Origin of the sequence: Bacillus sp. MUM 13 (genome assembly GCF_001866725.1) — a bacterium.
GTDB lineage: Bacteria > Bacillota > Bacilli > Bacillales > DSM-1321 > Peribacillus.
The window spans coordinates 1-51,305 of sequence record NZ_MLYQ01000036.1; the positions used below are offsets into that span (position 1 = coordinate 1).

The window sequence follows — 51,305 nt, forward strand, 5'->3', positions numbered from 1 at the left end:
TGCGGGGTCTCACCTTCCCGCTAATCTCTCGCTTTACACTACAATCACCCCGGTTTGACAACGGGCCCTTCACATCTTTAAGAAATGAACCTTTCTTTAAGATTGTTGTTTATTAATGGATTTTTTCAAGGCTATTTCATTGTTATATCGGTTTTGAATGGTGCGGAAGGTACCCACTGAAGCCCTAGTTTCATAGTAAAAAATTTAAGAAATCAGCCAAAAGGAAAGAGAAATGTTTTCTATCACTATAGCTTTTAAAAGTGATCCAGTGAGTTCGGGTGAGGTTCTCACTAGATTATACATTTATTTAAAAAGTAAAATACCAAGATATATGGCAGTGCCCCACATGACAATTGCAGAAGCTTTGTTAAGCAGGTTCAAGAAATTCCCCGATGGATCCATTTTGCCTGTTAATCTGCCGGCTATGCCCAGTCCATTGAACCAAAGCCAGGAAACCAGGACGCTTGTAAAGCCAAAAGCCAGTTTTGATGCCCCTTCATAATGCAGAGAGCTGGTACCGATCACTCCGGCTGTATCCAGTAAGGCATGAGGATTCAGCAGCGAAACAGATAAAGCAAAAGTTATCTGTTTTTTAGCACTTAATTTTTCATCAGTGACGCTATCAGCTTGCTTAGATTTGCTTTTCCAGGTTACAAACCCCATAAAAATCAAGAAGAAAATGCCCCCAGAATAAAGTGCAAGCTTAATTGGTGTGTATTCAAAAACCATGACGGAGACACCCAGTATGGACATTGAGATGAGCAAGGTATCACATATTGCGGCTGTGAAAATGGCAGGCAAAGCTTTTGAATATCTGGGCTGAATGGCTCCTTGATTGAATACAAATATATTTTGGACTCCCAATGGAAGGATTAACCCCAATGACAGGATAAAACTATGTATCGCTGCTTCTAGCATAAATGAACCTCCGAATTTTAAGATGCTTATAGTGTAAAGGATGGATGGCGATATGTCTTTAAGATAATAAATAAATGTAAATGAAGTATAAAAACACTTTTATTTCCTAAAATGAACACAAGGGGAAAAATCTAAAGCAGGTGAAAAAATGGAAGTTAGCCTAGAAGTTTACATGAACAGCAAGGGAGGCAGGTTTATGAGGAAAAGCTCTTTTTCAGTAAAGCTCTCTGATTATAAAAAAAATCCTGATGAAGCGGCTGCAATTGCTGCATATGAGTGGATACAGAGGATTAAAGAAGAGCATATAGAATTTACTGTAGAGAAAGTGATGTACAATGGTGAGCATGACATCACCAGGATTGTCAAACAGCTAAAACCCGTTTTTCCGGATAATCTGCCTTTTTAATAAGCATGCAGTATGAGTAGGGTGCAGCAGCTAATTACCAATACGCTCAATGGCACTAAAGAATTGAAAGGTTCTTATCGTCTGTCTGCACTCTGCTTTTCGCAGTGGTTCGGCGCCCATATAATAATTTGAAAAGACAGCTACGAAAAGAAGCTGCCTTTTTTAATACGTTTTGTTAATGTTACATCCGGTTTTGGCCAATAATTGAGCGGCGCGAAAGCAAGCATTAATTAACATAAAAGAATAATAGAACTTTCAATAAAATAACAGAAATTGCTGTTATCTTATTGTGATGAAATCTTTCTATAAATGAGTTTAATGGTTTCAATATGCATAGCTTCATGAAAAAAACTAAATAAGAATGCTTCTCCGGAAGTATATAGCTTTATGCCAGCTTTATTTGTGAATGGTTCTGGAAATTTTACATCCATGCTGCTTTCAAGGAAAGAGCGGATCCTGCTTTTTTGCTTTGAAAGTTCATCAGCAATCTCTGACATTGAAGGCGGAGCATCTGTCCAGTCAGCAGGCTTTGAACCGGCTTTGAAAAATTCTTCATATTCTTCCGGCAAGCTGCTTTCTTTACCTAAAAGCCCAAAAACGAGCTTTTCCTGAATAAAGGCAATATGCCCGAGGTTCCACCGGATACTATTGTTAAAGCCCTCTGGGACGATGTCTGCCGTTTCTTCCGGAAATTTTTTTATCAAGTTTTCAGTAATGCCGCGAACGGTTTCCATATGGCGGAAAATCAAATCTTCCAAAAAGATCCCTCCCTATAATCAGACTGTTTTCAATCCTGTCTGCAGATTGAATATAACATAATGACGAAATCATTCAAAAGAAAAAGAAAGGCTCTTTTCTTAAAGATTGTTTTTATTATAATATGTTTCTTTGTTAAGAGGTTAATTGGTTCGAAAGGTGCGGGACTTCTGTTTAGATTAGGGGAACAGGTTGCCTCCTTAGGTGCAGCCGAGAAGACACACTGCCCGGCTAGTGTAATACCAACATCCTGGAGCGGAAATCATCCAAAAAAGAAAACCGGGTTAGTGAGTTTTTATGTAATTGCGCGGAATATTCTGTATACTTAAGAAGCAGGTCAATCATGCGAGTTTATTAACTGCAGGGAAAATCTATGCAGTGCTTACATTGTGTACCTTTAGCAGGCAGCATGAAAGAGTTCTGGAATACATATTTTAAACGGCGGGGTGTCTTTATGTCTGATTTAAGCTTTGATGCTTCAATTTTCTGGATAACACTTTTTACTTTTATTCTGATTATCAGCTGTTTTTATTTTACCCTTACTTTTTTCCAGCATTTGCGCAATGGAGAGGAGCGGGAAATTAAACAATCAAAACAAGCAGCAGTAATATGTTTTGCATTGATGTTATTACTTCCTGTCTTTTATACTTTAATGGTTTCACGATAGTCATCACAGATACACTAATGAATGTAAAAATTAATGAAGTATCGCAAGAAGGCCGAAATACCCATATATAACTTTTGTGCAAATGAAAAAAAGCCGGTGATACCAGCTGTTATTTAAAATTATTTAATAGCGGGAGCAAGGATAGCCCATTGCCACCGCTAATAACTGCTAGTCTATTATTTTTGCAATGGCAGCTGCTGTTTCTTCAGGGTTCAATGTATCAGCGGAAATTTTCAGATGGTGATGGATGTATATTTCCTGGCGGGCTATAAACAGCTCGCGTATTTGCTCCATCGTTTTGTCTTGCAGGACAGGCCTGGTGCCGATAATTAATGGAATTCTTTCTTTCCAGAAGTCCCAGGACATCTCAATAAAAATAACAGTGCAATGAGCCAGGCACATCTCCCGGATTTCTTTCTGTAAAAAAGCTCCGCCTCCGACAGAGATAATGTACATCTCTTTTTGGCTGAACCGCCTTATCATCTCTTTTTCTTTTTCACGAAACGTCTTCTCACCGAATTTACAGAAAATCTCTGAAGCTGGCATTTGAAATTCTTTTTCTATTTCTTCATCAATATCAATAAAATGCCTGTGAAGCATTTCAGCCAGTTTTTTGCCGGCTGTGGTTTTGCCGGCACCCATAAATCCTATTAAAACAATATTTTTTACCCCCGCAGGGATTATATTTTGTTTCATTAAAAACCCTCTTTTCCATATTTCATCAGCACTTTAAAGTAATAAAAGTATAGTATATCAGCTGGATTTTGTAAAAGCCTAAATGATGAAAAATTAAGCCTGTTAATTGATTGGTTCATGAGTCTCATAGGTTTTACGATTCAGCCGAACAGGAAATGGAAAAAGTATATGGCTGCATAGATTAGCCTTTCAAAGTGCTGAAGAGGTACACATTCCGCCCAGTTGAAAGCGGGCATCCTGGAACAGAAAACAGCAGCCTTGTTTCAAGCAGCAAAGTTTACGAAAAAGCTTTAAATATTTAGTATTTTATGGTAATTTATATATGAGATGTAAAGAAAGGGGAATCTATTCAAATGTGGAATACCTTGAAATGATTAGTTAATTGGATAGAGACAGCTGCGATCCTTGATTAATAGGGATACGTTTATTTGTCTATCTTAAATCATTCAAGGGATACATGGTGCGGATAATTTTATTCCCATTGCCAAGCAGATACCTTTGTATATCTGCTTTTATTTATGGGCAAAAAAACATCTCTATTCATATAAGCATAGTGTCCCATTAAAGGGGAATATTTAATGAACTACGAAAACGAAGAAATATTAACTGGCGGGAATATCTCAAACGTATATCGTTCGGGGGATACTGTGCGGCGGGATCTAAAGCTGAATAGTCCCAAAATTCATAGATTGTTAAAGCATCTGGAGAACAAAGGTTACAGTAGTGCACCAAAATTTTTAGGTGTTGATGAAAAAGGAAGAGAAACATTATCATTTATTGAAGTTGAAGCTGGTAATTATCCTTTAAAAGAATATATGTGGTCAAATGATGCCTTAATAGAAATAGCGAAAATGCTTCGTCAATATCATGATGCTGTGAGTGACTTTCCTATATCAGATGACTGGGAACGGATGGATCATACTCCAAACAAAATAGAGGTTGTATGCCACAATGATTTTGCCATATACAATATTATTTTTAATCACAAAAGACCAGTGGGCATAATTGACTTCGATGCTGCTGGTCCTGGTCCAAGAATTTGGGACATAGCTTATACTCTTTACACTTGCGTTCCTTTAAGCAGGCATTATCATACTGAAACAGGTGAGGCTGTTTTTTATAATTCTTCACGGGATGCAGAAGGTAAAAAACAAAGAGTTAAGCTATTTTTCGAATCCTATGGAATCGAAAAATTAAAAGAGGATTATTTAGAGATGGTGTTGCTGCGTTTAGAAGGATTATGTAAACACATGATAAGAAAAGCCGGTGAAGGTGACATTGCTTTTCAAAAAATGATAGAACAAGGACATCTTGAGCATTATCAAAAAGATATTCAATTTATTAAAGAACATGGAAAAGAGTGGACGTAAGGGAGTTTAATTTAGCTGGCTAGAGGCTTTAGATAAATATAATAAAAGTAACCTTAAAAATTGAAAATGCAGGTGGCAGCGGCAAGCTTTTGTCATATTAATAAACCCGGCTATACGATAGCCGGGTTTTGCATTCAATCTTTGACAATCTTTGAAGGGTTATTAATTTTATATTTAGCTGGAACATCGAGGATAAATTCTTCTTCAGCATCTTTTCCCTTAGGAAGTGTTTTAGCGACAATTTTTCCGTCAAAGGAAAGTGATTCGCCAGGTGACAGCTCGAATTTTTTTAAGGTTTTGCTGTAGGAGCACCAGGCAATTCCCGCTTCAATAGGTTCATCCTGCTGAATAATAACATGTTCAAGTATGACAACTTCCTCATTTTCTTCTTTAAAATGATTATATGAAAGGGCAAATTGTTTTACACGAGCTGTAAAGTGGACCTTCTCTTCAGGAAGCTCAAGTTTCGGTGTTTTCTCTTTTTTAGATGAAGGGGAGGCAGGGTTAACCGTTTTTTCCTTTGACGGCGTTTTAGCAGGTGCAGCCTTTGCACGGACTGGCTTAACTGTTTCTTCATCAGGAGATCCTTTGGTTTCCTTGCCGAAATTAGGAGACTGCATGTCCTTTAGAAAGTCTGGGAAAATGCATGTCAGGTTTCCATCCTGAAATTCAACAACGAGGCTATTAAATTGGCCAGTTACACCGAATTCCTCATAGCCTTTAATGGTTACAAGGCGCTGGTAAGTTTTATCCTTGTACCAAAATTCCCTTTTTACTTCTTTGGTAGAGCTTAGCCCCCATTCTCTTACCTTTTCCTCGTAGTGGGACTCGTCTGTGAATATTATGTATTCTTCTTTTGGAGGTACATAGCCCGTTAGGCTGGAATCTTCAATATGCGGCAGGGTTATCGCCATAATTTCCATCCCTTTCCTTCTATTTATAGTGGAATTGTTCACAACTCTCTTTTATATTACGTATTGCTTGTTTAATTGCCTCTTTATCTCGTACAATAGAACAGAAGAATTTCCTCTTACTTTACTCCGTGCCTTCATTTTAACATGCCTCAATAAAGAATGGTAAATTTACATAACTGATGTTTATGGTGCAAAATTTTTCAATAATATATTCAGGATTGAAGGTAGGTAAAAATGACTCTGCAAGCATACTCTGGTTTTGATGCGAATGTAAAAAAACATTTCCGCAATTTTGATGAAGCTTCATCAGCAATCCTTGGTTTAATGAGCCAAATTATAGGAATCAATACCCTTTTCATAGCAAAAAATGATAAAAGTACAAATAATATTCTGAAGGTCATTAACAAAAAAAAACCGTTTGCTGGAGGAAGGATCATCTTTGCCATTTGAAGAAACATTCTGTAAATTGAGTGTGGATAATGGGAGAGAGCCGCTGATCATTCCTGATTTAACCCTCAGCGCGTTAACAAGGGATCTTGGTGTTACCATAAATTTAGGCGGAGGCTCTTTTATTGGAAGTCCCATTTATTATGAAAATGGCGAAAACTACGGTACCATTTGCGGACTTGATTCCAGAAGCTATACGTTTACGGAGGAACACCGGGATCTTTTCAACACGATGGCTTCCCTGCTGTCGTATGTGCTTGAGCTGGATAAAGCACATAAGCAAATTGAAAACCTTTCTGCACCCATCGTTCCGCTAACTAACGGAATCGCTATATTGCCAATTATCGGTGATATTGGGGAAGGACGGGCAAATTCGATTATTGCAGCTGCACTTCAATTTACACAGCAGGAAGAATTAGAGTTTTTATTTATTGATTTGTCCGGAATATCTAAAATTGATGAAATGATACAGAGTTACTTATTAAGCCTGGTAAAATTGCTGAGGCTGGTTGGGGTGGAACCGATATTGACAGGATTCCGGCCAGAGATGGCGATTAAAACCGTTCAATTGGATGCTGAAATGGGAGATCTTAAAATATTTTCTACCCTTAAGCAGGCGCTGGACAGGATTGGCTTTACATTTAAAGCAAAATGAGTGCAGTAGAAGCAGGTTTGCTTCTTTTAAAGAATAGACAATAAATAAATTAAATATTGATGAGCAAAAGCCTGAGTCCTCGAACTCGGGCTTTTTTAATTGCCGAAAGGCTGTTAAGAATTTCTTAAGGTTAAGGCCGTACAATGTGTTTATTAAGTTTACTGGACTGGTTCTTTAATCATTAAAAAACATGGCTGTTTTCGTAAACTTTGCTGCTGCGGAACAAGGTGGCTATTTTAACAATGAAACATATTAAAACCAGCAATGTTTAAGAAATGAGCCAAAAACACTGAATTGTATGGGATGGAGGAAGCTTCGATGAGAAGATTAGTCAAAGGGAAAATGGATTTCCTGCTGATGTTGATTATTTTGCTTTCAGTTTTTCTGAATTTTTATAATCTGAAGAATGCAGGTTCCAACAGTTATTATAGCGTTGCAGTGAAAAGCATGATGACAAATTTTCATGCATTCTTTTATGCCTCATATGATCCTGCAGGCTTTATTACGGTGGATAAGCCGCCGGTTGCTTTATGGATCCAAACACTTTGCGCATTGATTTTTGGATTCAGCGATTTTAGTGTGCTGCTTCCAGAAGCTGCAGCTGGCGTTTTTTCTGTATTTTTGCTGTATGGCATTGTCAAACCTTATTTTGGCAGGACAGCAGCTTTGCTTTCAAGTCTGGTGCTTGCGTGTTCACCTATTTTTGTGGCCGTTGTCCGGACGAATAATGTAGACAGTATTTTGATTAGCGTATTGCTTCTGGCAGCATGGGTGCTTATGAAATCAGTACAGAAGGAAAAACCTTCATGGCTGATGCTTAGTTTGGTTTTATTGGGCATTGGCTTTAATGTGAAAATGCTTCAAGCATTTATGGTTCTGCCGGCATTTTATTTGTTTTATTGGATATATGTAAAAATAGAATGGAAGAAACGGTTTCTGCATCTTTTTATAGCCACACTCGTTCTTTTTGCGGTGTCGCTTTCCTGGACAATTGCAGTAGATTCAGTACCTCAAAATAAACGGCCGTACATTGGAAGCAGCCAAACAAATTCAGTATTAGAGCTTGCTCTCGGATATAATGGAATCTCCCGTTTGACCGGCCAAAACAATGGAATGAATAATCAAAGCAAACAGCAAAATACCAATCTGGAGGATTCATTTAGCGGGTTTCAGTCTCACAATGGAGGGAACCCCGGGTACGATGGACAGGATAATATTCAGAAGGGTCCGGCTAATATGATGCGTCCTGTGCAGTCAGGCGGAATGTTTGGAACTGGAAATCCGGGAGTTCAGAGATTATTTTCAAAAGAGCTTTCAGGCCAAATCAGCTTTTTGCTTCCATTTGTATTATTCACAATGATTGGATTGATTGTCACATACAGAAAAGGCAAGGTGGTTACAAGGCAGCATAAGTTTGCCCTCTTTTGGCTCGCCTGGCTGATCCCGATGATGGTTTTCTTCAGCATCGCTGGATTTTTCCATCAATATTATTTAAGCATGATGGCTCCTTCCATTGCAGCCTTAACAGGAATTGGCTGGACTGTTTTATGGAAGTTATTCAGGGAAAACGAAGGGATGGGGAGGTGGCTGCTTCCTGGAGGTATATTGGCTTCGTTATTGTTTGAAGGTTTAATTGTCTATCAAAACAAAGAGAGTGTTTCACTTGGCTGGGTATTTGCCGCAATTGTTGCAGGATTGCTGTTATTTGTAACCCTTGCTGTATTCAGGGGACATAAACGGTATTCCCGCTGCCTTGCTTTAGCAAGCATTTTTTCCCTTTTGGCGATCCCTGCTTACTGGACTTGGATCACTATTAATAAAGCGGGTAATGCAATGATTCCAAGTGCCGGCCCGAGTGCATCATTTGCTGGAAGGAATGGCTTTAAACCGGATGGCGGGCAGGGCAGGGGAAGAGTTCTGCACCTCGAAAAAGGGCAATTTGCCAATGGGAATGCTGGATTTTCACATCAAAGAACGCAGCAGGGGAGCGTGCCTGAAGATTCAGCACCTTCCAAGTACCCAAAGAGCAATCTAAATGGAACGCCTCCTTTCTGGAAGATGGAAGATAAGACAGATAGTAAGCTGCTGAGCTTTTTGAAGAAAAATAGAAACAGTGAAACTTATATCCTGGCAGTTCAAAGCTCACAAGAAGCAGACTCCATTATGCTGCAGACAGATTATGCCGTCATGGCAATGGGTGGTTTCTCTGGAAACGATCCTGCATTAACTCCAGGAAGGCTGGCGAAATTAGCCCAATCAGGGAAAGTCAAATACTTTTTGATTTCAGAAAACGGAAGAGGAGGCGACAATCAAGGCAAAGTAAATGAATGGATCAGGAAGCACAGCAGGGCGGTTCCGGAAAGCGAATGGAAGAGCAGCAAAAAATCAGGCATGGTGCCGTTTAGCCGGAAGGGCAGCCAAAGCTTATATGAATATACAGGTAAATAAAACGGAATTAACTTTGAATCTGAATGGTAGGCATTACAGCAGATTTATCGTATAATAGGCGTTATCCTGAATCAGGAATAAAGTGAAAGCAAAGAGGAGGAAAAGTAATGCAAGTAGCGACGTTTGCCGGTGGCTGTTTTTGGTGCATGGTAAGCCCATTTGAAGAATTGCCCGGCATTGAGAGCATTATATCCGGCTATACGGGTGGACATGTGGAAAATCCTGCCTATGAAGAAGTGAAGAAAGGGACCACCGGGCATTATGAGGCTGTAGAAATCACCTTTGATCCTGAACTTTTTCCATATCAAAAGCTCCTGGATTTATTTTGGCCGCAAATCGATCCCACTGACGATGGGGGGCAATTTCAGGACCGCGGCACCCAGTACAGGACAGCGATATTTTTTCATAACGAAGAACAAAAACAGCAGGCAGTGGCTTCAAAAGAGAAAGTGGCCGGCAGCGGAATATTCAAAAAACCAATTGTAACAGAAATTCTTCCAGCAGCTGCCTTTTACCCTGCAGAAGAATATCATCAGGATTTCCATAAAAAAAATCCTAAGCATTATAAAGAAGACCGGAAACAGTCCGGCCGTGATGAATTTATCGCAGAAAACTGGGAAACTGCATCTAAATAACAAATGGAACAGCCGGACTGAAATCCGGCTGTTGTCTTTATATTGCATTTGCCTATAAGCGTTATATTACACTGTTTTTAACAGAGTTGGAATCTGCTGCATCTGTGTCAACTAACCAGGATATTGGAGTGACAATCGGTGAAAAATCACCATTTTGCTCGCCAATCCCCTGATTTCTCTTGTAGGATACAAAGATGTCAAATTGCTGGTTGGGTCCCATTGAGATGAATGACGAATTATCTATTGTATTGATTTTTAATGCAAAAAGGTTTACCACCATAGGTGAAAAAATCATCTTTATTCCTCCTGTTCCATTCATTCCGCATCAGCTGGCAGAACCCCTTGAGCGGGAAGTTTTACTTTAAGGAGTAAACTTTTCTGCTGCAGCGTCAAGCATATCACTGTCAGATAAAATACCTTTAAAATGGGTAAGCATGCACCCGAATCCTCCCTGCTGGCCAAAGCTTTGATTTTTCTTGGCGCTTACATATCTGCCGATTTTTACTGTGGAACCGACAGATACTGAACTGGACTGATCCATGCTTATGATGTTAACGCAGCTGATATTAAGCTGATCCCTTTTTATGCTCATAATATTTACTCCCTTCATACTGAACATGGAAATCTCCTTCTTATTACCATATTCCATTTCCAGAGGAAAGATGTTTATAGGATGAATTTTCTTATAAACGTTGATGGCAGCACATTCACGCCAAAATAAAGCTGTTATAAAAAGGCAGCCATGCTAATATGGGGATATAGGCTTATGACTAAATACCCACATAGGAGAATAAATGATGATAACAACTCTAAAAACCGACCATGAAATCTTGCAGTCACTTGTTGACAGTGCTGCTTTTTTTCAATCTGCAGCTAAGGAGGATATTGCCATATCCATATGTGACAGGGAAAAGTGGCTGCTGCAGCTGGATCATCACAATATCAAACTCGGCATAAAGGCTGGTGATCCAGTCTCAAAAGAAGATGAAGTCATTCAAAGCGCTTTGCGCGGTAACCAGGGCGCAGGCAGGCCTCCATTTGAAGTTTACGGCATTCACTTTTTTGGCAAAACAATTCCGATTTATAATGAAAATAGAATTATTGGCGCAATGGGCATGGCTTATAATATTGATATATTATTAAAATTGGAGGATTGCATTAAAAAGCTGAACTCTATTACAAGCAAGATTAAGAAGCTGATTACAAGTATTGTAGCTCAAGCGGGAGATCTTTCTGATACAAACAGCCAATTATATTCCTTTTCTGAAAAAGCAAGAGAAAACTCCGAAAATATTGACAGTATCTTAAAGGTAATTGAGCAGATATCACGGCAATCAAACATCTTAGGGCTTAATGCCAATATTGAGGCTGCCCGGGCAGGGGAAGCAGGAAAAGGCTTTAAAATTGTGGCAGAAGAAATCCGGAAAATATCGAAGGAAACGGAGAATTCCTCAGGTGAAATTAATGAATTCATCCAGGTGGTCAAAGATAATATTAACGAAATTAAAGAAGGCGTATCACACATCAGACAGTTAAACAGTATGCAGTCCGGTCTGATTGACGACGTAACAGCAACGCTTGAAAGCCTGACTGATATTATAGAAGTATTAAGTGAATACATAAAAATACTTGGATAATGAATATGAAATTTTCTCTGCAGCAGGACATAAGCGATTATATTTAAGAATGATTTGTCCTTAGTGTTTGCGTATATTTTATAATCAGGGCATGAAAAATCATGCCCGCTGATTTTTTTAGATGCTTTTTTTCATCCCGCAGGTACGGCACTCGCGGATAAATACAAATTCCTTAACGGAACTCTTGAATGTTGCATTATTGCAATTATCACACCGGCCGCTAATGGCATCTGGATAATCACTGTAATCGTAGATCACAGACGTATCTACCCCATTAAATTCTTCTGCTTCTTCAGTCAATTGACTCACCTCTTCAGGTTCTATGTTATCATATTTTCAGTATTACTATTTCAAATGTACTGGCAATAATCAATCTGTATTGGATTTTTAACTTTAATAATTACTGCAACTCTGCGGTATACCATACCTGCCTGCACAAATTTCTATAAGCATGGCTCCGAAAAATAACCCCCAGTTTAATATAAATACTGGTGAAGACCCAGTAAAAACGAGAAAACTCCATTTTTCACCTTATCATCTATAGCTCGACCAATGCATGATATGCAGCCGGGATGCCTACTTTGTAACAGGAGGGCATTAAGCTACTAAAGAACAGGTAGTGTAAAAAATTTATCTCTTATAAAACGGACTGTTTCTATAGGATATTGTGTATTCGCTCATTTCCACATTTATTCTCCGGAATGCTACAAGGAAGGGCCGTAAAATTGCAGGTAAAGGAAAAGGATGAAAAACAGCGGCGACCTTTATTATCGATGTTGTCTCATGGGTGCTTATTCATTCTGCAGGAGCCTATGTATCTGTAAGGCTCAGTGTAGGCTTTCTTGATTCTTTTCAATGGACTGACCTTGAAATGGTTATATACAGGAAGTTAAAGGTAAAAAGGTGGATTAATCCCGCTCCTGATAATGGGGACTGGGTTAAGGAGGCATAAAAAAAAGCAAAATAAACATAAAAAACAAAGAAGGTATCCGCATGTTTTTGCGTGAAACAAGACGGGCGGAAGTCTCTCACTGGTTTCAGCTCCTCCCTTCGCCGAATTGGATACGCAATATGCTTAAACATTCCGCTGATTGTCATACAGCGTTATAACCGTAATCGCCTTCTGAGAATTTCGGCGCGGCATACACGTCCGGCGCAAATTAAATGATGAATTACAGAGGAAACAGCTCCCGCTTATACAATGGCTAAAAAATGGGTGAACGTATATAGTCAAAATACATACGATAAAGTGTTGGAAGATTTATCTCCTAAACAAAACAGCCGGGAGGGATTTGTAATGGGTGATGGAGCAGGAATTGGATATGGTGGCGGCTTTGCTTTTGTAGTCGTTCTATTCATATTGCTAATTATTGTCGGATGCAGCTGTGGAGGCTACGGCGGCTACGGATATTAATAAATGTTTAAAAGCAGCTTGATTTTTATTCAGCTGCTTTTTTCCTGTTTATTTATACACCTGAATACCTTTAGAGCCTTAATGGTTTATCTAAGACTTTATCTGGACAGAAGGAGCAGCTTAAAGTAAATTTACATTAGGTGACGTAATCAAAAGGAGTTTGAATGATGAATAAAATGTTTGCAAGTGATAATAATTCTGGAATTCATCCCAAAATACTTAAAAGCATTTGTGAAGCAAATGAAGGACATGCAGCTTCATATGGCGGAGACTTATATACAGGGAAATCACTTGATGCATTTAAAAAGCATTTTGGCGAAAATATTTCGGTGTATTATGTTTTCAATGGAACTGGAGCAAATGTACTCGCTTTGAAGTCAATGACCCGGTCTTATCATTCGGTGATTTGCAGTTCCGTGTCTCACATTAACGGAGATGAAACAGGAGCGTTTGAAAATTTCACTGGCGGAAAGCTGATCACCTGCCCTTCTGCAGACGGAAAGATTACTGTCAGCGGGATAAAGGAACTATTGAAGCAGGCGGATTCCCCGCACCGCTCAAAGCCGATTGCGGTATCCATCTCGCAATGTACAGAGCTTGGAACGGTGTATACCAAAGAGGAAATCAGAACCATTGCCGATTTTGTCCACGAAAACAGCATGTACCTTCATGTTGATGGAGCACGCTTAAGCAATGCAGCTGCACATCTTCAGTGCAATTTAAAAGAAATCACTGCCGGCTGCGGTGTGGATGTCCTTTCATTTGGAGGCACCAAAAACGGATTAATGGCAGGAGAAGCTGTCGTATTCTTCAATCAGCACTTAGCACAGGATTTCTTATACATAAGAAAACACGGATTACAGCTTGCATCTAAAATGCGCTTTATCGCTGCTCAATTTGAATGCTATCTGAACGAAAATCTGTGGCTGGAGAATGCAATCCACTCTAATGCCATGGCTATAAAGCTTGCTGATGAGCTTTCAGCCATCCCAGGCTTCAGGCTTATACATCCAGTTGAATCCAATGCAGTGTTCGCTGTCATGCCGGATATTTGGATTAATAAACTGCAGGAAAAAATTGCGTTCAGCGTGTGGAATCCTGATTCATCAGAAGTGCGCTTGGTTGCTTCATTTGACACCTCTGATGAGGATATTCAACAGGTGAGAAAAGCAATTAAGGAAATTGCAGAAGAAATAAGCTGACTGCTTATATACCATCATCACTAGGCTTAAGGAATTTCCTTAAGCCTTTTTATTGATTATAATTAAGCGTAAAACTTATAATGAAATAAAAAATAAGTTTTTTGCTTGTTAAACAAATATAAATAATTTATCCTTAAATCAAGCAGGGAAGTGGAAAAGATGACACAAAAACAGCGTTTGGAAAAAATACTCGATTGGCTTAACGTGCAGTATGAGATTACTGCTGAAGATATTATGGATGAGTTTAAGGTTTCCCGGGATACAGCAAGGCGGGATTTAGTTAAGCTTGAGGAAGACGGGGAAATTGTCCGGGTAAGAGGGGGAGCCATTTTATCTTCTCATTTGCCGGCGGTCGCTCCATACCGGGAAAGGGAAATGCCGAAATCCAAAGAAAGTATTGCCAAAGAAGCAAGCAAGCTAATAAGAGACCATGATTATGTTCTTTTCGACACCTCCACTACAGTCGAGATGACAGCCCGGTTTATGACTAGCAAAAATATCACCGCTGTTACAAATTCAATTGATATTGTTCAGATACTAAGTGAAAGAGAGGGATATGATACTTATTTGACAGGAGGTAAATTCAACAGGTTTAACAGGAATTTTACCGGATTTTCCGCCTTTGAAGATCTGAAAAAATATAAAACAAATGTTTTATTTCTTGGCGCATGCGGAATAGGAGTAGATGGGCTGACTTCTCCCGGCGAAGAAGAGGCGCATGTGAAAAAGAGCATGATTGCATCATCGGAGAAAGTGGTTGTGCTTGCTGACTCCACTAAATTTCAAAAAAGATTTTTTCATGGTGTTTGCGGACTGTCTGATATCGATATTTTAATTACAAATACAGTTCCGCATCATGAGTTAAAACAGAAGCTTGAGTTATTAGGAATTGAATTGATTATTACAGAAATAGAAGGAGGATGAAGGGATGAATGCAATAAAAACGGGTTTGGCTGGTTATGGATTTTCGGGAGCTACGTTTCACGGTCCTTTTTTAAAAACTATGGAGGAGTTTGATATTGTTAAAGTAATGTCCTCCAAGCCTGAAAAAGTAAGAGAAGATTTAGGAGATATAGAAGTAGTTAAAGACTTTGATAGCCTTGTGGATGATCCTGATATTGAGCTTATAGTCATTACAACACCCAATCAGCTTCACTACAGTATGGCAAAAAAATCACTGCAGCACCATAAGCATGTGATTATAGAGAAGCCGATGGTCATCGATCCTGCAGAGGCAGAGGAACTCATTGCTCTTGCTGAAGAAAATAAGCTGATGCTCAGTGTATACCATAATAGACGCTGGGATAATGATTTTCTGACGATCAAAAAATTAATAGCTGAAGGCACATTAGGGGAAATTTCAACCTATGAAGCTCATTTCGACCGTTTTAGGCCGCAAGTCCGTGACCGCTGGAGAGAGAAAGCCGGTAAAGGATCTGGCATGCTTTATGATCTCGGTTCGCACTTAATCGATCAGGCTTTGCATTTATTCGGGGAGCCCCAATTTGTAATGGCTGATGTTTTTGCACAAAGAGAAAACGCAGAAACGGATGACTACTTTCACATTATTTTGGGGTATGAAACCTTGAGGGTAATTTTGCACTCAGGCTCACTTGTAGCTGACCAGGGACCACGCTATAAGGTGCACGGCAGCAAGGGGAGCTTCATAAAATTTGGTATAGACTGCCAGGAAGATGATTTAAAAGCAGGGAAAGTGCCGGGAAGCAAAAATTGGGGAAAAGATAAAAAAGAATGGTATGGAGAGCGGACTGTGATCAGGGATGGACAGGAGATTAAAGAAAGCGTGGAAACCGTTCCAGGGTCCTACAGCAGTTATTATCAAGGTGCAGCTGGAGCCATCAGAGAAGGAAAACCAAGCCCTGTCAGGGGTGAAGACGGACTGAAGACGATTAAAATCATTCAAGCAGCCCTTGATAGCAATCGGCAAAAAAGAGCGGTATATCTGAATGGAGAATGAAACTAAAATGGAAACCAGCGAAAAATTGGCAGAGATCTTAAAGCAGGAGCTAGAATTGCAGTTTGAACAATTTTCTCATGATACGGCTCTCTCGCTAGGGCAGATCCTGATAGATTTGGCCAAGAAGAGAAGAAAATCAATTGCGGTACAAATTTCAAAAAATGGGCAAAAGCTATTTTATCATGCCATGGACGGCACTAGCCCGGACCAGGAGCATTGGATCAGAAGAAAATCAAATGTGGCTGCGCGGCATAACCACAGCTCGTATTATATCAGATTATATAATGAGTCAAAGAATCGTTCCTATTTTGAGGCGTTTTCTGTAAGCCCTGAGGAATATGCGGTGCATGGGGGCTCCTTTCCTCTAGCTGTGAAAAATGCCGGTGTGATAGGGACCATTACTGTATCCGGCCTAACACAGGAGGAAGATCATCAGCTGATTGTAGATGGCCTTAAAAGAATTCTTCACTCCTGATAGAAGTGCCATCTCTTACCATACAGAGATGGCACTGTTTTTTTTTGTTTTCACACCACTGAAAGCTCTGGATATGAACCCATTATGAAGCGGCATAGTGCAATCTCCGGATTTTTATGAGGGAATAAACAGGAAATTGCTAGATTGATAAATATTTACTAAAATTTTTACTTGCATATTTTATTATTTTAGAATAGGGTAAAAAAGAATGTTTAACTAGAAAGGGGCTTTACATATGGAACATGCAATCTTTCATCCCAAATTAATTGATTATTTGATTATTTTGGTCTACTTCGCTTTTGTGATTTTAGTAGGTTTTGCTTTGAAAAGCAAAATGAAAACAGGCAACGATTTTTTTCTATCCGGCCGTTCAATACCTGGCTGGATTACCTCCCTGGCATTTTTGTCTGCGAATCTGGGTGCGATAGAAATGCTGGGGATGGCGGCAAGCGGCTATCAATATGGAATGATGACGATTCATTATTACTGGATCGGCGCGATTCCTGCGATGCTGTTTCTCGGTGTATTTATGATGCCGTTTTATTATGGATCAAAAGCCCGGTCAGTACCGGAGTATTTAAAATTCCGCTATAATGAAGCGACAAGGGGATTCAACGCCATTTCTTTTGCAGTCATGACTGTACTGATGTCAGGTATATCCCTCTATGCTATGGCATTGATCCTTAAAGTGCTTCTTGGCTGGTCGATGAATTTCAGTATCATTCTTGCTGCAGCAATAGTTTTGGTATATGTAGGAATTGGCGGATTAACCTCATCCATCTACAATGAAGTCATTCAGTTCTTCCTTATCTGGATTGGTTTGCTTCCGGTCACCATTTTATCACTGATAGATATGGGCGGATGGAAGGGATTATTGGCAAAGCTTCCGGAAACATACACACACATTTGGCAGGGCACATCAACAGCGGCCGGAAATGGTATGCATGTGGAGTGGATCGGCATTACGCTTGGCCTTGGATTCGTGCTTTCATTCGGATATTGGACAACCGATTTTCTAGTGGTGCAGCGTGCGATGGCTGCAAAGGATATGACTGCGGCCCAAAACACACCGATCATTGCATCTTTCTTTAAAATGGCGATGCCTATTTTAACTGTGGTGCCAGGACTTGCAGCACTTGCTTTACTTCCTAAGCTTGGACCGACAAGCCATGCTGGAAATTTCGATATGGCATTGCCGCTTTTGATGGCAAAATATTATCCGACCGGACTGCTGGGGCTGGGAATTACAGCACTGCTGGCATCATTCATGTCAGGCATGGCAGGAAATGTAACAGCTTTCACTACTATTTGGACATATGATATATACCAGGCTTATCTTAAAAAAGAAGCTAGTGATAAGCACTACTTGTTTATGGGCCGGCTTTCAACGATTGTCGGAGTAATCATAAGTATTGGAACTGCTTATATTGTAATGGGCTTCCCAAGCATAATGGATTATATGCAAACGCTTTTTGGCTTCTTCAATGCACCATTATTTGCTGTATTTCTTCTTGGAATGTTCTGGAAAAGAGCGAGCGCGTGGGGCGGATTCTTTGGTCTTGTTACCGGAACATTTACGGCCTGCGTCTTGTACTATGGCCTTCCTGAAGACTTCTTTGCAAGTCCTGCAGCAGGAAACTTCTGGAGAGCATGGTGGGCTTTCTTTGGAGCCATTGTGGTGGAAATCATCGTAAGCCTTCTTACTAAGCCAAAATCGCATTCCGAATTGAAAGGTCTTGTATACGGGCTCGGCGATAAGCTTTCACACAAACATCTTTCATGGTACAGAAATCCGAAAATATTGGCTGTCATTTCATTGATTATTTTTATCATCATTAACATTTGGTTCTTTTAAGGAGGAAAAATATCATGAAAAAAAATATTTTCCTGGATATCCGTATAAATATCGGACTTATTTTCTTAATTATTGGGCTCATTCTTGTCATTTCAGGCATCATATCTCCGCCAACTCTGAAATCGCTTCACGGTCTTAATATCAATCTGATCTGGGGAGCTGTAACAGCAGTCATTGGCGTGATATTTTTGCTGCTGTATGTAAAAAGGCCAAATATCGACTAATATTTAAAAAAACCTATCCTTAATTGGATAGGTTTTCTTAGTTTGCGAATTTTATAGTGTTTTACAGAAGCATAGCATATATTTAAAGTAAGGCTCATTTCTTAAAGATTGCGGTTTTTTAATATGTTCTGTGAAGGTATTCTGTTGTTAAATCGGTTTGATTGGAGTGTAAGGTGCGAGATTCCTGCCTAGAATAGCGGGAAGCTGAGACTCTAAAAGCATGGCAATGGAGGCTCACCGCCCGTTCACTGAAAACGGGCCTCCTCTAGCGGAAATCAACCGCTAGTTAATAGCGGCAAAGTTTACGGAAACAGCCTAAAGTAATAATGCTTTTGAAGGGAGTTATTAAGACATGCAGCGGATAAAGTGGTTAATTTTGAAGTTTCTCAATGAGCCCTTATGGTTTAAAGCTTTAATTTGTGCTTCATTATTATTTTCGGTTATTTTCAGCAATTCCTATTTCTCTTATAATCCCTTCTTTCAAAGCGTATCTAAATTGGCTGCATGCATCTTTTTTTGCGCATATGGAATTAGAATGAGGAGCAATCAAAAAATCGCTATAATCTTCTTCGCAGCAGCTGCTTATTGTATCTATTTGTCCCTTAAAGCAGTAATAACTATCTGATACAATGGCGATCACCATTGTGTGCAATATGGTGTTTTAAGGTGTCTTGAGCTCTTTATAGAAGTTTGCACCATTCGCCGGTATTGCTTTGCATTGAAGGACTCAAAAATGCAGATAAAGAAAGCCTCTAAAGGAACCCCCCCCCCGTTAAGGTTCTTGTTTGAAATAGTTTATAAAACGATGAAAAGGACATTTAGATAGCGAAGTATCATCATCCCTTAAAAAATATTGCTTCCATTCGTAATTGTCTTTCTTTCCATAAAGGTTTAAATCTTTATGGATTTCTATAGTATCGTAATCAGCCAATCTTTTTCGCACATGCAGCTTGATTCTATCTGCATGTGATGCCGATTTATTAAACTCCTTCAAAACCCATCTTGGTGTAATGGCGAGCATCATAAAATCAAAATGCCTGCTTTTTCTATTAATATGGGCTGGAGTTGCACAGTACATGAAATATGGTTCACCATGAAAACAGAATTCCCAAATGGGATTATGCGGGTTATCAGGTATATCTTGAGGCCACTTGCTGCTATCCAATTCGCTCAGCTTGTTCAGATGCTGCCAAAACAGCTGTTCATATTGCTGGACATTAAACGTTTTAATCATGCTTTGGGGTGTATTGAAAAAAATAATAAGAGATGTGTAATTTCCGAAATGTCTTGAGTTCTTGCTGAAATCTTCTAATAGCAGGGCCAGCTCCCGGGCTGAACATTCTTTTCTTGGATCACCTGCAAATCCATATCTAAGATGATTTAATGAAAAGCCGATTGTTGCAGGAATACATGGAAAAGGGTTCTTTCTGTCTGTCATTTTTTCTTCAAACTTTAAAAGCGCTATTTTCTCCCAGTCAGCAAGCTGGCTCCTTAGGGAGGGCTCATCAGTAAATAGACCTTTAATCATGATCACCTCGCAATTGCTTGAATATTATATTCAAGCAAGCTGCCGGCCGGTGAATGTCCAATTGAAATTTCGGATAATTCCATTTATTTCAATGTAATGGATGCAAAATAAGCGTAAGATCTTGAATGTGCGTTTCGCATTAAAAATTTTCAGAAAAAAGGGAGTGAATGTGGTAAGAGAGCAGGGGGATTACATCTAAGTAATTTCGTTTTAGGCAAAGATTATTAAATGGAAAATAGGGGGAATGAGGACCTTAAGTGCAAAACTGGAGTTGCCAAATGGTATGAAAGCAGCCATCAAGGGGGATAGGAAAACCTCAGTGATGGCTGCTTCATTGTATTACTGATACATTCTATTAAGAAACCAATATTACAAAGATGTTTCTTTCTTACTGTCTTGTATGGCCGCTTCAATAGCCGAAATGGTTGATTCTATATTATTATAAGTTTCTATTATAAGTGTTTTTATATATGTTAACTCGTAGCAGCTATTTTTGTAGCAGACAGACAATAACTGCTGTTGGCTATCATCATTAAAGGTCAGGGATATTTGACATTCATGATATTGCTTCAAGGTTTCTAGCATGGTTCTAATGTGGTCTTTGGACATGTATTCTATGTCTCCCTTCTTTAACAGAGGGAAAGTGACTAAGAAAAGTCTGGTAGAACCCCATATAATTGTTAATAGAACTAATCATAACATAGATATGTTATTTATGATAGGGAAGCAGTTTTTTTGTTCATTCCATGGTTTATTATATCAGCTTAAAATGCTGTAATTGTCTTTCCCGGTTATAACCTTACTGATCTGGTAACTGCCGTAATGGCCTTTCCGCCTTGCCCCTGGAAAAGATTTGAGCAAATGAAAAAAGCCTTCTCAATCGGAAGGCTGAATATCTTTAAAAAGCTTATTCACAGCTGGAATATCAGCTGGGGCCCAATTCAAAGAGGGGAGATTTCGCCTGTGAAGCCAAATCAGTTTGGAATGCTCACTAGGTTTTGGTTCACCATCAATAATTTTGGAGATAATGCAAATGAGCTGTATGGTAAAACCTTCATATTCATGGGTATTTTCATGGTAACATTCTTTTGTTTCAATGGTACAATTTAATTCCTCGTAAATTTCCCTCTTTAATGCAGAAAAAATGTCTTCATTTCCTTCCACCTTGCCCCCTGGAAATTCCCACAAATTAGGAATGGACATATCTGGTGACCGCAGAGCACAAAGGATTTCGTTTTGATCATTTTCAATTATAGCTGCGACAACTTTGATTTGTTTTTTCAATTTAAAATCCCCCTTAGTAAAACTGAGTCTTTATCTTATCATTTTTAGCCGGTTAAAGGTCTTCTTTACACATCTCTGAAAGCATTTGAAATTTCTTATTGACTTGAAACCCTTTCCATACATTATTCTTGCAATGAGACTTATTGATAAAGCATCACCGACAATGACCGGGGGTTATAATATGGAAAAGAAGATTGTGTTTTTTGATTTGGATGGCACTATTTTAAATGAAACTAAGCAAATACCGGAATCCACCAAGAAAGCTGTACAGATGCTTCAACAGAATGGAATTTCAACAGTGATTGCAACTGGCCGCGTGCCTATAATGTTTGAATGGATTTTAAAAGAACTGAATATAGATTCCTTTGTTTCTATAAACGGCCAGTATGTTGTATATGAAGGCAGCGAAATTTATACAAACCCGATGGATGCAGAAATGCTTGCTGACCTGACAAATGCTGCTTCTGGCAAAGGCCATGCTATCGCTTATTGCGGCAGCCATGCGGTAAATGCAAGTGAAGAAAACCACGAATGGCTGGCTGAAGGCCTTAAAACCATGAAATTGGGCTATCCGGTTGTTGATCGTGAATTTTATAGACACACACCTGTATATCAGGCACATCTGTATTGCGGCACTGAAGATGATAAATTGTACTCAGAATTATATCCCGGCTATAAATTTGTAAGATGGGGTGAAAATGCCTTTGATGTTCTTCCGGAAGGAGCATCCAAGGCAATCGGAATCGAAAAAATGCTTAAAGCAGCCGGCATAAAGAATGAAAACAGCTACGCCTTTGGTGACGGCTATAATGATATTGAAATGCTTGAAGCAATCGGCACAGGCATTGCTATGGGAAATGGGGTGGCTGAAGCCAAGGAAGCCGCTGATATGGTCACAGATTCCTGCTCAGAAGACGGCATTTACAATGCTCTGCTCAAGCTTGGCTTAATACAAAAAAATGAAGCCGTATCCACTGTTCAGAAAGTATAAGATGTAAAAAAGCCTCAAACTGAAGAAAGCCTTTGCTTAGGGTAGCAAAGGCTTTTTGCTGTGTACCTTTTTTGCCGCTTAACAGCCAATGACTAAATCCAGCAACATCTCTCTATGTTTCTTTTTCTTTATAAGCAAGTAGTGCTGCAAAATGAAATTGGATATGTGAATTCTAACGTTTTTAGGTGCTGAATGGAAATTTATAAAACTTTTTTACTGATGATGCTACTTTTCTCTTCCAGAAGGATATAAGAAGTATGAAACAATTTTCTTAGTTACGGAAGCCTTACCGGAGACATTCATGATCAATAATGAATGTTTTTAAATACCTCTAAGCAAGGTATTCTAGTAATAGGAGGAGTAAAATGAATATGACTAAAATAGAATTATTGCAGATTTTGAACAAAATAGCCGATTACTATGAATCTTTTTCTTTCAACAAAAGAAAAATTGAAAGCTGGCATGACGTTTTAAAGGATGCAGATGAAAAAAGGGTGGAAAAAAATCTTCATAATTATGTGAAAAATTACTCTGACCCTCCAAAAATAGCTGATTTGCTGCGACAAGAGAAATCGAGGGATATACCTGATGCAAGAGAGACCAAGGATAGCATAAAAACAGTGGGAATTCCTTCGACACTTGACGTGGTACAGCAGGAATTAGCAAATCTAAGAAATATTCTTGGCATTCACCGGTAAAATCTTTACTAATAAATTCAGAGAGGAAAGTCTCAGGGTCCTATAAATATACTGTCATATTAAATAAGAAATAAATGCTGGATTAATGAAAAAAAATATACCAAAACGATTGTGATGGTACTATAAAATAGTAATGATAATAATCTTTTATAAAAGTGGGGGTTTAAAGTGATAAAGAAAATACATATACCGTCAAATCTGCTTAAAGACAAAGCCAGACATGTAAACGTATATCTGCCCTGCAGCTATCAAGAAGAAAAGAGGGAATATCCTGTCCTTTATATGCATGACGGACAAAATGTTTTTCATGATAAAGAAGCGATTGGCGGGGTTTCGTTAGGTCTGGAGGAATACTTGGAAAATAATAAACTGGAAGTCATCGTAGCCGCGATATATCAGAATAGCGAGCAGCGTATGAATGAATATTGTCCATGGCCTATTGGCAGGTACAGTAAAGAGATAATGGGAAAAGGCGGTGATTTCGGAGGAGAAGGAGGAAAATATGCGGAATTCATCGTGAAAGAGCTGAAGCCATATATAGATACAACTTTCAGAACTTTGCCTAATGAGACCGCCCTGGCCGGCATATCACTGGGAGGCTTGATATCATTATATTCAGCATGCAAATATCCCGAAATTTTCAGGCATATAATCGTGCTGTCATCTGCTTTTTTCAGAAATCAGGAGGAAATAGAAAAACTGGTGGAAAGCTCTGATCTGAGTTCAATAAAAAGCTTTTATGGTGATTGCGGCACAGAAGAGGCAGGAAAAGATGAAACACTCAGCAAACTATTTTCAGCATCAAATCAATCTGTTTTTGAACTTATTAAAAAGAAAATCCATTCTGCGAGGTTTTGTACCATTCAAGGAGGAGAGCACACTTATAGTGATTTTAGAAAAAGAGTGCCAGAATTGTTTACTTTTTTATGATGTGCTTTATACAGTCAAAGAACTGGAAAATCCCCTTCTAAAAGCTGATGTACTTTTTCAGCTTTTTTTATTTTGGCTGTTTTCGTTAACTTTGCCGCTATGCAACAAGTTGGTTGATTTCCGATTCAGCATGCACGCGGTAAGTCTCCTCAGCTGCACGTGGCCTGATCAAGAGAACATATTAATAGACTTTTAGAATAGAACATTTTTTTTCGTTTTTCATGCTTATCAGTTTATGGATAAATATGTTAAAATTAGGGTGAATCAAAATCTGGACCTCAGAATCCCAATTAGTTTTTTGATATTGATTGAAGGCAAGGTTTCTTTGAAGTGAAGCTTGGTTGCCCATTTCAGAGCCTTCGGTGTAACTGGTTTTTAAAAAGAAGTGCAGCGTCTGAAAAACGGATCTAAAAAAATTCCTGATAGTTTCACAACGGTAAATTGAAAATTAAAACGAGTGAAAGAAGGCTCGATATGTGGCTATGAAAATTATAAAACCCGTCGTCTTGTGCAGTGCTTTAATCCTTTTTGGCATTTCTTTGTTTTTCTCTCTTTATGAAGGAAGCGGTTTTCACGAAGATACCAAAACAGCTGTTGACTATTTGAATGTACAGCAGACAAGCATAAATCCTGAACCAGTACCGCAGTTCACCCTGTTAATCCGTGCAATCAAATACTCACCTATTTTTCCGGCTGTCTCTTTGCTCAGTTTCCTGCTGGTTTTGTACACAGCTATCTATAAGGAATTAAAAAAAAGGGGGATATATGCAATTATTCTTCTTGGAACCTTAGGGACTTTTTTTCTTATCATCAGTTATGGATGTTTTTCCTACTTCGTACCTGTAACAGCGGGCACAAAATTATTTATGCTGCTATTCTTCAGCATAGGGCTTCTGAATTTAGTTTTCGCAGGATATAAAGGGGCAAACTTCTTTATGAGGGCAGAGCAGCCAAGATTATAAATATGGTCATGCTCTGCCCTATTGTATTTCAGCTGTAAATCAGGCTGCCGATGTTATAGCCCAGGTATGCAAGAAAAATACCCGCTCCATAAGTGATCACAATGTATAGGATGAGTACTTTTTTATATTTCTTCATGTGCAGCTGAATGATTTCAAGTTTAAGGGTTGAGAATGTGGTAAAAGCCCCCATGAAGCCTGTTCCTAATAAGAGAGTAACAGTAAGATTTGCTTGTGAGCCTGTTATGAAACCAAGCAAAAAGGCCCCGGCCAAGTTTACCGCCATTGTTCCATAAGGAATGGATGAGCTGTGTTTTCCGTTAATAAATTTGCTTAATGAATATCGGGATATTGCCCCAAAAAAACCGCCGAGGCCCACCATGGCCAAGTGGAATAATGTCATGAATTTTGCTCCTCTCCGCTTGCCATGAAGCCAAGGCGGCTCATAAGAATGCCTCCGATTATGCTTATTGCTATATACAAACCTCCCATGTAACCATGGCCATTTTTAAATAATGTGACCGTTTCTATGCTTAATGTTGAAAAAGTAGTGAAAGATCCGACAAATCCTGTTCCTATAGCTGTTTTTAGCTCGGAAGGAATACTGGTTTTCTTGAATAGGGAGGCAGTCAGCCAGGCTAACAAAAAGCTCCCAGCCAGATTTATGCATAATGTCGCAAAAGGGAATACTGTTTCTTCAAATATCCATCCGCCAATGACATATCGTAAAATTGCACCTAAGATTCCGCCGAACCCCACGTATAAATACACCATTTACTAGCCTCCAAACTTATATGTAAAAAAAAAGACCCCAGCCAGCCCATCCGGCAGAAGCCCTCAATTGTTTGGCCGTATAAGTCTTTCTCATTATAAAACCAAATTCTTTCTAATGGAACCGTTCAATTAAATTGATGAGGAATAGTAGAGTACCATAGTTTAGGCAATTTGTTTTACAGAATAAATTAGTCTGCATTTTATAAATATCCGTTACCCCCGCTGTGTATTACATTTTCATTGTAGAAGGCTTTGCCCAGCCTGTATCGCGGATGGGGTGTTTCAGTTTCTTCAGTCCGCAGAATACGGAAGCCATGTTTTTTATAAAAATTCAGTGCATTTGTATTTGTAATGGCTGCCCTTAACTGGTATTCCATTATATTATAGGAAGCAAAAAACCTTTCTGCATAGCCAATTAATTCACTTCCCATGCCCTTGCCTCTATATTCAGGCATTAAATAAAATAAATTAACATAGCCGATATTTTCAAATTCGTTTTCCTTGATCTGCATTTCTATTTGCCCTACAGCTTGATTGTTATGTTCCACAATAACAAGTCCGCCGGGAAATAACTGAAGCCGGTTTTCAATTTTTCTTAAATAATCCTGTGCATTACCGAACTGGCTGGTATCGCCGAAGCTTACCGCATAAGAATCTTTCCTGAATGAAATTATGGTACTGCTGTCATTTGGCAATTCTATATTTCGAAAAGTAAACATACTTCACCTCCTAAGCTGCACTTGCGTCTACTCACCTGCCCGAAGGATTCTCGCACCTTACGCTCCAATCAGTGAGATTTAACAATGGAATTGCCTCACAGAACTCATTTAAAACAACATCATTAAGAAAGGCTGTTTTCGTAAATTTGCTGCTAAGGGAATCAACCACCTTGTTTCATAGCAACAAAGTTTTCGAAAACAGCCTTCTGTTAATTATAACAGCTGAAGAAGTCTTTTTTATCCATTTTCGTTTCAAAGCTTCGATAACTTTTAAAATTTCTGAAAATTATAAAAATAAGTCAATCGTTATCCTACAAAAGATAGTGTTATAGCAATGAGATCATCTGGTTTGTGACTTAAGGTGCATAGACTGCTGTTTGTATACCATATAACCTGATTATGTAAGGGTTTACATATTTTAAAATTGGGAGGGCAGATATGAATTAAAACGTATGTATAATAACAGCGGTATAGCTTGCAGCCTTACAGTCATCAAAAAAGCGCGGGACCGCTATGCACTGTAATCCCAAAGATATCATTATCCAAAATCAAGGTGATCCGCAAGATTGGATAACATTAAAAAAACTGCTTTAAGGCGCTTATACTCGGAATAATAGTAACGGGAGGGGAACATATGAAAGGTATTATTAAAATCATGGTTTCAATTGCTGTTTCAATAATCATGTTTTCGCCGAATTCAACTTTTACCGTAAACGCACAAATGCCACAATCTTTTGGGCTTAAACACCTTATAATAGATGCAAATATTCCTCAGGTAAAGAGGAATCTTATCAATAATAAACTGCAGCTAAAAGCACTATACGTGTATCGGGACGGGCATTTTACAAGTGCCGAAAAAAACGTGCGCTGGCTTTCGGCCAATAAAAGAATTGCTGAGATTGACCAAAACGGGCAAATAACGTTTACAGGAAAAAAGGGAACAGCCTTAATTACCGTTACATCTGGAAATAGCTTTGATAAAATATCCATTCAGAAAAAAGGGGACAGAATAAAGATTCTTAAAAATAAAAGCAGCCGCTATCGTGTAATTGAGCAAGCCATTAAACACATGACCCTGGAGGAGAAGGTAGGGCAGATGCTGATGCCGGATTTCAGAACACAAAACGGCAAAGATGTGACAAGCATGCTGCCGGAAATTCAACAGCAGGTAAAAGATTACCACTTAGGCGGAGTCATCTTATTTCGTGAAAATGTTGTAAATACCGAACAAACCACAAGGCTTGTGCATGACTATCAGGAAGCATCAAGCAAATATGGGCTGTTAATGAGTATAGATCAGGAAGGCGGAGTAATAACCAGACTTCAGTCCGGTACAGATATGCCTGGTAATATGGCCTTAGGCGCAGCAAGGTCAAATGAAATAACACAAAAAGTGGGACAGGCCATCGGGGAAGAATTGAAGGCTCTTGGGATAAACATGAATTTGGCTCCTGATCTTGATGTGAATAACAATCCGGATAATCCAGTCATCGGTGTCCGTTCTTTTGGAGAAGATCCTGAGCTTGTATCTTCTTTGGGGAATTCTTACATTAAGGGACTGCAAAACAGCGGGATCGCTGCTACAGCCAAGCACTTTCCCGGCCATGGAGATACAGCGGTGGACTCTCACTTGGGGCTTCCGGAAGTACCATATGATATGGACCGCCTGAAAAAGGTGGAACTATATCCATTTCAGCAGGCGATGAACGCGGGAATTGACGCGATTATGACAGCACATGTCACATTTCCTAAAATCGATTCTACGAAAGCAATTTCAAAAAAAGACGGAACAGAAATCTCCATTCCCGCTACACTTTCCGAAAAAGTACTGACTGGCCTTATGAGAAATCAAATGAAATATAAAGGAGTCATCATCACTGATGCAATGAACATGCAGGCCATCAGCGACAATTTTGGACCAGTTGATTCAGTGATCCGGGCTGTAAAGGCGGGCACGGATATTGTGTTAATGCCAGTAGGTCTTAAGGATGTTGCAGAGGGATTATATAGTGCTGTGAGAAAGGGAGAAATTCCATTATCTCGCATCGAGAAATCAGATGAGCGGATTTTAGCCTTAAAGCTGAACCGCGGCATTCTAAAATCTGAACATGAAACTTCTGTTCAAGATGAGATACAGAACGCATTGAAGGTGGTAGGATCACCACAGCATAAAACTGTTGAAAAGGAAGCGGCAGAAAAATCGGTCACTCTTGTGAAAAATAATGGCGTGCTTCCCTTAAAGGCAGCAAAAGAAGACCAAATCGCCGTAATAGGCAGCAGCTATGTGGAAGATTTGGCGCTGCAAGTTAAAAAACATCATGAAAATGTCATGGTAATAAAAACCGCTAAACCGCTGTCTGAACAGCAATTAAGCAGTATCAGTGACGCTAAGTATATTATATTGGGTACAAATACATCCACCGTTTCTGGAAGACTTCCAGCGAGCGATCAAATGAAGCTGGCTAATCAGCTGACAGCAGGAAATATACCTGTCATTGGCATTGGTATCCGAAATCCTTATGATATCATGTCCTACCCGGAGGCTGATGCTTATCTGGCACAATATGGCTTTAGAACTGCAAGTTTTGAAGCGGCCGTGAATGCAGCATTCGGAAGCCTCAATCCGTCCGGTAAGCTTCCGGTAACAATATTTAATCAAAATGGCAGTGTGTTATATGCCTTTGGCCATGGATTAAGCTATTAGAGAGGATGATCAAATGTGAAAAAACTTCTCACCATTATTTTTGCTGTGCTGCTCATTTCTTCGACTATCAGCTTTGCTATGGCCCATAAAGGCTACAACACTCCTCATACAAAGCTGCGAATAGGTGCAGATGTGTTATTAAAGGATAAGCTTAGCCTGATAAAAGGAAAAAGAGTAGGTTTGATCACAAATCCAACAGGAGTCGATCAGCAGCTAAACAGCATCGCTGATTTGATGTATCGAAATCCTGAGGTGAAACTGACTGCATTATTCGGCCCTGAACATGGTATCCGCGGAAGCGAGCAGGCGGGAAAGTATGTGGAGTATTATAAAGATGAAAGAACAGGGCTTCCTGTATACAGCCTATATGGGCCGACCAAAAAACCGACAATTGAGATGCTGAAAAACGTGGATGTTATCGTATTCGACATCCAGGATGCCGGCAGCAGATTTTATACCTATATTTACACAATGGCATTGGCAATGGAGGCCGCAAAGGAAAACCATATACCCATAATCGTCCTTGACCGGCCGAATCCGATTGGCGGGATAAAGGTGGAAGGACCGGTTCTTGAAGATAAATATTCGTCTTTTGTCGGTGAATATCCGATCCCGGTAAGGCACGGCATGACGATTGGGGAACTTTCCAGACTTTTCAATAAAGAATTTAATATTGGCGCAGATTTAACAGTAGTAAAAATGGATGGATGGAAGAGGAACATGCTTTATGATGATACTAAACTCCAGTTTGTTCCGCCTTCCCCAAATATGCCAACTCTCGATACTGCTATTGTCTATCCGGGCGCAGCATTAATAGAAGGCACAAATTTGTCAGAAGGGAGGGGTACAACAAGGCCATTTGAAACAATAGGAGCTCCATTTATTAATGGAGATGATTTGGCTGAAAAATTAAATGCCCTAAAACTTCCTGGAGTCATTTTCAGAGCCTCATCCTTTATCCCGACCACCTCCAAGTATGTAAATGAGCTGGCACACGGAGTCCAAATACATGTGACCGACAGAAAAGCCTTTAAGCCTTTTGAAGCCGGATTATATATTGTTAAAACGATACATGACATGTATCCAGATCAGTTTGCATTTAGAACACCGGACAGCAAAGGAATTTCATACTTTGATAATCTTGCAGGCACGGGCGACATACGAAGGAGAATCGAACAAGGTAAAAGTGTGGATCAAATGGAGAGAGAGTGGCAAGGGAAATTAAAAGAGTTCATGAAAGTAAGAGAAAAATATTTATTGTATAAGTAAAAATGAAAAAATCCTGGCTGTTGATGCCAGGATTTTTCATTCTTGAAAACAGCAGTACTTAAATTCGGCATTGACTTTTTTTCTTTATCTATCACTGTACAGCAAAAGCAATCTGTCTCCGCTGCTGCCTGCCGATAATGCAAGGAAAACTGTCATCACACTTTTTATAAGGGGTTCATTTATGGTGTTAAGTATGAAAACAATTAGTAAAATGCATGCAATGATTTTTAAACTATGTCCCCATAACAGGCCTTTAGAATTTGTGATAAAGTTCACATCCTTTAAAAAAGCATTATTTTTTTATTATAACAGTTTTATTCCTTATTTTAACAATTAATTTGATAAACTGTCTCACTTAATTGGGTTGTTCCTCCAAGGAATTCAACTCACAAACAGTACCCTAAAAATGTACTTTAACCAAGCTTCAGTTTAGATCGTTATTTTTCTTTTTATAATTGGAATTCTATTTATAGTTATGGAGCTTGTTTTTTAACGGGCAGTTTTGATGTTATGGCTGAACTTCTGAATGGGATGCGTTATCAAACTGATGCTGGTTTCTTCCTTATTGGGGCAACAATCGAATATAGTCAACATTACAGCTCTTTCCTAATGGAACGACTAAATTTTTGGCTGTTTTTGTAAACTTTGATGCTATAGGAAGAGGGGGTGATTATTGCTCCAGGATGCTCGCTTTCCGAGGGACAAGGGGTGAGCACACATTCTCAAGCATGTCTGCGGGATTTCGCGTCCTGCTAATCAAAGCAAGAGTGTCACACCTTTCGCTACATCCAACCTCATTTCATAATAAATTCGCCTCACATAACTTATTTAAAATTACAATTTTTAAAAAATAGCTATTTATTTAATATATTGAATCTGGATAGGTCAAGAATATGTATTACATTAAAAATGAGTTAATTAGAATATTTTCATTATTTCTTGGGAAACCGCAGAATACGACATAAAACGCTTGAAGCGAAATATTTACGCGAATTTTCTTATTAGGAATCTTCAGTTGTAAATAGGTGTGGTTCCCTAAGCTTTAGCGTGTATGAAATGGGCAATTTAGGGTAAATAAAGATTGAGTTCCCTAGAGGTTTGATACATAATAATATATATGAGCATATATTCATATATGGGAGGATGGAAGCATGGGGCACACACATAGCCATGAACATGGCCACTCACATCAGCCTGCAAACTTCGGCAAAGCATTTGCAGTTGGGATTATTCTTAACCTGATTTTTATCGCGGTTGAGACAGTGTACGGAATTACCAGTAATTCTCTGGCACTGCTAGCAGACGCGGGACATAATTTAAGTGATGTATTTGGATTGGCCATTGCCTGGATTGCCGTATGGCTGGGGAAAAAGGCGCCAAGCAAAACAAGAACATACGGATTGAAGAGAAGCTCAATTCTTGCAGCCATGCTCAATGCTCTATTTTTATTGATTGCAATAGGGGGCATAGCCTGGGAGGCGGTTCAGCGTTTTTCTGCTCCGGCGCCGGCTGCAGGAGCCACAGTAATTATTGTAGCTGTTATCGGAATTGTTATTAATGGTTTTACTGCATTTTTATTTATGTCAGGCAGAAAAAAGGATTTGAATATTCGGGGAGCATACATGCATATGGCAGCAGATACCTTAGTGTCTCTCGGAGTGGTGATTGCCGGATTCGTCATGATTTATACTGGCTGGGAATGGCTTGATCCTACAGTGAGCCTGATAATTGCAGCAGTCATTTTTATTGGCACATGGAGCTTGCTAAAGGAGTCTGTCAATTTGTCACTTGATGCTGTTCCGTCAGGGATAGAAACAGAGGAAATCAAAAAATATCTGATGAATCTTCCTGATGTGATCGATGTTCATGATCTGCATGTATGGGGCATGAGCACCACAGAGGCAGCAATGACAGTCCATCTTGTGCGTTCAAAGATTGAAGATAATGATGAATTAATTATAAGAATGAACAAGGAGCTGCATGATAAATTTGAAATTGAGCATCCGACAATCCAAATTGAAAAAGGGACCTTTGCCTGTTCATTTGCGCCGCACGATGTTATTTGATAATTTATTCTAAAGCCTGTAAAAAAAAGCAGCATTCGCTGCTTTTTTTACATATGCTGTGAATGCTCGATCATTTGCTTCAAGACATCGATGACATGCTGATCATCATGAGAGTAAAACATCGTAGTGCCTTCTCTTCTGAATTTTACTAACCGCAGATTTTTTAAAAACCTGAGCTGATGGGAAACAGTGGATTGAAGCAGTGATAATGTTTCTGCAATTTCATTTACAGAATGTTCTCCCTGAAAAAGAAGCTGAAGAATGCGCAGGCGTGTTGGATCTGATAGTGCTTTAAAAGTCTGTGTCACAATAAATACAGTTTCTTCGTCTAGCTCTTCATAGGGTATATTTTTATCTTTGTCAATCATATCAGGCTCCTTCTCTTATACTCCTTCTATTATAGTATAGAAAAAGCCGGTATTTTTCTCAATTGATTGGATTAAAGACTTCTCGGGAACAGCTATTTGAGCAATCATGTAATAAACTGCCTCACCATTAGATTTTCCTCGAATACTTAAAAATATATTTAACTTCCAGTGAGGGTTTCTGCACCATAAACAATCAGGGACAACTTCAGCATTGGCTTAACAGAGCTGAACTGAAAAATTATTTGACCGCTTAACGGGCAGCTCATATACTAATAGTCAAATAGATGCTTGATTGCAGAGAGGAAGCAAAACCGCAGGGAAGTAAGCTATATTTACTTTTTCGTTTTAAGGTATGAGAAAGCATTATACCTTGGCAGTGCAGATATTTTGAAAAATGTGCTTAGTCCAGATTTTTTAAGGTTTCTTCGACTTAGACAAAAAATACGACCTTTTATTTTTATTCATCTATATAAACATTATAGGTTGAACGTTGTTAAAGCAGCTCTTGCCGCTTCAGGGGAGGAAAGTTGATGGAAGCTGAAAAACAGATATACAGGGTATCAGGGTTTACCTGTGCTGGATGTGCGAATACATTCGAAAAGAACGTCCGGCGCATTGATGGAGTAGAAGATGCAAAAGTGAATTTTGGCGCCTTGAAGATTACCGTATACGGACAGGCAACGATTGCAGAAATTGAAAAAGCGGGGTCTTTTGAACAAATAAAGGTTGTTCCGGAAGGAGAAAAGGCAGAAAATCAAAGAGTTCCTTTTTATAAACGGCATGCTGCTGTTATGCTCTCCGTTGTGTTTGCCTTAATAGGTTATTTTTTTCAGGGCATTTACGGCGAAAATAGCATGGCTGCTGTAGCTGCATATGGTGCAGGCATACTTTTAGGGGGATACAGGCTTTTTAACGCTGGTTTAAAAAATCTTTTTAAGCTGGATTTTGACATGAAAACATTGATGACAATTGCTATTATAGGCGCTGCCGTCATAGGAGATTGGCGCGAAGGGGCTGTAGTGGTAATCCTTTTTGCTGTCAGTGAGGTGCTGGAATCTTATTCTATGATAAAAGCACGCCAATCCATTCGTGCCCTGATGGAAATTGCCCCTAAAAAAGCAGTTGTCAAAAGAAATGATATAGAAATAACAATTGACGTGGAAGATATTGAAGTGGGAGATGTGATGATCGTCAAGCCGGGGCAAAAAATCCCGATGGACGGAATCATATTAAAAGGAACATCATCTGTGAATCAGGCTGCGATTACCGGCGAGTCTTTGCCAGTAAGCAAAACCGTATCAGATGAAGTTTTTGCCGGTTCCCTGAACAGTGAAGGTTTGCTGGAAGTTCAGATTACAAAGCGGGCAGAAGACACTGCTATTGCCAAAATCATTCATCTCGTAGAAGAAGCCCAGGGCGAACGTGCACCTTCACAGTCTTTTATCGAAAAATTCGCAAAATATTACACTCCAGTCATCATGTTCATCAGCCTTTTGGTAATGACACTGCCGCCCCTCATTGCTGGCGGTTCATGGGGTGAATGGGTGTATCAGGGATTATCGGTTCTTGTTGTAGGATGTCCGTGCGCCCTGGTCATTTCGACTCCGGTAGCAATTGTGACTGCAATCGGAAACGCAGCCAAAAAAGGTGTTTTAATAAAAGGCGGAGTTTTCCTTGAGGAAATGGGATCATTAAAGAGCATAGCCTTTGATAAAACAGGGACCCTCACCAAGGGACATCCTGCTGTTACTGACATAATGATCTTGGATGAAAAATTTGATGCAAATGAAATTTTTACAAAGCTGGCTGCACTGGAATACAGGTCTCAGCATCCTCTTTCCTCAGCCATCCTGAAAAAAGCAAAAGAGTTGAATCTTGATTTTCAGGGCATTGAGGTAGAAGAGTTTTCTGCACAAGCAGGAAAAGGCATTTATGGAACCATAAATGGTGAAAAGTATATCGCGGGCAAGCCGGACATATTTCATAAAGGCTTGCTGCGCCAGCTGGAAGACAGGATTCTCAAAATGCAGAAACAAGGAAAAACTGTAATGCTGATGGGAACCCAAACCAGCATTTTAGCCATTATCGCTGCTAAAGATGAAGTACGGGAGAACGTCAGAGAAGTGATACAAAAGCTAAAAGAACTGGGTATTGAAAAAACACTGATGCTGACAGGTGATAATTCCTCCGCAGCATCTGTTATTGCCGCTGAAGCTGGAATCTCTGAATCCAAAGCGGAACTGATGCCGCAGGAGAAATTGGATTATATTAATAAACTGCAAAAAAACGGAAAAACCGCCATGGTAGGCGACGGGGTGAACGATGCTCCTGCTCTCGCAGCAGCTGCAGTAGGAATCAGTCTTGGAGGAGCAGGAACAGATACAGCGCTTGAAACAGCTGATGTTGTGCTTATGGCTGATGACCTAATCAAACTGCCCTTTGCAATTAAACTGAGCAGAAAAACGTTATGGGTGATCAAACAGAATATCGCATTTTCCATCGGAATCAAGCTTCTTGCCCTATTGCTTGTCATTCCAGGCTGGCTGACGCTCTGGATTGCCATTTTTGCGGACATGGGCGCTACATTGATTGTCACTGCAAATAGCCTCCGATTGCTTAGAGTACAGGAGAAAAAAGATTAGCTTTAGCCATCAGTGCGGGAAAGCCTGCACTGATGGAATTTTCACTTTATGGATAAAATAATACATTCACAAAGTTGTTAAAAGTACATACAAATTTCTTATTCTATTAAATGGTATGATGGAATGGCAGTTTCGCAGGAAGAAAGGTGGAATACATATGAAAAAGGTATTGTTCTTTTTGGCAGGATTATTTTTAATGGTGCCGCTGGCGGCATCGGCCCATACGGGTTTGGAATCATCTAACCCTTCAAGGGGACAAGTCATCACAAGTGAACTTAAAAATATCAATCTTGTTTTTGAATCTAAAGTGGAAAATCTTAGTACGATGAAAGTGATGAAAGGGGAAGTGGAAGTCCCTGTTTCAGTAAAAGTAAATGATTCACATATGACTGGTGTATTATCAAAACCTCTTGCAAGCGGTTCTTATAAAGTATTGTGGAAAATCGTCGGTGAAGACGGCCATCCGATTTCAGGTGAAATCCCATTTACTGTTAATGTCCCCAAAAAAGAAACTGAAAAGAAAATTACTGTTAAAAAAACAACTGAAAAAACAGCAGAACAAGAAAAAAAAGCAGTCAGTGACAACAGCAAGACGGAGGAAAAATCTTCTTCTTCCACTGTGTTCATGATAGTACTGGGACTCATCTTGATCGCAGGCATTTTATTGCTGTTCAAAAAGAAGAAATAAAGCATGGATGTTCTATTGCCGCTATCACATTTGATAAACTACTTGCTGTTTGCATTTTTGGCAGGACATATTGCATTGAAGTTTGTTCCAAAAGAAAAAAAGCCAAAAACAGCTGTACCTAAACCGGCGCTGCTGCTATCGGCACTAGGCATCATGATTTGCACCTTTATGCCTGTTTTGGAGGTGATCCGCTACTTTGCGGATAACTCAGGGTTTACCTCTGTATTACTATCAGTGATTACCGATTTTCAGGTGGGCAGGGCTTTTCTGGCCACTGGCTTTTCCGGTGCACTATTATGGCTGACGATACAATTGAGGGGCTCTAAATATCTTGAGGCATTTTGGTTGCTGATTATGATTGCCGCACAGGGATATGCCTCACATGTAGCTTCTTTATCTTTTTGGACTGGTTTCGCCTCACATTCAGTCCACTTTTTTATGATTTCATTGTGGGGAGGCATTCTTCTTCATATATCCTTTTTCGTTAAAGGAGAAAATAATTGGCAGGCATTTCTTCGCTGGTTTACACCATTTGCCATTTTAAGCCTGGTTTTAATTTTTTCCAGCGGTCTGGTTTTAATGTTTAAAATCGTGGAACCCAGGGAGTATTTCATGTCCTGGGCCCTGCCGTATGGGCAGATGCTTTTGCTTAAGCACATCAGTATTATTCCTGTTTTAGCATTTGCTTTTATAAATGGCTTTTTAGCAAAAAAAGCAGAGAGAGAGAAAACTTTTAACCCCGTACCATGGGTGAAGGCCGAAACCATTCTCCTGCTTGCTGTATTTTCCTTTACAGCTATAATGGGTACCTTATCACCGCCGCATGACCCGGATATTACTGTTACAACAGAAGGGGCATCGAAATGGGCATCTTTTTTAATCGGTAAAGAAATTGCTGCTCCGATAAGCGTCCATCTGAATATGTCCTATCAGGGGGTCTTTTTGTTTCTGATTTCCTTCCTGTTTTTAGCGATGATCATGGAAAGCTTCCGCAAAAAAACATCAGCACTGCTCGGTCTGCTGTTCGGTCTTTGTTTTATCGCATCACTATATTTTGGGATTATGCTTGATATCACTTTATAAAAAAACCGCATTCCATTTTGGGATGCGGGATTTTGAGCTTGCGTATCACTTTGCTTCTTTTTCCATTGATAAGCTCCTGATTGGCAAACTTTTTATGAAACCTGATGCATAATGCTGTTTCAAGTAAGAACTGCCATACCTGATTTCCGTTTTATATCTTGCCGGATTAGCTGGTTGGATGTTTGAAGTCGACCAGCCCTTGCTGGAAAGCATAATTGGTCAGCTGCACCCGGTTTTCCAAATGAAGCTTGCTTAAGATATTTTTAAGATGGCTTTTTACTGTATGTTCCGAGATGAAAAGAGTTTCTGATATGACTCTATTTGACAGTCCTTGTGCCACCAGCTGAAGAACTTCTAATTCTCTGGGGGACAAAGGATTATTATTGTTTGTTTCTGGTTTGTTCTTGGGGAATTCATTTAAAATGCGAAAGGCAATTTCTTTTGACATCGGCACCTCATCCAATGCGAATGCTCTAAGATATTCATACCAGTGCTCGGACTGAATGTTTTTTAATAAATAACCTTGTGCACCTTGTTTTAAAGCATCAAATAGATTCGTTACATCGTCTGAAACAGTGATCATCACGATTTTGACAGAAGGGAATTTCATCTTTATTATTTTTGTTGCCTCAAGCCCATCCATTACGGGCATTTGAATATCCATTAAAATGATATCCGGCATCAGCGCTTCCGTAAGGCGGATGGCTTCTTGGCCATTTTTTGCTTCTCCTATTATTTTAAACTCACTGTACTCTTCTAAAATAATGCGGATGGCTTCTCTTGCGTGAGTATGGTCATCAACAACTAGTATTTGAAATGGCTGCATCAATTAATACTCCTTTTTAAGCAGAATAATCGTTTCATTGTTAACTCTATTTATTGAAAACGTCCAGTTCATAGCAGCCGCACGATTTTCGAGGATTTCGAGCCCGAATCCTCGAGATGATTGAATTTGAGCATTTGTAAAGCCAACACCGTTGTCGCGTATCTCACAGGTCCAGCCATGCTCAGATTCCTTTGCACTAATCATCATCCAATTTGTCTGAGCGTGTTTTATCACGTTCATTACAGCTTCTTTTATACAGGAGAACAGTTCTATTTTTTCTTTAGCGGATAAACTGTCCTCTGGTATTTCCCAGAGGAAATCGACGCTCATCGAGTGATTATGTTCAAGCTCAGACAGGTACGTTTGAATATTATTTGTCCAGCTGAACAATTCAGGTGCCGGCAGCTGTTTCAAATTTTCTATGGCCTGGCGGGTATCATCATATATCTGCTGCAATGTTTGTTTTGTTTTTTGAAAGTCCGGATGTGTCTCAATTGTTGTTTTTTTTCCGAATTTATTAAGTTTAACAGATAGCAAAAATAAGGACTGAGCAATACCATCGTGCAGTTCCCGTGCCAGGTTTTCCCTTTCTAGGAGGGCTGCTTTTCTTGCCTTTTCAACTCGCAGTTCTTCTTGAATGCCTTCTAATATGGAAAATAGTTTCAATAGAAAAAGAATCGTAACTGCAAATACTATAACTGGCGATAAGATATTCCCCATTTCCATTGATAAGTAAGGCAGTAAAAAAACATGTCTTATATACTCCCACAAACCGATTGTGAAAGTTGGCAGTATTAATATAATCCATTTTATTTGTTTATACTTCAAATCTTCACCTTTTTTCCGCAGCAATGTATATATTTTAACATTTGTTCAAAAGATTGAGGCACTCTTTCGGGTAAATCACTCTTTAGAGTCATTGTTGTTATATTGAAAAAGTTTATAATTGTAAACGGGTCAGCAAAGACATCAATATTATCAAAAAGGAGACAATCAAATGAAAAAAGTAATTAAAAAATGTTCAATCGGTATGATATCAGTGTGTGCTGTTTTATTCATATGGGCGGGTGCAGCAAGTGCACATGTTACGGTCAGTCCAAAGATTTCAGCTCCAGGAGCATGGGAAACATACACTCTGAAGGTCCCGGTTGAAAAAAACATGGCTACGACAAAGGTGGCATTGAAGGTTCCTAAAGGTGCTGAAATAATGTCTTACCAGCCAGTACCGGATTGGAAAGTTAAACTGGATAAAGATTCTTCAGGAAAGACAAAAATCGTTACTTGGGAAGCAACTGGAACGGGAATTTCTGCCGGACAATTTCAGCAATTTTATTTTGTAGCAAAAAATCCTGACAAAGAAACTAAAGCAGCATGGGATGCTTACCAATATTATAAAGATGGATCAGTAGTAGAGTGGACAGGAGATGAGAATTCTGATTCTCCACATTCGGTTACTGAAATTACAGCATCGGCAGGGACTCCGAATGTAACTGTCCATGATGATTCCAAAAATAGAACAGGTAAAACGGTCAAAGAGGATACAAAATCAGAAAATCGAGGTTCAAACACCCTTGTAATTACTCTGACAATTGTATCGCTGATTTTATCCGCTGCTGCTTTGATAACGGCTATGAGAAAAAAATAACTTTAAGTCAGGCATTATACCAACATTGTGTAATGCCTCTTTATTTGGGAAATGATGATAGCCAGTTGCAGTCCTGGTTGAATTTTGCATTGATAAAAAGATGGAGACATTGTTAAGGGAAAGGACTGATGATATGACAAAACATATTTGCAGATTGTGCTTGCTGCTGTCTGTACTTTTATTTGCCTTATTTCCGGACAAGACGTTTGCACATGCTTCTATTATCCGCTCAAGCCCGGGCGTAAACGAAGTATTGCCGAAACCGCCTTCTGCTGTAAAAATACAGTTTAACGAACCTGTACAGGCAGGTTTCCATTCCTTGAAGGTCCTTGATTCTTCAGGAAAGCAAGTAAATTTAACGAATGCCCAGGTAAACAGCCATAATGATGCCATTTTAGAAGCACATTTTAAGAAGAAATTAAGCCGTGGTGCATACTCCTTGCAGTGGAAGGCGGTTTCTGCAGATGGTCATCCTGTGGAAGGGGTAATACCATTTGCTGTTGGGACAGGAGGTGAACAGACACCAAAAATAAATGAAAAGAGGAATGATTATTTTCCTCGTATAGATTTGATTATGTTGCGGGGATTGTTATATCTGAGTTTTTCGCTGTTCATAGGAGTTATCATTTTTAATTTGTTTTTCAATAAATTTGAAGGCAGAGAGACTCTAAAAAAAATACATACAAAAAGCATGGCCGTTCTTTGGTTTTCTCTGAGTGGAATGGTGATCAGCATAGTGCTGAGCTTGCCGATGCAGACAACTCTATATGCAGGTGTGAGCTGGGCGAAGGTTTTTAATGCGTCCCTCTTAAAAGACACTATCAGCCAAACTGATTTTGGGTTATATTGGATTTTTGAATTGTTATTCCTGGTTCTGCTGATATTAGTCACATATATTGCAGCTGGCAATGGATTTACTAAAAAATCATGGCTCATACCCATTGTTATTTATATAGCATTGCTGCTTTCGAAAGCATCCACTGGCCATGCTGCAGCTTCTGAACATCGAGTTATTACTGTTGCTATGGACTTTATTCATTTATTGGCAGCATCTATATGGATTGGCGGACTTTTTGCACTGCTCTTGCTTTTGCCTGGAATCAGATCCCAAAAAAATGAGAGTGAAAGGCAATTGTATTGGAATTCTATCCGCACTTTCTCACTGTGGGCAGCCCTTTCTGTAGCCAGTATTATCATAACAGGTATTTATGGAAGCCTCCTATATGTGCCTACCTTTTACTCCTTGCTGCATACATATTATGGATATGCTTTATTGGGTAAAATCTTATTATTTGTCATTATGCTAATATTGGGGTCAGTTCACTTTTTTCAAGGAAGAAAACAAGGGAAGAATGGAATTGCTTATTCGATATGGATTGAATTGCTGACAGGAGCGGCAATACTAATTATTGCTGCTGTACTTACCAATTTACCTGCAGCAGTATCATCACCGGGACCTTTCAGCCAAATCAAAGAGCATGGCAAATATGAAGTTTCTTTGCATATTAGTCCGAATGTGGAAGGAGAAAATTCATTTAATATTGCAATTAATACCAAGGATGGAAAGCCCGCTGTCCAAATTGAGCAGGTTATTCTTACATTCACTCATACAAAAATGAATATGGGGGAAAGCTCAATGGCTGTTCCGCGCATATCTCCAGGTAAATATCAAACCAAAAGCATGTACATGAATATGCCAGGGGAATGGAAAGTGGCCGTACATGTATTAACAAAATCCTTAGAAAGTTTCGATGTGCAATTTGATACGTTTACCGGCACCCAATAACCATTTTCAAATTCCCTTTTTATAAAGTCTGCTCATACTTACAATACCTTGTTAATGGGTAAATGGCAGATGAAAATAGCCTTATTATTTAAATTTCAAAAAAGCCCTTCTAATATGGAATCGGCTTTTTTTAATGAAGTAAAATGACGAAATTAGATATAATCGCTGATATATAATATAAAAAGCAATGGCAGCTTCAGCTTCTTATGCATTGCTGGAGAAGCTGAAGCTGCCGTCCCTTGAATACTCTTGTTTGTTATCTGCAGGTCAACTACATGAGAGGGTATAGACAATGGATTATCAATTCTGATGATAAGTGCCATGGCCGTGATGGAAACCGTAGCCCGGATAGTATCCGCCGTGTCCATGATGGTAGCCATAGCCCGGATAGTATCCGCCATGTCCATGATGGTAGCCATAGCCTGGATAGTATCCGCCATGTCCGTGATGGTAGCCATAACCAGGATAATACCCTCCGTGCCCATAATGATTTCGGTTTTCAGAATAATAAAGATTTTCCATTGTATATCTCCTCCTCAAGGTGATTAACATATTGTATGTATCTCTATATGAAGAGGGGCAGGCACGTGCCCATGTTTTAGGCTGTGTTTATTTGAATTATTCATATCAATATACATGCCGTGTTATCGAATAATAATTCAAAAATCAAGGGCTTCGATAACTGCCTCATTTCTAATGTCCATAGTTTCATAAATGATAAGTATCTTCGGCGAATAGGCAAACGGGGGAGTGAATGGAGATTGATCTGATACTGCCTTAAGTGTGCCAGTCATTAAAAATTTAACAAACATAAGAAAGGAAACCAGCTTTTAGATGGCTGGTTTCCTTTCTGCCAAATATCAGGATTGATTAGTTGATTCCTACTGCAGTGAAAGCATTTGTAACGGCTGTTTTTTCTGCACTGCTAGATCCATAAAGGTCGGCTGCCGATTGAATGGCTGCCGCTTTTGCTTGTGAGAAAGTGGCGGAAGAAGTCAAATAAACCGTGTTGGCGCGATAGAAAATGGCTCCTAATTTATCAATGCCTACTCCTGAAACAGTTACACCATGGAACGTGCCGCCAGCTGAAAGAAGGTAGGCTGCTTTATTGATGATTCCGCTGTTGGTATGGACGCCTCCATTATCAGCTGTGCCTGTGTAGCGGTTCGGATAATAATCGGGATCGCCGTAAGCAGCCGGATTGGACATCGAGCGAAGTGCATCCCCTGATACGCCAGGTGTGTAAATATCTTCACCAATCAGATAATCCGCTTTTGACGCCTGATATTTAAATTCCACAACTGTTCCGAAAATATCGGAAATCGCTTCATTCAGTGCACCTGATTCTCCCTGATAAACCAGATTGGACTCAGAAGATGTCACAGCATGTGTTAATTCATGGGCGACAACATCCAATCCGCCGGATAATGGGATGAAGGTGGAGCCGTCTCCATCTCCGTATACCATTTGTGTACCATTCCAGAAGGCATTATTATATTTGCTACCATAATGGACGGTAGACTTTAAAGCCGAACCATAGCCGTCATAGGAATTTCTATTGAAAGTAGATTTATAATAGTCATACGTTTTTCCTGCATAATAGTGGGCATCTACAGCCGGTGCATCATTGGTTGCATTGAATACGTTGTCAGCATCCGCCCAAAGTGTTCCCGGAAGTCTTGAAGAATTGCTTGTGTTGTATGTGAAAATACCATTGCCTCTAGTATTATCCTGGAGGTAATACGTGCCGTTTGATAATGTGGTATTCAGTGAAACTGAATTCTTAGTGACGCCTGTTCCGGTTCCGACAGAGTTTGTCCCGGTGACTTCATCCAGGGTATTATATTTATTTAGAATTTCGCCTGTTTTTGCTGATACGAAATAGTAGTAGTTTCCTGGTTTAGGATCCAAAAAGTTTAAATTCACCTTATAGGCGAAATCCGCACTGTCATCTGCCGTAAACACGACCAATTCAGGATCTGGAGCCTGCTCATATTTAGGAGTGAAGCCAAGATCGCTTTCTGCAATTTTAACCGCTTGTGAGGCCTTAATGCCTTTTTTGTCTTTTTTTTCAAGCTTTGTGTCAAGATTAGATACAACGGTACCCGACACTACATTCAGTACACCATCATCTTTCAGGACAGCCGCCTGCGTGGATCCGAAAACTGGAACACCTTCAAATGTCTGCTGAAGCTTCAGCACTGTATTTCCAAGCTCGTCCTTGCTCTTTTTAAGAACTTTGAAAGAATCCTTAGCGTGCTTGCTGCCAAGCTTATATGATTGTTTATTTTTATCTAAGAAGTTATAAAAAATCGTTTCAGGTGCTTCGCTTGAGGGAGCGGTCAGGTTTCCTGACTTGAATTCAGCAGAATCTTTTTCTTTGTTGAATTTTTCTGTGCTTAAAACATTTTTAGAAGCAGCAAACGCTTCGGAATGGGGAAGAGCTGAAACCATTAATCCAAGAGATAATACAGTGCCTGCGACGATTTTAATTTTCAAATAACCCAACTCCTTTTCTGTAATATGGCAACTATAATATCAATCTTCTGAATTATCAAAACGATAAAAATATTAAAAATGTTAATTTTATTAAACTTATAGAAAAGTAATGGATATTTTAGTAGATTTCTTACATATAAATATTCTTCTAGTTATATTTGAAAGATAGACGAAAAAAGCTGGCATATTCTCATCAGAGAAACGCCAGCTTAATCATTCTCTGCTCCTTTAAAGCTCTAACAAGAGCTGAGCAGCTTTTTGATAATAATAATTCCCTTCTGCAAATAATTTCTGTGAAGAATATATGGACGCTTTGACAATATAGCATTTGGACATCAGTCTGATATCCTTATGAATACCCATGACCTCTATCGATTTTTCTATGTTTCTTTCAGCTTCCTGGAAGTTTCCGTTTTCAATATCAATCTGTGCAAGGCAGTGCAGCAATTTGGCAGTGAATAATTCATCTTTTGAGAGAGAAAGGCCCTTTATTGCTGCTGACTTAGCTTGATCAAGATTGTTGCACTCAAGGTATGTCTGAGCTAATTCATAATAATTGTTTACCTTGTACCATTCATTATCAAATGCCTGAGAATACTCCAAGCTGGATCGCAGGCAGGAGATTGATTGAGGATAGTCGAGCAGAGCTCTGTACAAAATGCCTAAATTTGTTTGGCATCCAATCATTTCCCGCAAGTTTTCTTTCTCATTAAAAAGTGCCAATGCTGCTTTATTTGCATCTATTGCTTCAGCGGCTCTCCCTAAATTCAAAAGAGAAATCCCTTTTAGCATTAAAAAGGAGCCGAGCGAATAGGTGATATGTTTATTTTTCATTATGTGCAGCGCTTCTTCAATGATGCTTAATGCCAGATCATTCTGGCCTATTTTCGAATAACTGTAAGACAGGTTATAAAGTAATTGCAGATGAAGTAAAACATCGTATTTGCCGTATAAATCCGATTTAATCAAGGCAGTGGCATATAAAGAATGTTCAATGCAATTATGATAATTATTCAAACGGCAGTAATTCAGGGACAATGCGTGATATATCTCGATATGATCGCCTATTTCAATAGGGGTTATATAGAGCAATGCTTCTTTATATAATAAGATGGAGCTTTCCTTGTCTGTATGGCTTTTAATATCCGCCAAAAGCTTCAGGACCCTGCCTTTTAGTGAATAATCCTCGAGGTTTTCTATCAAAGAGTTTAACGTATCTTCTGCTTCAGCCGTTTTATTGCTGTTAATAAGGGCAGTGCACATTTTAATAAGCTTCTCAGCTTCGAACGGAAGGATTTTTTCCTCCGGATCTTTGATTTCACCTAATATTTCCCCCAAAGAAACGCCAAGCTTGCTTGCGATAAAATCCAGAGTTTTGATAGAAGGGGTTGTCTGGTTTCTTTCAATCAGACTTATCATCCCTCTGCTAAGGTTCGGACCCGCTAAGTCATCCTGGGTGAGTCCCAGGGATTTTCTCCTTTCTTTAATTCTTTCTCCAAAATCAGCTACCATGAAAATCACCTATTTCTGCAAAATTTCCTATATGTAAATAATATCATCTTTTGCCATATATTAGTTGACTTTTTAGTAAAATGTATAATATATTAACTTTATTAATCTATCTTACATTAAGGAGAGCTTTCTATGAAAAATAAGATCAAAGCATTAGTTTTATTTTCATTATTGATAGCAGCCGGCACTTCCGCATTTATTCCCCATTCAAACGATTTGAGATCTGCTGGCAAACAGGCCAGCACCTCTGATATCGTTTATCCTCCAATCTAAACAAATTGTTTTTTAATGATATTGTTTAGTGGAGCAGAAGCTGCGGGTCCGGGAATTTATATTATAAGCGGGGCTGCACGGAGATCCAGTGTTCATAGCGTAAGCCAGCAAACAAGTAAATATTAAAGTATAAAGGACCGGGTTAACTTAATGTTAGCGCGGTTTTTTTGTGGTGATAAAATCGAAGAGATGGTGATGATTTAAAGGGGGATAAGGAAAACCCCTAAATGCCTTCAGAACTTCAAAAATATCTTAATGTTATCGTAACTTTAATAAAATCATCTGTAAATTTCAGTTAAAAACGTGTATTGAAAATCTACTGGCCATTAATTCTTCTGAAAACTTTAATTTACAAGACTGCATGGATTTTGCCATAAACCTCGACAGAATATATAAATTTACTCATCCGCCATATATTACGAACAACTACAAATTTGCATATTTAAGGGGACCGTCCATTCCTAATAATTAACAAAAAAGTTTTAGACATATTAAAGAGGTTTAAGTCTGTTTGCCAATTTCTTGTGAAGAAGGCAAACGGCATCGTATAATGTAATGTAAGCATCTATCTGCGGCAGCTTTGATCTGTCTTAGAAGTTTAGCTGTACCGATTAATTGACTTTACTGGCGGTTCTGCCGTTTAAGCATCAGGCTGCCCTGCAAAAGATCGGGGCAGGAGGACTGCCGGCTAAAGTACAAGAAGAAATAAAACTTGGGGGAGAAGAAGCATGAATCAAATTACAAATGAACAGGAATACCGTGAAAAAATTGCTGCCGATCAATTAACGGTTGGAGTCTTTACCACAACTTGGTGTCCGGATTGCAAACGTATGGATATGTTTATTGATGAAATTATTTCTGAAAATAAAGATAAAACATGGTTTAAGCTGGATCGTGATGAGTTTCCTGAAATCTCCGACGAGCAAAATGTCATGGGAATTCCATCACTGCTGGTATTTAAAAATGGCGAAAAGCTTGCACATCTGCACAGTGCTAATGCAAAAACAGCAGATGCTGTACGTGAATTTTTAGAAACCTTATAATTACGATGAAAAGGAAATCCATCCGCTTTGCTCTAGCGGTAGGGATTTCCTTTTTTGCTCTTTTCTTTAAGGTTCTGGTTTTTGAAAGACGTGGAGCAGTAGTTTTGAGACTCCTGCGGGATTTTGCCGGACAGATAAGACTGCGGAGCTGAGAATGTTCACCGCCCGACCCGCATACATCCTGCACCGTTGAAATATGGTTCCTTTTCAGCAAGTTTATGAAAACTGCCTTTATGAATAGATTTGAAACGGCACATGCAAGGGAAGGTAAGCAGATTAAATCTTTTGAAAAAGATGGTGTTTGCCAGTGAAATAGTATGTTATTCTGAATATACAGAAACTTTAGTCCTGAAGAGGTGAAGAACATAATTAATCTGTTTCGTTATGCCCTTTTTTTTCTGGGCTTATCATGTATAGGCCTCGGCAATGCCCTGGCCGTTAAAGTTAAATTTCTTGGCCTTCATCCCTGGGAGGTTTTAAATGTCGCACTTTACCAAAAGTTTGGCTGGACCATCGGCACATGGAGTGTTATATGCGGATTATTTTTAGTCCTTGTTTCACTCATTGTCGACAGAAAGTATATCAGCATTGGTACCTTTTTGAATGCCCTTTTGATTGGTCCAATCATGGATTTCTTTTTGCGAAGCGGTATCTTGCCGCATGCATCTTCTCATTTACTGATTAACCTTCTTATACTGCTGGCGGGAATTATCATTGCCGGAATTGGAGGGGGCATGTATGTTGCTCCTGGAATTGGAGCAGGACCTAGGGACGGTTTTATGCTATCTATTTCAGATAAAACAGGCTTATCAGTAAGCCGTGCCAGGATAGCTGTAGAATGTTTGGTGCTGATACTGGGTTTTTTCTTAAGCGGGCCCGTTTTTGTAGCGACATTTCTTTATACGTTCATTCAAAGCCCTATATTTCAATCTTCGTTAAAAGTATTCCGCATGCTGCTGCTGAATTTTGAAAAAAAGGAAAAGCTTCCTGCTGCGGAAATTACCCAAAAGAGTTAGAAAGGCACACATATCGTGTGCCTTTAAACTTTTTAACCTCTTCCAGCTTGAAAAGATGGATATTTCGTCATTCCTCCATCCACAAACAAAGTAATGCCTGTTACATAGCTTGCTTCAGAGGAGGCAAGCCAGGCAGCGGCGGCAGCTACTTCCTCTGGTTTGCCGATGTATCCCATAGGAATCATGCTTTCAACATCCTTTTTCTGCTTAGGATCAGCAAACTTTTCTGCATTGATAGGAGTGTTAATTGCACCGGGACCTATATTATTGACCCTGATGCCTTTTGGAGCGTATTCTAATGCAAGCGTTTCTGTCATGAGCTTAATACCGCCTTTGCTTGCTGCGTAATGTACAAACAGGGGCCATGGAATCATTTCGTGAACGCTGGACATATTAATGATGGTTCCCTTAATATTATGGTTAACAAAATGTTTTAAAGCTTCACGGCTGCCTAAAAATGCACCGGTTAAATTTGTATTCAGCACTGCATTCCAGTCATCAAGCGAAAGCTCGTGTGAAGGAACAGCATTTTCGATACCCGCATTATTGACCATTACATCAAGGGTGCCAAAAGTACTGATGGCCGTTTGCACCAGATTGATGACATCCTTTTCGCTGGTGACATCACCTTTTACAATCACTGCTTCTCCGCCAGCCTGCTCGATTTCCTTTTTTACCGTCAAAGCTTCTTCTTCATCTTTATAATAATTGATAACCACCTTGGCTTTTTCCTGGCCAAACCGGACTCCCATCGCTTTTCCAAGCCCCGTTGAGCCCCCTGTGATGACAACTACTTTACCATTCAAATCAGGATACATTATATATTCCTCCTATTAAGTTTATTATGTTTTGGATTTTGCCAGCCCAAGGAATACAGCACCTCCAATAATGAGGATGATACCTGCTGCAATACCGATAAGCTGCTTTTTTGTTTTCTTTTCTTTTAAAAAAATGATTCCACCGAGCGTTGAAATAATTATGCCCATTTGTGAAAGGGAGAAACTGGTGCCGACGCCTACTTTAGGCTGGGAGATGAACAAAAATAAATTTCCGGCTGCCCATATTAAACCAGCAATGATATTCTTCACCGTATACATATTGAAGGGTTTATGCCGGTATGTAAGGAGGAGGCCGCCAACAACCATTCCTATTGCCTGAGGCAATATAGCTGACCAGCTGTCAATGTGGAAGAACCTGATGATTACTACATAAACCAGATATCCGATTGTAGAAATAATTAAGGTGAAAATACCTCTTTTGAGCTGCCCTTGTTCTTCCGTTTGATCAGGGCCTTTAAGGGTGGTAAGGATAATGCCGATTACAATCAGCACCAGTGCAATGACGCCCAATATAATGGAGGTTTTAGTCGCCCATTCTTTAAAGGCGATTACTCCAAATAGTGAAGCAGATACAAGCTGCATCCCTGTTGAGATAGGCATGGTTTTTGAAACGCCCATATACTCTACAGCTTTTAATTGATTTCGCTGTCCAAGTGTCCAAAACAATCCTGAAATGAAACCAATGAGCAGGATGAAGGGAGTTAAGTGAGGATGCACAAATACATAAATAACAATTGAAAAAAACAGTGCACCGATCGTTGTTCCAAGTGTTTGGCTATAAGGGCCTCCACCGAGCCGGACGTTTACTAATACAATGCTTCCCCAAAATATTGCAGGGAAAAGAGCTAGCAGGATATCCATTATCAAACCTTCTTTCTGTAGAAGCAGCACATTGTCAGGCAGTCGATTATGCCTGGTCTTATTGTTTCTTTTCAGGAAAAATTTATGTATGACTTATATACCTTCCACCTCCTAAATTCCGGCTTTTTTTTTCGCTGACTGCATCATTCTATATACATAGAAGGATATAAAGAAAACAAATATGGTTTCAAACAGACTCCATATAAAATTTTCGGACATTTTTAGGCCTGTGGATTGCAAATACAGATTAACCAGGTTAAGAAAGAAAACGTGGATAACATAAATACCTAAAGAATCAGCCCCGATTTTCGTGACAAATAAATGTTTTCCATGCTGATTGTATTGCAGGACGAAAATAAATAAGCAACTGGTCAGAAAAATTGTAGAAATGAAGTATTCCCCGTGGCTCCCTGAAAGCTTTCTATCCAAAAAAAAGGCTTCAATTACCTGCAATACTGCAAAACAGCTAAATAAGAGAACAAATATTTTCATGGAAATGACTTTTTGAATGATCTTTTCTTTATGTGAGGCAATGAAAAATCCTAAAGTACAGTAAAATAACCCGAAAAATAAGGCATCTCTTGTAGGAACCGGCATTTTAAAAAACATCGTATACGACTGTCCTAATAAGCCAGCCAGATTTAACATCAAACTAGCTACAATCAAGAGGCTTACTTTTTTTAACCGGAAAAAAATATAGAGAATGAAAATGCTCCACACGAGGGCGGGAAGAAACCATAATTGATATCCGCTTGTTCCTTTTCCGTAATATAAAAGGTCAAGCAGTTCAATATTGTCCAAATAGTGCAAGATGTCATCGATTGCTCCTTTGCCATGATGGGTGATTAAAAGAACGCAAATATCATATGTGCAATAAAAAAGAAACCATAAGGCATAAATGGAAAGCAGCTTCATCACATATTTAATAAAATAAGCTTCATTACTTTTTAACCGGGTTATTTTTCTTCCGAATAAATAGCCTGAGGACATGAAGAAAAAGGGGACCGCGAATCGTGAAAGTGCATCAAGCATATAAAAACCTGCCAGGTGATCTAAAGGAAAGGTGTGTATAACAACAACTGCAAAAATGGAGTAAAACTTTATATAGTCGATGGCATAATTTCTTGTAATGATGCTGCGCTCCAAAATAACCCTTCTTTCTTTTCTAACTATTCTTTACCGTTTATCACCCAAACATTTCTATACATCAAAAAATATTGTTAACATGTTCACAAATGTAAACGCTTACTGTATAATAAAGCACATATCATCAACAGCCGTGGAATAGAATCACAGAAAGGGGATGTTAGTTTGATATTAAAAGAACTTAGCAGAAACAGGCTGCTCACAATCAATTTTTATCAAAACGGGCTGCTGAGAACCTGCAGAGGAAGAGTCAGAACATTAAATACCATTGAACAGACACTTTCGCTTGAAGACGAAAACCAAAACATATTTTTTATCCGGCTTTCTGGTATAAGGGAAATCTTCTAACACCAGCAAAGGTTCCTGTATTCCTGTTGCTGGTGTTAATTTTTCTGTAGAAAAAAAGAAAAAAATATAAAACATGATGAACAATTTTTTTGAAATAGTGTTATACTACTT

General features: G+C 39.2%; 54 protein-coding genes. 31 read left to right on the forward strand and 23 right to left on the reverse strand.

What is annotated here, in order from left to right:
• Positions 1-303: 303 nt before the first annotated feature.
• Positions 304-918, reverse strand: coding sequence for a LysE/ArgO family amino acid transporter (locus BIV59_RS10720; RefSeq protein ID WP_071351477.1), 615 nt, complete (start codon positions 916-918; stop codon positions 304-306).
• A gap of 196 nt (positions 919-1,114) precedes the next feature.
• On the opposite strand from BIV59_RS10720, the gene BIV59_RS10725 reads away from it, so the two are divergent.
• A complete protein-coding gene (locus tag BIV59_RS10725; RefSeq protein ID WP_083392133.1) occupies positions 1,115-1,324 on the forward strand; it encodes a hypothetical protein in 210 nt (69 codons plus the stop codon).
• A 284-nt stretch (positions 1,325-1,608) separates the two neighbouring features.
• On the opposite strand, the gene BIV59_RS10730 is transcribed toward BIV59_RS10725, so the two are convergent.
• Positions 1,609-2,082, reverse strand: a complete 474-nt coding sequence (locus BIV59_RS10730; protein WP_071351479.1) for a DinB family protein — start codon at positions 2,080-2,082, stop codon at positions 1,609-1,611.
• Positions 2,083-2,489: 407 nt separating this feature from the next.
• Between BIV59_RS10730 and BIV59_RS10735 the strand changes: the two genes are divergently transcribed.
• Positions 2,490-2,747, forward strand: coding sequence for a hypothetical protein (locus tag BIV59_RS10735; protein WP_240501887.1), 258 nt, complete (start codon positions 2,490-2,492; stop codon positions 2,745-2,747).
• Positions 2,748-2,915: 168 nt separating this feature from the next.
• On the opposite strand, the gene BIV59_RS10740 is transcribed toward BIV59_RS10735, so the two are convergent.
• Complete coding sequence (locus BIV59_RS10740; protein WP_071351480.1) at positions 2,916-3,443, reverse strand: shikimate kinase; 528 nt, start codon at positions 3,441-3,443, stop codon at positions 2,916-2,918.
• Between the two features lie 578 nt (positions 3,444-4,021).
• Between BIV59_RS10740 and BIV59_RS10745 the strand changes: the two genes are divergently transcribed.
• Positions 4,022-4,813 carry a phosphotransferase gene (locus tag BIV59_RS10745; RefSeq protein ID WP_071351481.1) on the forward strand — a complete coding sequence of 264 codons (792 nt, stop codon included), beginning with the start codon at positions 4,022-4,024 and terminating at the stop codon, positions 4,811-4,813.
• A 134-nt stretch (positions 4,814-4,947) separates the two neighbouring features.
• On the opposite strand, the gene BIV59_RS10750 is transcribed toward BIV59_RS10745, so the two are convergent.
• The gene (locus BIV59_RS10750) at positions 4,948-5,727 is read right to left on the reverse strand and encodes a hypothetical protein (protein ID WP_071351522.1); all 780 of its coding nucleotides are present in this window, start codon (positions 5,725-5,727) and stop codon (positions 4,948-4,950) included.
• Between the two features lie 234 nt (positions 5,728-5,961).
• On the opposite strand from BIV59_RS10750, the gene BIV59_RS24035 reads away from it, so the two are divergent.
• From BIV59_RS24035 to msrA, 4 genes are all read left to right on the forward strand, one after another.
• Positions 5,962-6,177, forward strand: a complete 216-nt coding sequence (locus BIV59_RS24035) for a hypothetical protein (RefSeq protein WP_240501888.1) — start codon at positions 5,962-5,964, stop codon at positions 6,175-6,177.
• Positions 6,167-6,829, forward strand: a complete 663-nt coding sequence (locus BIV59_RS10755; protein ID WP_240501889.1) for an STAS domain-containing protein — start codon at positions 6,167-6,169, stop codon at positions 6,827-6,829. The genes BIV59_RS24035 and BIV59_RS10755 overlap by 11 nt, the downstream gene beginning before the upstream one ends.
• Positions 6,830-7,147: 318 nt before the next feature.
• Positions 7,148-9,277, forward strand: coding sequence for a glycosyltransferase family 39 protein (locus BIV59_RS10760; RefSeq protein ID WP_071351482.1), 2,130 nt, complete (start codon positions 7,148-7,150; stop codon positions 9,275-9,277).
• Between the two features lie 107 nt (positions 9,278-9,384).
• Positions 9,385-9,912, forward strand: a complete 528-nt coding sequence (msrA, locus tag BIV59_RS10765) for a peptide-methionine (S)-S-oxide reductase MsrA (protein WP_071351483.1) — start codon at positions 9,385-9,387, stop codon at positions 9,910-9,912.
• A gap of 61 nt (positions 9,913-9,973) precedes the next feature.
• On the opposite strand, the gene BIV59_RS10770 is transcribed toward msrA, so the two are convergent.
• A complete protein-coding gene (locus BIV59_RS10770; protein WP_071351484.1) occupies positions 9,974-10,207 on the reverse strand; it encodes a hypothetical protein in 234 nt (77 codons plus the stop codon).
• Between the two features lie 66 nt (positions 10,208-10,273).
• Positions 10,274-10,504, reverse strand: a complete 231-nt coding sequence (locus tag BIV59_RS10775; protein ID WP_139194353.1) for a hypothetical protein — start codon at positions 10,502-10,504, stop codon at positions 10,274-10,276.
• 205 nt (positions 10,505-10,709) lie between these two features.
• Between BIV59_RS10775 and BIV59_RS10780 the strand changes: the two genes are divergently transcribed.
• Positions 10,710-11,549 carry a methyl-accepting chemotaxis protein gene (locus tag BIV59_RS10780; RefSeq protein ID WP_071351486.1) on the forward strand — a complete coding sequence of 280 codons (840 nt, stop codon included), beginning with the start codon at positions 10,710-10,712 and terminating at the stop codon, positions 11,547-11,549.
• Between the two features lie 117 nt (positions 11,550-11,666).
• Here the strand turns inward: BIV59_RS10780 and BIV59_RS10785 are convergent, their stop codons facing one another.
• On the reverse strand, positions 11,667-11,849 hold the full coding sequence (locus tag BIV59_RS10785) for a DUF8096 family protein (RefSeq protein ID WP_071351487.1): 183 nt from the start codon (positions 11,847-11,849) through the stop codon (positions 11,667-11,669).
• A gap of 997 nt (positions 11,850-12,846) precedes the next feature.
• Between BIV59_RS10785 and BIV59_RS10795 the strand changes: the two genes are divergently transcribed.
• From BIV59_RS10795 to BIV59_RS10825, 7 genes are all read left to right on the forward strand, one after another.
• Positions 12,847-12,963: a YjcZ family sporulation protein gene (locus BIV59_RS10795; RefSeq protein WP_071351489.1), complete on the forward strand. Its 117-nt coding sequence runs from the start codon at positions 12,847-12,849 to the stop codon at positions 12,961-12,963.
• A gap of 167 nt (positions 12,964-13,130) precedes the next feature.
• The gene (locus BIV59_RS10800) at positions 13,131-14,165 is read left to right on the forward strand and encodes a threonine aldolase family protein (protein ID WP_083392124.1); all 1,035 of its coding nucleotides are present in this window, start codon (positions 13,131-13,133) and stop codon (positions 14,163-14,165) included.
• 159 nt (positions 14,166-14,324) lie between these two features.
• Complete coding sequence (locus BIV59_RS10805) at positions 14,325-15,089, forward strand: DeoR/GlpR family DNA-binding transcription regulator (protein ID WP_071351491.1); 765 nt, start codon at positions 14,325-14,327, stop codon at positions 15,087-15,089.
• Positions 15,090-15,093: 4 nt separating this feature from the next.
• Positions 15,094-16,143, forward strand: a complete 1,050-nt coding sequence (locus BIV59_RS10810) for an oxidoreductase (RefSeq protein WP_071351492.1) — start codon at positions 15,094-15,096, stop codon at positions 16,141-16,143.
• Entirely contained in the window at positions 16,133-16,618 is a 486-nt protein-coding gene (locus tag BIV59_RS10815) for a heme-degrading domain-containing protein (RefSeq protein WP_083392125.1), read from the forward strand. The genes BIV59_RS10810 and BIV59_RS10815 overlap by 11 nt, the downstream gene beginning before the upstream one ends.
• Positions 16,619-16,853: 235 nt before the next feature.
• On the forward strand, positions 16,854-18,473 hold the full coding sequence (locus BIV59_RS10820; RefSeq protein WP_071351493.1) for a sodium:solute symporter family protein: 1,620 nt from the start codon (positions 16,854-16,856) through the stop codon (positions 18,471-18,473).
• 14 nt (positions 18,474-18,487) lie between these two features.
• Positions 18,488-18,697 carry a hypothetical protein gene (locus tag BIV59_RS10825; protein ID WP_205684389.1) on the forward strand — a complete coding sequence of 70 codons (210 nt, stop codon included), beginning with the start codon at positions 18,488-18,490 and terminating at the stop codon, positions 18,695-18,697.
• A 772-nt stretch (positions 18,698-19,469) separates the two neighbouring features.
• Here the strand turns inward: BIV59_RS10825 and BIV59_RS10835 are convergent.
• From BIV59_RS10835 to BIV59_RS10845, 3 genes are all read right to left on the reverse strand, one after another.
• Positions 19,470-20,225, reverse strand: coding sequence for a YqcI/YcgG family protein (locus BIV59_RS10835; protein ID WP_071351495.1), 756 nt, complete (start codon positions 20,223-20,225; stop codon positions 19,470-19,472).
• A 369-nt stretch (positions 20,226-20,594) separates the two neighbouring features.
• Positions 20,595-20,834 carry a hypothetical protein gene (locus tag BIV59_RS10840; RefSeq protein WP_071351496.1) on the reverse strand — a complete coding sequence of 80 codons (240 nt, stop codon included), beginning with the start codon at positions 20,832-20,834 and terminating at the stop codon, positions 20,595-20,597.
• A gap of 267 nt (positions 20,835-21,101) precedes the next feature.
• Positions 21,102-21,509: a (deoxy)nucleoside triphosphate pyrophosphohydrolase gene (locus tag BIV59_RS10845; RefSeq protein WP_071351497.1), complete on the reverse strand. Its 408-nt coding sequence runs from the start codon at positions 21,507-21,509 to the stop codon at positions 21,102-21,104.
• Between the two features lie 181 nt (positions 21,510-21,690).
• Here BIV59_RS10845 and BIV59_RS10850 point away from each other — a divergent pair, with 181 nt between their 5' ends.
• The 4 genes from BIV59_RS10850 to BIV59_RS10865 all read left to right on the forward strand — a co-directional run bounded on the left by BIV59_RS10850 (position 21,691) and on the right by BIV59_RS10865 (position 25,090).
• Complete coding sequence (locus BIV59_RS10850; RefSeq protein ID WP_071351498.1) at positions 21,691-22,500, forward strand: Cof-type HAD-IIB family hydrolase; 810 nt, start codon at positions 21,691-21,693, stop codon at positions 22,498-22,500.
• Positions 22,501-22,865: 365 nt separating this feature from the next.
• The gene (locus BIV59_RS10855; protein ID WP_083392126.1) at positions 22,866-23,198 is read left to right on the forward strand and encodes a replicative helicase loader/inhibitor; all 333 of its coding nucleotides are present in this window, start codon (positions 22,866-22,868) and stop codon (positions 23,196-23,198) included.
• Between the two features lie 168 nt (positions 23,199-23,366).
• On the forward strand, positions 23,367-24,128 hold the full coding sequence (locus tag BIV59_RS10860) for an alpha/beta hydrolase (RefSeq protein ID WP_083392127.1): 762 nt from the start codon (positions 23,367-23,369) through the stop codon (positions 24,126-24,128).
• 476 nt (positions 24,129-24,604) lie between these two features.
• Positions 24,605-25,090, forward strand: coding sequence for a hypothetical protein (locus BIV59_RS10865; RefSeq protein ID WP_071351499.1), 486 nt, complete (start codon positions 24,605-24,607; stop codon positions 25,088-25,090).
• 28 nt (positions 25,091-25,118) lie between these two features.
• Here BIV59_RS10865 and crcB read toward each other — a convergent pair whose 3' ends face one another.
• From crcB to BIV59_RS10880, 3 genes are all read right to left on the reverse strand, one after another.
• On the reverse strand, positions 25,119-25,490 hold the full coding sequence (gene crcB / locus BIV59_RS10870) for a fluoride efflux transporter CrcB (RefSeq protein WP_071351500.1): 372 nt from the start codon (positions 25,488-25,490) through the stop codon (positions 25,119-25,121).
• Positions 25,487-25,861 carry a fluoride efflux transporter FluC gene (locus BIV59_RS10875; protein WP_071351501.1) on the reverse strand — a complete coding sequence of 125 codons (375 nt, stop codon included), beginning with the start codon at positions 25,859-25,861 and terminating at the stop codon, positions 25,487-25,489. Before BIV59_RS10875 ends, crcB begins: the two co-directional genes overlap by 4 nt.
• A gap of 200 nt (positions 25,862-26,061) precedes the next feature.
• Positions 26,062-26,580: a GNAT family N-acetyltransferase gene (locus tag BIV59_RS10880; RefSeq protein WP_071351502.1), complete on the reverse strand. Its 519-nt coding sequence runs from the start codon at positions 26,578-26,580 to the stop codon at positions 26,062-26,064.
• 634 nt (positions 26,581-27,214) lie between these two features.
• Here BIV59_RS10880 and BIV59_RS10885 point away from each other — a divergent pair.
• From BIV59_RS10885 to BIV59_RS10900, 3 genes are all read left to right on the forward strand, one after another.
• Entirely contained in the window at positions 27,215-29,284 is a 2,070-nt protein-coding gene (locus BIV59_RS10885; RefSeq protein WP_071351503.1) for a glycoside hydrolase family 3 N-terminal domain-containing protein, read from the forward strand.
• A gap of 78 nt (positions 29,285-29,362) precedes the next feature.
• Complete coding sequence (locus tag BIV59_RS10890; protein ID WP_083392134.1) at positions 29,363-30,553, forward strand: DUF1343 domain-containing protein; 1,191 nt, start codon at positions 29,363-29,365, stop codon at positions 30,551-30,553.
• A gap of 1,151 nt (positions 30,554-31,704) precedes the next feature.
• On the forward strand, positions 31,705-32,619 hold the full coding sequence (locus BIV59_RS10900) for a cation diffusion facilitator family transporter (RefSeq protein WP_071351506.1): 915 nt from the start codon (positions 31,705-31,707) through the stop codon (positions 32,617-32,619).
• A gap of 47 nt (positions 32,620-32,666) precedes the next feature.
• On the opposite strand, the gene BIV59_RS10905 is transcribed toward BIV59_RS10900, so the two are convergent.
• Positions 32,667-32,987: an ArsR/SmtB family transcription factor gene (locus BIV59_RS10905; RefSeq protein WP_071351507.1), complete on the reverse strand. Its 321-nt coding sequence runs from the start codon at positions 32,985-32,987 to the stop codon at positions 32,667-32,669.
• A 530-nt stretch (positions 32,988-33,517) separates the two neighbouring features.
• On the opposite strand from BIV59_RS10905, the gene BIV59_RS10910 reads away from it, so the two are divergent.
• The 3 genes from BIV59_RS10910 (at position 33,518) to BIV59_RS10920 (ending at position 37,400) form a co-directional block, all read left to right on the forward strand.
• Positions 33,518-35,629, forward strand: a complete 2,112-nt coding sequence (locus tag BIV59_RS10910) for a heavy metal translocating P-type ATPase (RefSeq protein ID WP_071351508.1) — start codon at positions 33,518-33,520, stop codon at positions 35,627-35,629.
• A 157-nt stretch (positions 35,630-35,786) separates the two neighbouring features.
• Positions 35,787-36,317, forward strand: a complete 531-nt coding sequence (locus BIV59_RS10915) for a copper resistance CopC family protein (RefSeq protein ID WP_071351509.1) — start codon at positions 35,787-35,789, stop codon at positions 36,315-36,317.
• 3 nt (positions 36,318-36,320) lie between these two features.
• A complete protein-coding gene (locus BIV59_RS10920) occupies positions 36,321-37,400 on the forward strand; it encodes a copper resistance D family protein (protein WP_071351510.1) in 1,080 nt (359 codons plus the stop codon).
• Between the two features lie 166 nt (positions 37,401-37,566).
• Here BIV59_RS10920 and BIV59_RS10925 read toward each other — a convergent pair whose 3' ends face one another.
• Together BIV59_RS10925 and BIV59_RS10930 are read right to left on the reverse strand one after the other, a co-directional pair.
• Positions 37,567-38,226 (reverse strand): response regulator, encoded by a 660-nt coding sequence (locus BIV59_RS10925; RefSeq protein ID WP_071351511.1) that lies wholly within the window; start codon positions 38,224-38,226, stop codon positions 37,567-37,569.
• 3 nt (positions 38,227-38,229) lie between these two features.
• Positions 38,230-39,054: a sensor histidine kinase gene (locus BIV59_RS10930; protein ID WP_071351512.1), complete on the reverse strand. Its 825-nt coding sequence runs from the start codon at positions 39,052-39,054 to the stop codon at positions 38,230-38,232.
• A gap of 169 nt (positions 39,055-39,223) precedes the next feature.
• Between BIV59_RS10930 and BIV59_RS10935 the strand changes: the two genes are divergently transcribed.
• Both BIV59_RS10935 and BIV59_RS10940 read left to right on the forward strand, forming a co-directional pair.
• A complete protein-coding gene (locus tag BIV59_RS10935) occupies positions 39,224-39,871 on the forward strand; it encodes a YcnI family copper-binding membrane protein (RefSeq protein WP_071351513.1) in 648 nt (215 codons plus the stop codon).
• A 133-nt stretch (positions 39,872-40,004) separates the two neighbouring features.
• Positions 40,005-41,657: a copper resistance protein CopC gene (locus BIV59_RS10940; protein ID WP_071351527.1), complete on the forward strand. Its 1,653-nt coding sequence runs from the start codon at positions 40,005-40,007 to the stop codon at positions 41,655-41,657.
• Between the two features lie 300 nt (positions 41,658-41,957).
• Here the strand turns inward: BIV59_RS10940 and BIV59_RS22805 are convergent, their stop codons facing one another.
• From BIV59_RS22805 to BIV59_RS10955, 4 genes are all read right to left on the reverse strand, one after another.
• Positions 41,958-42,179, reverse strand: a complete 222-nt coding sequence (locus tag BIV59_RS22805) for a hypothetical protein (RefSeq protein ID WP_083392130.1) — start codon at positions 42,177-42,179, stop codon at positions 41,958-41,960.
• Positions 42,180-42,316: 137 nt separating this feature from the next.
• Positions 42,317-42,469, reverse strand: a complete 153-nt coding sequence (locus BIV59_RS23620; RefSeq protein WP_170846130.1) for a hypothetical protein — start codon at positions 42,467-42,469, stop codon at positions 42,317-42,319.
• 58 nt (positions 42,470-42,527) lie between these two features.
• Positions 42,528-44,156 carry a M4 family metallopeptidase gene (locus BIV59_RS10950; protein WP_071351515.1) on the reverse strand — a complete coding sequence of 543 codons (1,629 nt, stop codon included), beginning with the start codon at positions 44,154-44,156 and terminating at the stop codon, positions 42,528-42,530.
• 228 nt (positions 44,157-44,384) lie between these two features.
• The gene (locus BIV59_RS10955) at positions 44,385-45,668 is read right to left on the reverse strand and encodes a helix-turn-helix domain-containing protein (RefSeq protein ID WP_071351516.1); all 1,284 of its coding nucleotides are present in this window, start codon (positions 45,666-45,668) and stop codon (positions 44,385-44,387) included.
• Between the two features lie 132 nt (positions 45,669-45,800).
• Between BIV59_RS10955 and BIV59_RS23625 the strand changes: the two genes are divergently transcribed.
• The 3 genes from BIV59_RS23625 (at position 45,801) to BIV59_RS10965 (ending at position 48,000) form a co-directional block, all read left to right on the forward strand.
• Positions 45,801-45,941: a hypothetical protein gene (locus BIV59_RS23625; RefSeq protein WP_170846131.1), complete on the forward strand. Its 141-nt coding sequence runs from the start codon at positions 45,801-45,803 to the stop codon at positions 45,939-45,941.
• 728 nt (positions 45,942-46,669) lie between these two features.
• The gene (locus BIV59_RS10960; RefSeq protein ID WP_071351517.1) at positions 46,670-46,984 is read left to right on the forward strand and encodes a thioredoxin family protein; all 315 of its coding nucleotides are present in this window, start codon (positions 46,670-46,672) and stop codon (positions 46,982-46,984) included.
• Positions 46,985-47,349: 365 nt separating this feature from the next.
• Positions 47,350-48,000 carry a YczE/YyaS/YitT family protein gene (locus tag BIV59_RS10965; protein ID WP_071351528.1) on the forward strand — a complete coding sequence of 217 codons (651 nt, stop codon included), beginning with the start codon at positions 47,350-47,352 and terminating at the stop codon, positions 47,998-48,000.
• 32 nt (positions 48,001-48,032) lie between these two features.
• Here BIV59_RS10965 and BIV59_RS10970 read toward each other — a convergent pair whose 3' ends face one another.
• The 3 genes from BIV59_RS10970 to BIV59_RS10980 all read right to left on the reverse strand — a co-directional run bounded on the left by BIV59_RS10970 (position 48,033) and on the right by BIV59_RS10980 (position 50,846).
• Entirely contained in the window at positions 48,033-48,818 is a 786-nt protein-coding gene (locus tag BIV59_RS10970) for a glucose 1-dehydrogenase (RefSeq protein ID WP_071351518.1), read from the reverse strand.
• Positions 48,819-48,842: 24 nt separating this feature from the next.
• Positions 48,843-49,700 carry a GRP family sugar transporter gene (locus BIV59_RS10975; protein ID WP_071351519.1) on the reverse strand — a complete coding sequence of 286 codons (858 nt, stop codon included), beginning with the start codon at positions 49,698-49,700 and terminating at the stop codon, positions 48,843-48,845.
• Between the two features lie 111 nt (positions 49,701-49,811).
• Positions 49,812-50,846, reverse strand: coding sequence for an acyltransferase (locus tag BIV59_RS10980; protein ID WP_170846132.1), 1,035 nt, complete (start codon positions 50,844-50,846; stop codon positions 49,812-49,814).
• Between the two features lie 165 nt (positions 50,847-51,011).
• Between BIV59_RS10980 and BIV59_RS10985 the strand changes: the two genes are divergently transcribed.
• A complete protein-coding gene (locus tag BIV59_RS10985; protein ID WP_071351520.1) occupies positions 51,012-51,194 on the forward strand; it encodes a YolD-like family protein in 183 nt (60 codons plus the stop codon).
• Positions 51,195-51,305 lie beyond the last annotated feature (111 nt).

Coding starts and splice junctions, on each gene's coding strand:
- BIV59_RS10720 (WP_071351477.1), bottom strand. CDS start 918: ATGCTAGAAGCAGCGATACATAGTTTTATCCTGTCATTGGGGTTAATC.
- BIV59_RS10725 (WP_083392133.1), top strand. CDS start 1,115: ATGAGGAAAAGCTCTTTTTCAGTAAAGCTCTCTGATTATAAAAAAAAT.
- BIV59_RS10735 (WP_240501887.1), top strand. CDS start 2,490: ATGAAAGAGTTCTGGAATACATATTTTAAACGGCGGGGTGTCTTTATG.
- BIV59_RS10740 (WP_071351480.1), bottom strand. CDS start 3,443: ATGAAACAAAATATAATCCCTGCGGGGGTAAAAAATATTGTTTTAATA.
- BIV59_RS10745 (WP_071351481.1), top strand. CDS start 4,022: ATGAACTACGAAAACGAAGAAATATTAACTGGCGGGAATATCTCAAAC.
- BIV59_RS10750 (WP_071351522.1), bottom strand. CDS start 5,727: ATGGCGATAACCCTGCCGCATATTGAAGATTCCAGCCTAACGGGCTAT.
- BIV59_RS24035 (WP_240501888.1), top strand. CDS start 5,962: ATGACTCTGCAAGCATACTCTGGTTTTGATGCGAATGTAAAAAAACAT.
- BIV59_RS10760 (WP_071351482.1), top strand. CDS start 7,148: ATGAGAAGATTAGTCAAAGGGAAAATGGATTTCCTGCTGATGTTGATT.
- msrA (WP_071351483.1), top strand. CDS start 9,385: ATGCAAGTAGCGACGTTTGCCGGTGGCTGTTTTTGGTGCATGGTAAGC.
- BIV59_RS10770 (WP_071351484.1), bottom strand. CDS start 10,207: ATGATTTTTTCACCTATGGTGGTAAACCTTTTTGCATTAAAAATCAAT.
- BIV59_RS10775 (WP_139194353.1), bottom strand. CDS start 10,504: ATGAGCATAAAAAGGGATCAGCTTAATATCAGCTGCGTTAACATCATA.
- BIV59_RS10780 (WP_071351486.1), top strand. CDS start 10,710: ATGATAACAACTCTAAAAACCGACCATGAAATCTTGCAGTCACTTGTT.
- BIV59_RS10795 (WP_071351489.1), top strand. CDS start 12,847: ATGGGTGATGGAGCAGGAATTGGATATGGTGGCGGCTTTGCTTTTGTA.
- BIV59_RS10800 (WP_083392124.1), top strand. CDS start 13,131: ATGAATAAAATGTTTGCAAGTGATAATAATTCTGGAATTCATCCCAAA.
- BIV59_RS10805 (WP_071351491.1), top strand. CDS start 14,325: ATGACACAAAAACAGCGTTTGGAAAAAATACTCGATTGGCTTAACGTG.
- BIV59_RS10810 (WP_071351492.1), top strand. CDS start 15,094: ATGAATGCAATAAAAACGGGTTTGGCTGGTTATGGATTTTCGGGAGCT.
- BIV59_RS10815 (WP_083392125.1), top strand. CDS start 16,133: ATGGAGAATGAAACTAAAATGGAAACCAGCGAAAAATTGGCAGAGATC.
- BIV59_RS10820 (WP_071351493.1), top strand. CDS start 16,854: ATGGAACATGCAATCTTTCATCCCAAATTAATTGATTATTTGATTATT.
- BIV59_RS10825 (WP_205684389.1), top strand. CDS start 18,488: ATGAAAAAAAATATTTTCCTGGATATCCGTATAAATATCGGACTTATT.
- BIV59_RS10835 (WP_071351495.1), bottom strand. CDS start 20,225: ATGATTAAAGGTCTATTTACTGATGAGCCCTCCCTAAGGAGCCAGCTT.
- BIV59_RS10840 (WP_071351496.1), bottom strand. CDS start 20,834: ATGTCCAAAGACCACATTAGAACCATGCTAGAAACCTTGAAGCAATAT.
- BIV59_RS10850 (WP_071351498.1), top strand. CDS start 21,691: ATGGAAAAGAAGATTGTGTTTTTTGATTTGGATGGCACTATTTTAAAT.
- BIV59_RS10855 (WP_083392126.1), top strand. CDS start 22,866: ATGAATATGACTAAAATAGAATTATTGCAGATTTTGAACAAAATAGCC.
- crcB (WP_071351500.1), bottom strand. CDS start 25,490: ATGACATTATTCCACTTGGCCATGGTGGGCCTCGGCGGTTTTTTTGGG.
- BIV59_RS10875 (WP_071351501.1), bottom strand. CDS start 25,861: ATGGTGTATTTATACGTGGGGTTCGGCGGAATCTTAGGTGCAATTTTA.
- BIV59_RS10880 (WP_071351502.1), bottom strand. CDS start 26,580: ATGTTTACTTTTCGAAATATAGAATTGCCAAATGACAGCAGTACCATA.
- BIV59_RS10885 (WP_071351503.1), top strand. CDS start 27,215: ATGAAAGGTATTATTAAAATCATGGTTTCAATTGCTGTTTCAATAATC.
- BIV59_RS10890 (WP_083392134.1), top strand. CDS start 29,363: ATGGCCCATAAAGGCTACAACACTCCTCATACAAAGCTGCGAATAGGT.
- BIV59_RS10900 (WP_071351506.1), top strand. CDS start 31,705: ATGGGGCACACACATAGCCATGAACATGGCCACTCACATCAGCCTGCA.
- BIV59_RS10905 (WP_071351507.1), bottom strand. CDS start 32,987: ATGATTGACAAAGATAAAAATATACCCTATGAAGAGCTAGACGAAGAA.
- BIV59_RS10910 (WP_071351508.1), top strand. CDS start 33,518: ATGGAAGCTGAAAAACAGATATACAGGGTATCAGGGTTTACCTGTGCT.
- BIV59_RS10915 (WP_071351509.1), top strand. CDS start 35,787: ATGAAAAAGGTATTGTTCTTTTTGGCAGGATTATTTTTAATGGTGCCG.
- BIV59_RS10920 (WP_071351510.1), top strand. CDS start 36,321: ATGGATGTTCTATTGCCGCTATCACATTTGATAAACTACTTGCTGTTT.
- BIV59_RS10925 (WP_071351511.1), bottom strand. CDS start 38,226: ATGCAGCCATTTCAAATACTAGTTGTTGATGACCATACTCACGCAAGA.
- BIV59_RS10935 (WP_071351513.1), top strand. CDS start 39,224: ATGAAAAAAGTAATTAAAAAATGTTCAATCGGTATGATATCAGTGTGT.
- BIV59_RS10940 (WP_071351527.1), top strand. CDS start 40,005: ATGACAAAACATATTTGCAGATTGTGCTTGCTGCTGTCTGTACTTTTA.
- BIV59_RS22805 (WP_083392130.1), bottom strand. CDS start 42,179: ATGGAAAATCTTTATTATTCTGAAAACCGAAATCATTATGGGCACGGA.
- BIV59_RS23620 (WP_170846130.1), bottom strand. CDS start 42,469: ATGTTTGTTAAATTTTTAATGACTGGCACACTTAAGGCAGTATCAGAT.
- BIV59_RS10955 (WP_071351516.1), bottom strand. CDS start 45,668: ATGGTAGCTGATTTTGGAGAAAGAATTAAAGAAAGGAGAAAATCCCTG.
- BIV59_RS23625 (WP_170846131.1), top strand. CDS start 45,801: ATGAAAAATAAGATCAAAGCATTAGTTTTATTTTCATTATTGATAGCA.
- BIV59_RS10960 (WP_071351517.1), top strand. CDS start 46,670: ATGAATCAAATTACAAATGAACAGGAATACCGTGAAAAAATTGCTGCC.
- BIV59_RS10970 (WP_071351518.1), bottom strand. CDS start 48,818: ATGTATCCTGATTTGAATGGTAAAGTAGTTGTCATCACAGGGGGCTCA.
- BIV59_RS10975 (WP_071351519.1), bottom strand. CDS start 49,700: ATGGATATCCTGCTAGCTCTTTTCCCTGCAATATTTTGGGGAAGCATT.